50 protein-coding genes and 1 riboswitch (1 of these 51 running past the window's edge) are annotated in these 57,671 nt (G+C 68.7%); of the genes, 26 read left to right on the forward strand and 24 right to left on the reverse strand.

What is annotated here, in order from left to right; translation table 11 throughout:
* Positions 1-231 precede the first annotated feature (231 nt).
* From AB0H42_RS11670 to AB0H42_RS11700, 7 genes are all read left to right on the forward strand, one after another.
* Positions 232-609: a BlaI/MecI/CopY family transcriptional regulator gene (locus tag AB0H42_RS11670; protein ID WP_030520519.1), complete on the forward strand. Its 378-nt coding sequence runs from the start codon at positions 232-234 to the stop codon at positions 607-609.
* Between the two features lie 52 nt (positions 610-661).
* Complete coding sequence (locus tag AB0H42_RS11675) at positions 662-1,600, forward strand: M56 family metallopeptidase (protein WP_357053537.1); 939 nt, start codon at positions 662-664, stop codon at positions 1,598-1,600.
* Between the two features lie 76 nt (positions 1,601-1,676).
* Positions 1,677-2,951, forward strand: a complete 1,275-nt coding sequence (locus AB0H42_RS11680) for a DEAD/DEAH box helicase (protein WP_357053940.1) — start codon at positions 1,677-1,679, stop codon at positions 2,949-2,951.
* A gap of 49 nt (positions 2,952-3,000) precedes the next feature.
* Complete coding sequence (locus AB0H42_RS11685; protein ID WP_357053540.1) at positions 3,001-4,437, forward strand: GuaB1 family IMP dehydrogenase-related protein; 1,437 nt, start codon at positions 3,001-3,003, stop codon at positions 4,435-4,437.
* Positions 4,438-4,697: 260 nt separating this feature from the next.
* Entirely contained in the window at positions 4,698-6,092 is a 1,395-nt protein-coding gene (locus AB0H42_RS11690; RefSeq protein WP_357053543.1) for a hemolysin family protein, read from the forward strand.
* Positions 6,085-7,149 (forward strand): hemolysin family protein, encoded by a 1,065-nt coding sequence (locus AB0H42_RS11695; RefSeq protein ID WP_357053546.1) that lies wholly within the window; start codon positions 6,085-6,087, stop codon positions 7,147-7,149. Before AB0H42_RS11690 ends, AB0H42_RS11695 begins: the two co-directional genes overlap by 8 nt.
* The gene (locus tag AB0H42_RS11700) at positions 7,146-8,045 is read left to right on the forward strand and encodes a 3-methyladenine DNA glycosylase (protein ID WP_357053549.1); all 900 of its coding nucleotides are present in this window, start codon (positions 7,146-7,148) and stop codon (positions 8,043-8,045) included. Before AB0H42_RS11695 ends, AB0H42_RS11700 begins: the two co-directional genes overlap by 4 nt.
* 166 nt (positions 8,046-8,211) lie before the next feature.
* Here AB0H42_RS11700 and AB0H42_RS11705 read toward each other — a convergent pair whose 3' ends face one another.
* On the reverse strand, positions 8,212-8,856 hold the full coding sequence (locus AB0H42_RS11705; protein ID WP_357053552.1) for a methyltransferase domain-containing protein: 645 nt from the start codon (positions 8,854-8,856) through the stop codon (positions 8,212-8,214).
* 127 nt (positions 8,857-8,983) lie between these two features.
* Between AB0H42_RS11705 and AB0H42_RS11710 the strand changes: the two genes are divergently transcribed.
* The gene (locus tag AB0H42_RS11710; RefSeq protein WP_357053555.1) at positions 8,984-9,454 is read left to right on the forward strand and encodes a DUF3592 domain-containing protein; all 471 of its coding nucleotides are present in this window, start codon (positions 8,984-8,986) and stop codon (positions 9,452-9,454) included.
* Between the two features lie 225 nt (positions 9,455-9,679).
* On the opposite strand, the gene AB0H42_RS11715 is transcribed toward AB0H42_RS11710, so the two are convergent.
* Positions 9,680-9,997 (reverse strand): hypothetical protein, encoded by a 318-nt coding sequence (locus tag AB0H42_RS11715; protein WP_357053558.1) that lies wholly within the window; start codon positions 9,995-9,997, stop codon positions 9,680-9,682.
* Positions 9,998-10,425: 428 nt separating this feature from the next.
* On the opposite strand from AB0H42_RS11715, the gene AB0H42_RS11720 reads away from it, so the two are divergent.
* Positions 10,426-12,321 (forward strand): hypothetical protein, encoded by a 1,896-nt coding sequence (locus tag AB0H42_RS11720; RefSeq protein WP_357053561.1) that lies wholly within the window; start codon positions 10,426-10,428, stop codon positions 12,319-12,321.
* Between the two features lie 197 nt (positions 12,322-12,518).
* On the opposite strand, the gene AB0H42_RS11725 is transcribed toward AB0H42_RS11720, so the two are convergent.
* Entirely contained in the window at positions 12,519-13,142 is a 624-nt protein-coding gene (locus AB0H42_RS11725) for a GNAT family N-acetyltransferase (RefSeq protein WP_357053564.1), read from the reverse strand.
* Positions 13,143-13,519: 377 nt separating this feature from the next.
* Between AB0H42_RS11725 and AB0H42_RS11730 the strand changes: the two genes are divergently transcribed.
* On the forward strand, positions 13,520-15,097 hold the full coding sequence (locus AB0H42_RS11730; RefSeq protein WP_357053567.1) for a hypothetical protein: 1,578 nt from the start codon (positions 13,520-13,522) through the stop codon (positions 15,095-15,097).
* 390 nt (positions 15,098-15,487) lie between these two features.
* Here the strand turns inward: AB0H42_RS11730 and AB0H42_RS11735 are convergent, their stop codons facing one another.
* The 4 genes from AB0H42_RS11735 to AB0H42_RS11750 all read right to left on the reverse strand — a co-directional run bounded on the left by AB0H42_RS11735 (position 15,488) and on the right by AB0H42_RS11750 (position 21,398).
* Positions 15,488-16,321 carry an MHYT domain-containing protein gene (locus AB0H42_RS11735; RefSeq protein WP_357053570.1) on the reverse strand — a complete coding sequence of 278 codons (834 nt, stop codon included), beginning with the start codon at positions 16,319-16,321 and terminating at the stop codon, positions 15,488-15,490.
* 153 nt (positions 16,322-16,474) lie between these two features.
* Positions 16,475-18,169, reverse strand: coding sequence for a hydrogenase maturation protein (locus tag AB0H42_RS11740; protein WP_357053573.1), 1,695 nt, complete (start codon positions 18,167-18,169; stop codon positions 16,475-16,477).
* Between the two features lie 167 nt (positions 18,170-18,336).
* The gene (locus tag AB0H42_RS11745) at positions 18,337-19,095 is read right to left on the reverse strand and encodes an NAD(P)H-dependent oxidoreductase (protein ID WP_357053576.1); all 759 of its coding nucleotides are present in this window, start codon (positions 19,093-19,095) and stop codon (positions 18,337-18,339) included.
* A 113-nt stretch (positions 19,096-19,208) separates the two neighbouring features.
* Entirely contained in the window at positions 19,209-21,398 is a 2,190-nt protein-coding gene (locus AB0H42_RS11750; protein WP_357053579.1) for a malate synthase G, read from the reverse strand.
* A 332-nt stretch (positions 21,399-21,730) separates the two neighbouring features.
* Between AB0H42_RS11750 and AB0H42_RS11755 the strand changes: the two genes are divergently transcribed.
* The 4 genes from AB0H42_RS11755 to AB0H42_RS11770 all read left to right on the forward strand — a co-directional run bounded on the left by AB0H42_RS11755 (position 21,731) and on the right by AB0H42_RS11770 (position 24,573).
* Complete coding sequence (locus tag AB0H42_RS11755; RefSeq protein ID WP_357053582.1) at positions 21,731-21,895, forward strand: hypothetical protein; 165 nt, start codon at positions 21,731-21,733, stop codon at positions 21,893-21,895.
* Positions 21,896-21,962: 67 nt separating this feature from the next.
* A complete protein-coding gene (locus AB0H42_RS11760; RefSeq protein ID WP_357053585.1) occupies positions 21,963-22,547 on the forward strand; it encodes an HNH endonuclease in 585 nt (194 codons plus the stop codon).
* The gene (locus AB0H42_RS11765; protein WP_030520544.1) at positions 22,544-22,792 is read left to right on the forward strand and encodes a WhiB family transcriptional regulator; all 249 of its coding nucleotides are present in this window, start codon (positions 22,544-22,546) and stop codon (positions 22,790-22,792) included. Before AB0H42_RS11760 ends, AB0H42_RS11765 begins: the two co-directional genes overlap by 4 nt.
* Positions 22,793-22,950: 158 nt before the next feature.
* Positions 22,951-24,573 (forward strand): VWA domain-containing protein, encoded by a 1,623-nt coding sequence (locus tag AB0H42_RS11770; protein ID WP_357053588.1) that lies wholly within the window; start codon positions 22,951-22,953, stop codon positions 24,571-24,573.
* A gap of 7 nt (positions 24,574-24,580) precedes the next feature.
* On the opposite strand, the gene AB0H42_RS11775 is transcribed toward AB0H42_RS11770, so the two are convergent.
* Both AB0H42_RS11775 and AB0H42_RS11780 read right to left on the reverse strand, forming a co-directional pair.
* Entirely contained in the window at positions 24,581-25,294 is a 714-nt protein-coding gene (locus tag AB0H42_RS11775) for a response regulator (RefSeq protein ID WP_357053591.1), read from the reverse strand.
* Positions 25,291-26,844 (reverse strand): ATP-binding protein, encoded by a 1,554-nt coding sequence (locus AB0H42_RS11780; RefSeq protein ID WP_357053594.1) that lies wholly within the window; start codon positions 26,842-26,844, stop codon positions 25,291-25,293. The genes AB0H42_RS11775 and AB0H42_RS11780 overlap by 4 nt, the downstream gene beginning before the upstream one ends.
* Before the next feature lie 125 nt (positions 26,845-26,969).
* Between AB0H42_RS11780 and AB0H42_RS11785 the strand changes: the two genes are divergently transcribed.
* Positions 26,970-28,322: a cation:dicarboxylase symporter family transporter gene (locus tag AB0H42_RS11785; RefSeq protein ID WP_357053943.1), complete on the forward strand. Its 1,353-nt coding sequence runs from the start codon at positions 26,970-26,972 to the stop codon at positions 28,320-28,322.
* A gap of 80 nt (positions 28,323-28,402) precedes the next feature.
* Here the strand turns inward: AB0H42_RS11785 and gcvP are convergent, their stop codons facing one another.
* From gcvP to AB0H42_RS11820, 7 genes are all read right to left on the reverse strand, one after another.
* Positions 28,403-31,198: an aminomethyl-transferring glycine dehydrogenase gene (gcvP, locus tag AB0H42_RS11790; RefSeq protein WP_357053597.1), complete on the reverse strand. Its 2,796-nt coding sequence runs from the start codon at positions 31,196-31,198 to the stop codon at positions 28,403-28,405.
* 153 nt (positions 31,199-31,351) lie between these two features.
* Positions 31,352-31,451: riboswitch (glycine riboswitch) on the reverse strand.
* 99 nt (positions 31,452-31,550) lie between these two features.
* The gene (locus AB0H42_RS11795) at positions 31,551-32,120 is read right to left on the reverse strand and encodes a MerR family transcriptional regulator (protein ID WP_357053600.1); all 570 of its coding nucleotides are present in this window, start codon (positions 32,118-32,120) and stop codon (positions 31,551-31,553) included.
* A gap of 183 nt (positions 32,121-32,303) precedes the next feature.
* On the reverse strand, positions 32,304-32,777 hold the full coding sequence (locus AB0H42_RS11800) for a bifunctional nuclease family protein (RefSeq protein WP_030520551.1): 474 nt from the start codon (positions 32,775-32,777) through the stop codon (positions 32,304-32,306).
* A gap of 200 nt (positions 32,778-32,977) precedes the next feature.
* A complete protein-coding gene (locus tag AB0H42_RS11805; RefSeq protein WP_357053603.1) occupies positions 32,978-33,787 on the reverse strand; it encodes a MerR family transcriptional regulator in 810 nt (269 codons plus the stop codon).
* Between the two features lie 62 nt (positions 33,788-33,849).
* The gene (locus AB0H42_RS11810) at positions 33,850-34,335 is read right to left on the reverse strand and encodes an FHA domain-containing protein (RefSeq protein WP_030520553.1); all 486 of its coding nucleotides are present in this window, start codon (positions 34,333-34,335) and stop codon (positions 33,850-33,852) included.
* A 150-nt stretch (positions 34,336-34,485) separates the two neighbouring features.
* A complete protein-coding gene (gene gcvH / locus AB0H42_RS11815) occupies positions 34,486-34,884 on the reverse strand; it encodes a glycine cleavage system protein GcvH (RefSeq protein ID WP_357053606.1) in 399 nt (132 codons plus the stop codon).
* Between the two features lie 43 nt (positions 34,885-34,927).
* Positions 34,928-35,629, reverse strand: a complete 702-nt coding sequence (locus AB0H42_RS11820; protein WP_357053609.1) for a CDP-alcohol phosphatidyltransferase family protein — start codon at positions 35,627-35,629, stop codon at positions 34,928-34,930.
* Positions 35,630-35,741: 112 nt separating this feature from the next.
* Between AB0H42_RS11820 and AB0H42_RS11825 the strand changes: the two genes are divergently transcribed.
* The 3 genes from AB0H42_RS11825 to AB0H42_RS11835 all read left to right on the forward strand — a co-directional run bounded on the left by AB0H42_RS11825 (position 35,742) and on the right by AB0H42_RS11835 (position 39,877).
* Positions 35,742-37,424, forward strand: a complete 1,683-nt coding sequence (locus AB0H42_RS11825; RefSeq protein WP_357053612.1) for a GMC family oxidoreductase — start codon at positions 35,742-35,744, stop codon at positions 37,422-37,424.
* A 71-nt stretch (positions 37,425-37,495) separates the two neighbouring features.
* Entirely contained in the window at positions 37,496-38,899 is a 1,404-nt protein-coding gene (locus AB0H42_RS11830; protein WP_357053615.1) for a DUF2252 domain-containing protein, read from the forward strand.
* Between the two features lie 87 nt (positions 38,900-38,986).
* Positions 38,987-39,877, forward strand: a complete 891-nt coding sequence (locus AB0H42_RS11835) for an NERD domain-containing protein (protein WP_357053618.1) — start codon at positions 38,987-38,989, stop codon at positions 39,875-39,877.
* A gap of 25 nt (positions 39,878-39,902) precedes the next feature.
* On the opposite strand, the gene AB0H42_RS11840 is transcribed toward AB0H42_RS11835, so the two are convergent.
* Complete coding sequence (locus AB0H42_RS11840) at positions 39,903-40,553, reverse strand: SDR family oxidoreductase (RefSeq protein WP_357053946.1); 651 nt, start codon at positions 40,551-40,553, stop codon at positions 39,903-39,905.
* Here AB0H42_RS11840 and AB0H42_RS11845 point away from each other — a divergent pair.
* Both AB0H42_RS11845 and AB0H42_RS11850 read left to right on the forward strand, forming a co-directional pair.
* Positions 40,444-40,986, forward strand: coding sequence for a TetR/AcrR family transcriptional regulator (locus tag AB0H42_RS11845; RefSeq protein ID WP_357053621.1), 543 nt, complete (start codon positions 40,444-40,446; stop codon positions 40,984-40,986). The two genes, AB0H42_RS11840 and AB0H42_RS11845, sit on opposite strands and share 110 nt — an antisense overlap.
* Before the next feature lie 330 nt (positions 40,987-41,316).
* Positions 41,317-42,102, forward strand: a complete 786-nt coding sequence (locus AB0H42_RS11850) for a phosphatase PAP2 family protein (RefSeq protein WP_357053624.1) — start codon at positions 41,317-41,319, stop codon at positions 42,100-42,102.
* A gap of 49 nt (positions 42,103-42,151) precedes the next feature.
* On the opposite strand, the gene AB0H42_RS11855 is transcribed toward AB0H42_RS11850, so the two are convergent.
* Positions 42,152-44,083 (reverse strand): acyl-CoA dehydrogenase, encoded by a 1,932-nt coding sequence (locus AB0H42_RS11855; protein ID WP_357053627.1) that lies wholly within the window; start codon positions 44,081-44,083, stop codon positions 42,152-42,154.
* Between the two features lie 282 nt (positions 44,084-44,365).
* Between AB0H42_RS11855 and AB0H42_RS11860 the strand changes: the two genes are divergently transcribed.
* The 3 genes from AB0H42_RS11860 to AB0H42_RS11870 all read left to right on the forward strand — a co-directional run bounded on the left by AB0H42_RS11860 (position 44,366) and on the right by AB0H42_RS11870 (position 49,059).
* Positions 44,366-46,462: a threonine/serine exporter family protein gene (locus AB0H42_RS11860; protein ID WP_357053630.1), complete on the forward strand. Its 2,097-nt coding sequence runs from the start codon at positions 44,366-44,368 to the stop codon at positions 46,460-46,462.
* A gap of 141 nt (positions 46,463-46,603) precedes the next feature.
* Entirely contained in the window at positions 46,604-47,290 is a 687-nt protein-coding gene (locus tag AB0H42_RS11865) for a biliverdin-producing heme oxygenase (protein WP_357053633.1), read from the forward strand.
* Between the two features lie 68 nt (positions 47,291-47,358).
* A complete protein-coding gene (locus AB0H42_RS11870) occupies positions 47,359-49,059 on the forward strand; it encodes an FAD-binding dehydrogenase (protein ID WP_357053636.1) in 1,701 nt (566 codons plus the stop codon).
* 29 nt (positions 49,060-49,088) lie between these two features.
* On the opposite strand, the gene AB0H42_RS11875 is transcribed toward AB0H42_RS11870, so the two are convergent.
* The 3 genes from AB0H42_RS11875 to AB0H42_RS11885 form a co-directional block, all read right to left on the reverse strand.
* Positions 49,089-49,910, reverse strand: a complete 822-nt coding sequence (locus AB0H42_RS11875; protein ID WP_357053639.1) for an IclR family transcriptional regulator — start codon at positions 49,908-49,910, stop codon at positions 49,089-49,091.
* 99 nt (positions 49,911-50,009) lie between these two features.
* Complete coding sequence (locus AB0H42_RS11880) at positions 50,010-51,428, reverse strand: serine/threonine-protein kinase (protein WP_357053642.1); 1,419 nt, start codon at positions 51,426-51,428, stop codon at positions 50,010-50,012.
* On the reverse strand, positions 51,425-51,883 hold the full coding sequence (locus AB0H42_RS11885; protein WP_357053645.1) for a thioredoxin domain-containing protein: 459 nt from the start codon (positions 51,881-51,883) through the stop codon (positions 51,425-51,427). The genes AB0H42_RS11880 and AB0H42_RS11885 overlap by 4 nt, the downstream gene beginning before the upstream one ends.
* Before the next feature lie 224 nt (positions 51,884-52,107).
* Between AB0H42_RS11885 and AB0H42_RS11890 the strand changes: the two genes are divergently transcribed.
* Entirely contained in the window at positions 52,108-52,776 is a 669-nt protein-coding gene (locus AB0H42_RS11890; protein WP_357053648.1) for a PaaI family thioesterase, read from the forward strand.
* A gap of 113 nt (positions 52,777-52,889) precedes the next feature.
* On the opposite strand, the gene AB0H42_RS11895 is transcribed toward AB0H42_RS11890, so the two are convergent.
* From AB0H42_RS11895 to AB0H42_RS11905, 3 genes are read right to left on the reverse strand one after another with little or no spacing between them, the layout of a single operon-like run.
* Positions 52,890-54,074, reverse strand: a complete 1,185-nt coding sequence (locus AB0H42_RS11895) for a sulfotransferase (protein ID WP_357053651.1) — start codon at positions 54,072-54,074, stop codon at positions 52,890-52,892.
* A 12-nt stretch (positions 54,075-54,086) separates the two neighbouring features.
* Positions 54,087-54,863, reverse strand: a complete 777-nt coding sequence (locus AB0H42_RS11900; RefSeq protein WP_357053654.1) for an SDR family oxidoreductase — start codon at positions 54,861-54,863, stop codon at positions 54,087-54,089.
* Positions 54,863-56,026, reverse strand: coding sequence for a hypothetical protein (locus AB0H42_RS11905; RefSeq protein WP_357053657.1), 1,164 nt, complete (start codon positions 56,024-56,026; stop codon positions 54,863-54,865). Before AB0H42_RS11905 ends, AB0H42_RS11900 begins: the two co-directional genes overlap by 1 nt.
* 81 nt (positions 56,027-56,107) lie before the next feature.
* Here AB0H42_RS11905 and AB0H42_RS11910 point away from each other — a divergent pair, with 81 nt between their 5' ends.
* Positions 56,108-57,019: a helix-turn-helix domain-containing protein gene (locus AB0H42_RS11910; protein WP_357053660.1), complete on the forward strand. Its 912-nt coding sequence runs from the start codon at positions 56,108-56,110 to the stop codon at positions 57,017-57,019.
* Positions 57,020-57,051: 32 nt separating this feature from the next.
* Positions 57,052-57,671, forward strand: partial view of a sulfate adenylyltransferase subunit CysD gene (cysD, locus tag AB0H42_RS11915; protein ID WP_357053663.1) — the 5' portion only. The gene runs 313 nt beyond the window's last position; only the first 620 of its 933 coding nucleotides appear in the window; it begins with the start codon at positions 57,052-57,054; its stop codon lies off the right edge, out of view.

Consider the following 57,671-nt stretch of genomic DNA (forward strand, 5'->3'; position numbering starts at 1 on the left):
GATCGAAAGATAGGTTAGCCTTACCAGACCTAGCAAGTATTTCCCTCCGGGAAGGAAGTAACGGATCCGTGACACCCCCGGCCCGCCCGGTGTGCGCCGCGGCCGCCGGGCGCGCCAACCCCCTCCACCACGGACCCGGCATTTCCGGTGTTCGACGGCTTATGACAATTCCCACGCGGTTACGACGCCCTGTAGTACGGCACAGCGTCGTTGGCGTCGTAAACTCAGAAGATGGCTGGACTTGGTGAACTCGAGAAAGCGGTTATGGACCAACTGTGGTCGGCCGATGAACCACAAACGGTCCGGCAGGTGCACGAGGCCCTGTCGGCGCGCCGCGAACTCGCGTACACCACGGTGATGACCGTGCTGCAGCGTCTCGCGAAGAAGAATCTGGTGGTACAGCGGCGCGACGACCGCGCCCACCGGTACGCTCCGGTACACACCCGCGACGAGCTGGTGGCCGGTCTCATGATGGACGCACTGCAGCAGGCCGACGAGGCCGGTAGCCGGGCCGCGGCCCTGGTGCACTTCGTGGAGCAGGTCGGCAAGGACGAGGCCGCCGCCCTACGGGACGCACTCGCTAAGCTCGAAGCAACCGAGGACCGATAGCCGCGCCGCAACGACCTCGGACCCTGGCCCCACAACGCAGTGAGCAGAGTCGATGAACGCAGCAGCACCGGCCTTCGCCGTACTTGCCTTGCTTCTCGCCGGTCCCGTCCCGGAATCACTCAGCCGGGCGACCTGGACCTATCGCGTCCCACGCGCCGCCCTCGTGCTCTGGCAGGCGATCGCGCTGGCCGCTGTGCTCAGCGCGTTCAGTTCCGGGCTCGCCATCGCCGCCGAACTGCTGGTCCCCGGGCCGGACGGCCGCCCCACCACCAAACCCACCGATGAGATCGATGCGCTGGGCCTGCCCCTGTGGCTGGCCTATGTGTCGGTGTTCATGCTCACGCTGCTGGTCGGCGCCCGGCTCGTCTACGCCTCGATCCGGGTGGGGGTACACACCCGGCGCCGCCGCGCCCACCACCGTATGCTGGTCGATCTGCTCGACCAGAGCGGCCCGTTCCGGCGCGCCGCCGATATCCGGGTGCTGTCGTCCACCGAACCGATCGCCTACTGCCTGCCGGGGCTGCGGCGGCGGGTGGTGGTCAGCGCGGGCACCCTCGACAACCTCACCGAGCAGGAGCTCACCGCCATCCTCAGCCACGAGCGGTCGCATCTGCGGGCACGCCATGATCTGGTGCTGGAGGCGTTCACCGCCGCGCACGAGGCCTTCCCGCGGTTCGTCCGGAGTAAATCCGCGCTGGATTCGGTGAAATTGCTCATCGAGCTGCTCGCCGACGATTCCGCGGTCAAGGTCACCGGTCCGAAACCACTGGCCCGGGCCCTGGTGGCCTGCTCGAAATCGACCGCGCCACAGGGTGCGCTCGCGGTGGGCGGGCCGAGCACGCTGATCCGTATCCAGCGCCTGGCCGGCCCGCTGGGTGATCTCCGGATCGCCGGTGCCGCCTATCTCGCCTCGATCGCCATCCTGGTGGTACCGACCCTGGCCGTCGCGATTCCCTGGCTGGTCGAGCTGAGCCGGTTGTTCCGTGCCTGATCGCCTCCCGCCGGAGACCGGAAGCCCGGCCGATCCGCACGCGGGCGCCGCCCGCACTCCCCCGCCCTTCACCGAACTGGGCTTGCCCGTACTCACGGTGCAGGCGTTGCGCCGGGCGGGCCTGACCGATCCACTACCCATCCAGGCGGCGGCCGTCCCCGACGCGCTGGCCGGTCGCGATGTACTCGGCCGGGCGCCCACCGGGTCCGGCAAGACGCTGGCGTTCGGGCTGCCCATGCTCGCCCGCCTCGCCGGAGCCCCGGCCATCGCCCGTGCCCCGCGCGGTCTGATCCTCGCACCTACCCGGGAACTGGCTCTGCAGATCGAACAGGCGCTGGAACCGTTCGCACTGGGTCTGCGGCTGGGCACCGCGGTGGGCGGGATACCCGTGTCCCGGCAGGCGGAAAGGCTGCAGCGCGGGGTGGACCTGCTGATCGCCACCCCGGGCCGCCTGGCCGATCTGGTCGATCAGGGCGCGGCCGTACTCGACGCGGTCCGGGTCACCGCGGTCGACGAAGCCGACCATATGGCCGATTTCGGGTTCCTGCCGCAGGTACGGCGGCTGCTCGACCTGGTGCCCGGCGACGGCCAGCGACTGCTGTTCTCCGCGACCCTCGACGACGAATCCGTACGGGAGCTGGTCCGCCGATACCTGCGCGACCCCGTCACCCACACCGTGGCCCCGGAACCGGAGACCACCCTCGCGACCCATCACATCCTCTATGTCGAGCCGGCGGACAAACCGGCCGTCCTCGCCGAGATCGCCGCCCGCGACGGCCGCACGCTGCTGTTCGCCCGCACCCAGTTCGGCGCGGAGAAGCTCACCCGCCGACTGCGCGACCAGGGCATCCGCGTCGCGGCCCTGCACGGCGGCAAGGCCCAGAACCGCCGCATCCGCACCCTCGCGGCGTTCGCCGACGGCGGTATCTCCGCCCTGGTCGCCACCGATATCGCCGCGCGCGGGATCCATGTGGACGCGGTCTCACTGGTGGTCCACGCCGACCCGCCCGCCGATGCCAAGGACTACGTGCACCGGGCCGGCCGGACGGCCCGGGCGGGTGCGAGCGGCACGGTGATCACCGTGGTCACCCCGGACCAGCGGGCCGAAGTGGCCGCGCTGACGCGGGCGACGGAGGTCCCTGTGGTGGAACACACCGTACGACCGGGAGACCGGGAGGTCCGCCGGCTCACCGGCGCGCGCACCCCGCCGGGCCCCGAAGCGACGAAAACTCCCGAGGTGCCGCCCGCGGCCGCGCGGGGCCACTTCCGCGGACCGGGAGCCCGGGGAAGTGGCCGCGCCGGGAAACCGGCACCGGGCCGCCGGCCGCACCGTCCCCGCCGAGCCAAGTGAATCCGGCAGGTCCCCACGCCGCAGGGCCGTCCCGATTACCATGGGCGCAGTGCAGTTTCTCCCCGGACAACACCCGCCGTACGACCTGACCTACAACGACGTCTTCCTGGTTCCGAACCGCACCGATATCGCGTCCCGGTTCGACGTCGATCTCGCGACGGCCGATGGCTCGGGCACCACCATCCCGCTGGTCGTCGCCAATATGACCGCGGTCGCGGGCCGCCGCATGGCCGAGACCGTGGCCCGGCGCGGCGGCATCGTGGTGCTCCCGCAAGATCTGCCCAACAGCGCCGTCGCCGAGACCATCGCCTTCGTCAAAAGTCGGTCGCTGATCGCCGACACCCCGGTCACGCTCACCGCCGACCACTCCGTCTCCGATGCGCTGGCGCTGATCCACAAGCGCGCGCACGGCGCGGTCGTGGTGGTCGACAACGGCCGGCCGGTCGGGCTGGTCACCGAGGAAGCCTGTGCCGATGTCGATCGTTTCGCCCGGCTGCACGAGGTCGCCACCACCGATTTCGTCACCGTGCCGGCGACCGCCGAGGCGTCCTATATCTTCGACCGCCTCGAGGCAGCGCATTCCGGGCCCGCCGTACTCCTCGCGCCGGACGGCACCCTGGCCGGCGTGCTCACCCGCACCGGCGCGGTCCGGCACGGCATCTACACGCCGGCCGTCGACGACGAGGGCCGGTTGCGGATCGCGGCCGCCGTCGGGATCAACGGCGATGTGCCCGCCAAGGCCAAGGCGCTGGTCGACGCCGGCGCCGATGTCCTGGTGGTGGACACCGCGCACGGGCACCAGGTGAAGATGCTGGAAACCCTGAGCGCGATCCGGGACCTGGGTCTCGGTGTGCCGCTGGCCGCCGGGAACACGGTCTCGGCCGAGGGCACCCGGGATCTCGTCGCCGCCGGCGCCGATATCGTCAAGGTCGGTGTCGGGCCCGGCGCCATGTGCACCACCCGCATGATGACCGGAGTGGGCCGGCCCCAGTTCTCCGCGGTCGCCGAATGCGCGGCGGCGGCCGCCGACCTGGGCGCCCACGTATGGGCCGACGGCGGGGTCCGCCATCCCCGCGATGTCGCCCTGGCCCTCGCGGCGGGCGCGTCGAACGTCATGATCGGCTCCTGGTTCGCCGGAACCTACGAATCGCCCGGTGACCTGCGGGTCGATCGGGACGGCCGCCCGTACAAGGAAAGCTTCGGGATGGCCTCCAAACGCGCGGTCGCCGCACGGACCGCCGCCGATCGCGGCTACGACCGCGCCCGTAAGGCGCTGTTCGAGGAGGGCATCTCCAGCTCCCGGATGCTGCTGGATCCCGAGCGTCCCGGCGTCGAGGACCTCATCGACCACATCTGCTCCGGGGTGCGCAGCGCCTGCACCTACGCCGGCGCCCGTGATCTCGCGGAATTCCGTGAGCGCGCGGTGGTCGGGGTGCAGTCCTCCGCCGGGTTCGCCGAAGGCCGTCCGCTGCCGGGCGGGTGGTGACCCCGGCCACACCGCCGCGCGTCGCCGCCCACGCGACCGTGCGCCCGCGCGCACGGTCGCGGTAGCATGAGAACCGCCGGCGACCGTCGGCCGCAATCATCAGGACGAAAGGATCCAGTTGTCACCCGCGTCCGAGGGCGCCACTCAGGAGGGCTCATCTATCGAGCCGGGTGACAGACCCGGCGTCCTCCGCTGCACGACCCTCCCCGCTCCGGCCTTCTCCCTATCGCTGATATCGATGCCCGCCGGGGGGTGGTGAGATGGCCGTCGCACTCACCGTCCTCAGTCTCATCGGGTTCGTGGCACTCACCGCCGGCACCGCGTTGTTCGTGGCCGCCGAATTCTCCCTCACCGCCCTGGAACGCAGTACCGTCGAAGCGCACGCACGCGACGGCGATGTGCGGGCGCGGGCGGTCCGGCAGGCACACCGCACCCTCTCCTTCCAGCTGTCCGGCGCCCAGCTCGGTATCACCATCACCACCCTGATCACCGGTTATATCGCCGAACCCGTACTGGCGCGGTTGCTCGAACCGCTGTTCACCGTTCTCGGTGTCCCGGATTCCGCCGCCACCGGTATCGCCCTGATCCTGGCGCTGATCCTGGCGACCTCGCTGTCGATGATCTACGGCGAACTGGTCCCCAAGAACATCGCCATCGCCGCGCCGATGGCCACCGCGCGGGCCACCGCCGGACCGATGGTGGCGTTCTCGGCGGTGTTCAAACCGATGATCCAGTTCCTCAACGGCACCGCCAACTGGGCGGTCCGCCGGTTCGGGGTGGAACCCGCGGAGGAACTGCGCTCGGCACGGTCGCCGCAGGAACTCGGCTCGCTGGTGCGCACCTCGGCCCGGCACGGCGCCCTCGATCAGCGCACCGCGCAACTGCTGGACCGCTCGCTGCAGTTCGGCGAGCGCAGCGCCGAGGAGCTGATGACCCCGCGCGTGAAGATCGAAGCCCTGGACCGCACCGACACCATCGGTGATCTGCTCGCCGCGGCCGCCCGCACCGGCTACTCGCGGTTCCCGGTGATCGACGGCGACCTGGACAACACCCTGGGTGTCGTGCACGTCAAACAGGCGTTCACCCATCCGGCGCGCACCCGGGCCGGTGTGGGCCTCGCGCAGATCGCGCAGCCGGTGCAGGTGCTCCCGGCCAGCCTCGACGGTGACGAGGTGCTGGAACGGGTCCGGGCCGACGGTATGCAGGTCGCGCTGGTCGTCGACGAATACGGCGGCACCGCGGGCATGGTCACCATGGAGGACATCATCGAGGAGATCCTCGGCGATGTGCGCGACGAGCACGACGAGGAAGAACGCGAGGTGCGCCGGGTCTCCGACGGCTGGGACTGTTCGGGCCTGCTGCGCATCGACGAGGTGACCCGGGCGACCGGGTACATCGCCCCCGAGGGCGAGTACGAAACCCTGGGTGGCCTGGTGCTCACCCGGCTGGGCCGGATCCCGGTGGCCGGCGATACGGTGGTGCTACCGCAACGCGGCCACGAACGCCGCCACGGTGACGGGCAGGGCGGCTGGCTGGCCCGGGTGGAGCGGATGGACGGGCGCCGGATCGACCGGATCCGGCTGGTCCCCGCCGACGCCGAGGCCATCGACCGGCGCGAACAGCAGCCCACCGGCCGGGAGGTCCGCCATGGGTGACTTTTTCGGAGTGGCCCTGACCGTGGTCCTGCTGGCGGGTAACGCTTTCTTCGTCGCCGCCGAGTTCGCGCTCATCTCCGCCCGCCGCGACCGGCTCGAGGCGCTGGCCGCGCAGGGTAAACGCAACGCCGACATCGTGATCCGGGCCGGGCAGAATCTATCGATGATGCTGGCCGCCGCGCAGCTGGGCATCACCATCTGCTCGATCCTGCTGGGCCGGGTCGGCGAACCGGCGGTGGCCCATCTGCTGGAGCGTCCGTTCGAATTGGCCGGGCTGCCCGAAGCGCTGCTGCATCCGGTGTCGTTCGTGCTGGCGCTGGCCATCGTGGTGATCCTGCATATTCTGCTGGGTGAGATGATCCCGAAGAACATCGCGCTCGCCGGCCCCGAACGCAGTGCGCTGCTGCTGGTGCCGCTGCACCTGGCGTGGTTGCGGATCGCCCGGCCGCTCATCGCGGTCTACAACTTCGCGGCCAATCTGTCGCTGCGGATGCTGCGTATCGAACCCAAGGACGAACTCGAGGCCACGGTTTCGAGCGACGAACTGGCCGAGATGATCGGTGAATCCCGGTCCGAGGGCCTGCTGGACGAGGAGGAACACCGCCGCCTCACCCAGGCGTTGGGCACCGGGGATCGATTCGTCGCCGAGGTCATGGTGCCGCTGACGCAGATGCGCACTATTCCGCTGCGCGCCCGCGGCACCACCCTCGGTGATATCGAGAACGCGGTCGCCGAAACCGGCTTCTCCCGGTACCCGGTCCGCGCCTCCGACGGTTCCCTGGTCGGATACCTGCACGTCAAGGATGTGCTGGACAAGGTCTCCGACGAAACCGCGGGCCCCGGCACCGAGATCCCGCGCACCGATATCCGGCCACTGCCCACCGTGCTGATGGGCACCACCCTCTACGAGGCGCTGGCCCGGCTGCGCCGTACCAGCAGCCATCTGGGACGGGTGGTGGACGCGCGGGGCAATACGGTCGGCATCGTGGCGCTCGAGGATCTCGTCGAGGAGTTCGTCGGTACCGTCCGCGACACCACGCACCGGGTCGCCGAATGACGGCTGCGGCCATCGGATCGGTGCTCGGCGCGGCGGAGTGGCGGATGCGCGCCGCGGCGCACCGCGATCGCCTCGACGCCCTGGCCGGCCCGTATCTGCGGGCGCGGGCCGCCGGGGCGAAACATCCGGTGCTCGATTTCCTGTTCACCTACTACGGCCACAAACCGGCCCGGCTGCGCCGCTGGCATCCCGGTTTCGGGGTGGCGCTGGCCGGGGCCGCCGAGTACGCCGGCCTGCGCGGATATCAGCGGATCGACGAGCCCGGCACGGACACCGAGCCGGTGGTGACGGTCGATCCGGAATTCCTGCGGTCCCGCGCCGGCACCCTCACCTATATCGCGGATCTGCTGCGCGCGACCGCGTCCCGGCCCGCTCAGCTGTCCTGTTTCGGCCTGCACGAATGGGCGATGGTGTACCGCACCGGGGAGGTCCGCCACGATTCGGTACCGCTGCGGCTCGGCGCGGCCGGTACCGACGTGGTGGTGGAATCGATGCCGGTGCGCTGCACCCATTTCGACGCGTTCCGGTTCTTCACCCCGGCCGCGGTCCCCCGCAACAACCGGCAGCTGACCCGCGACGACCAGGTCCACGCCGAGCAGCCGGGCTGTCTGCACGCCAATATGGATCTGTACAAGTGGGGTTTCAAAGCGACTCCGCTCCTTGCCTCGGATCTGCTCCTCGACTGTTTCGCACTGGCGCTGGACGCCCGCACCCTGGATATGCAGGCCAGCCCGTACGACCTTCGCGAACACGGATACGAGCCGGTGCGGATCGAAACCCCGGCCGGGCGGGCCGAATATGTGCGCCGCCAAGCCGAGATCGCAAACCGGGCGGGCCTACTGCGGAAGCGGTTGCTCGCAAGCCTGGATTCCCTGCTGGAACGAGTCGCCGAGTAGCGGGCCTGCCCGGACCCGCTATCAACGCCACCGCGCCGGTGGGCCGGCTCGGCAGCAGTTCGACCCGTGCGCGACCGGACGCTATCCGCCCTGATCCGCGTCCTGCTCTCCGGCCGGACCCGCCCCGCGCAGGGTCCCACCTCGAAAGCCGACCGGATCCGGCCGGTCAGCCGCTCTGTTCGGGTTTCCGGGCCAGCACCCGGAACACCACTCCCCCGCGACCGGTGCGGGCGAAATGTTCGAGGGTGAACCCGGCGGCGGTGAGGTAGCCGACCGGCTCCCGGGTGAGATGGTCCGCCGCGAGCCGCACCGCCAGTGGCTCGGCCAGGCGCATCAGCGCCGCCACCGGTCGCGCGCGGGCCGGGCCGTGCTCGACCGCCACGAACACCCCACCCGGGCGCAGCACCCGCCACGCGGCCGCCGCGGCCGCGCCCGGGTCGGGAATCGTGCAGAAGGTGTAGGTGGAGACCACCGTATCCACCGATTCGGCAGGCAGATCCAGCCGCTGGACGTCCCCGTGCCGCAACTCCACCGGCACCGATGCCGAACGGGCGCGCGCGAGGTCGAGCATCCGGTCGGACAGGTCGACCCCGATCACCCGCTCGACCCCGGCGGCGTAGAGCGGCAGGTTCAACCCGCTGCCCACTCCGATCTCCACCACCGTCCCGCGGGCCCGTTCGATCGCCCATCGGCGCGCGTCGCCGAGCAGTACGCGTTCGGACCATCCGATCTGGCGGTCGTACCCGTCGGCGATACGGTCGAAGATCTGTTCCACACGGTCCGATTCACCGCGGGCTGTGTTGCCGGACATGTATTCAGCAAACCAGCCCGGCCCGCGTCGGTACATCAGGGAAACCCCCGAATCCGGCACAGCCGTCGCGAAACCGGCGGGCGGCATCGATAGGATTACCGGCGAGGGGCTTGCGGGGAGGATGGTCGTGCAACGTTCACTCACCGACACCGTCGACTCCAACAAGCTCGCCATCTCACTGATCGGGCTGGTAATGATCCTGTTCGCTGCGGTCCCGATCGGGTACCACGCGCTTTTCCTGGCGAATTCACAGATCGTGACAGGCACTGCGGTCGAATACGGCGGGGAACTCCGCGACAACACCAAGGGCAGTCGGCCGGCTGGCACCTCCACCGTCATCGAGTTCACCACCGCGGCGGGGGAAACACACCGATTCGATGGCGGCTCGACGGCCTCGGCACAATATACCGAACTCCGCGACCGTGTTCGGGTCCGCTACGACCCCGGCGACCCCGACCACGCGATGATCGACGACGACTTCCTCTTCGTCCGTCTCACCTACCTGTCACTGATCTTCGCCGCCCTCGGCTTTGCCGCCCTCCTGACCGTCGGGTGGGCGATGCTGGGATCCGGAGCCCGGGGGCCTGCCGGCCGATGAGCCCCGGCACCGGACGGTCCGGCTGCCCTGTACCCCGGTACAGGACGCAACCCCGAACTGCGGCGCCGGACGCGTGCGGCACGCAGCACGTGGCGCGGTCTTCGGTATTCGTCACCGAGAAGGCGAGGTTGCATGCCTCGGTGGCTCGAGGTTCTCTCGATAGCCCTCTGACCGGCGGTGTGATCCGGCGAATCCCGCCCGGCCGAAGGCCGCGCCGCAGCGCGCTCAGGCGCAGACGCGGTTCAGTTCGTCCGTGGCGGGGCCCAGGTCGGAGACAGTCTCATCGATCAAGGCATCGGCATAGCCGGTGATAGCTTCCCTCTCTTCTCCGACAGCCAGGGCTGCCACGCCCGACAGCCGGTCCGACAAGGCTCGCGTGGTGGCGTCATCCATCGTGCCGCCGCTGACGTCGATCGCGGCGTTGATCAGTTCGATGGCTTTTGCACAGCTGGGTGAATTCGCATGCGCGGGCACCGCGGGCAGGAGCTGCAGGACGGTAACCGTTGTTGCAGTCAACAGAGCAGCGGAGAAGAGCTTGATCACGGTGTCCTCGAGGGTTTTCGACAGGAATGGGGCTCGACCCGCTGGAGCCGACCACCCGATGCCACACCCTAGCCGACCATCGTCCGATACAGAAAAAGCACCGTTTGAAATCAGAGCCGGCCGCGTCCGCCTTCGCCACTTCTCGGCCAGGGCATGCAGCCCTTTCCTCGATGCGTGCCGGGGTCGGGCCTGTGTCGCAGGCCCCGGGGGTCGGTGCGGTGGTGATCTCCTCCGGAGGCAGCCCGGGTGCCTCGGATCGGCGGATCAGCCGAACTCGAGCGATAACGGCCGCGTCGGAGGGGCGATCGTTACCGGCGACCTGTTCGCCGGGACGTGAATGTCGTTTCAGTGGTGCGTCATTCGCTGTGAAAGGCTACCTTCATCGGCGACGAGTTGCTGTGGGTGTGTGCGTGTGAGCAGAGGTGAGTGTGGCCAGGATCAGAGTGCGTGACCGGTTGCGATTCTGGTTCGACCGGACGATGGATCGCGGGACTCCGGCATTGATCGGCTGGCTCGGTCTGGCGTCGGCGGTGCTGATCGCGGTGACCACGGCCCTGGCCGCGCTGCTGGCACCGGCCGATGTCGCGGGAGTCAAGGGCGGCTGGGTCGGTGTGGCGTGGATGAGTTTGCTGCGCACGCTCGACCCCGGGACCATGGGCAGTGACGACGCGACCGTGTTCAGCGTGCCATTCCTGGTGCTGATGCTGGTGGTGACACTCGGCGGAATCTTCATCGTCAGCTCGTTGATCGGTGTACTCGTGACCGGGATGGAACATCGGATCGCGGAACTGCGCAAGGGCCGGGCCCCGCTGATCGAGGCCGGACACACGGTCGTGCTCGGCTGGTCGGATCAGGTGTTCACCGTGCTGGCCGAGCTGGCCGCCGCGAACCAGCGATCTCGCCGCTCGAGCGTGGTGGTCCTGGCCGACCGGGACAAGGTCGACATGGAGGACCAGATCCGCGCCCGGGTCGGCAACACCGGCCGAACGCGGGTGACCTGCCGGTCGGGCAGCCCCCTCGAGCGCAGCGATCTGGAGCTGGTGAGCCTCGACACCGCCAAGTCGATCATCGTGCTGCCGCGGCCGGGTGACGATGCCGATATCGACGTGATCAAAGCCTTACTGCTGCTGAACAACCGGTCGTGGCCGGCCCGGCGACCACATATCGTCACCGCGGTGCGCCAGTCGGAGGACGTGGCCGCGGCCCGGTTGGCCACCGACCCGGACACATTGGTCATCGATGCCGAGGACATCACGGTGCGGATCGTGGTTCAGTCGCATCGCCAGTCGGGCCTGTCCACGGTGTGCACGGACCTGCTCGACTTCGCCGGCAACGGACTGTACCTGCGGGCAGAGCCCGCCCTGGCGGGCCGGACCTATGGCGAGGCGCTCAGTGCCTACAACACGAGCTGCCCGGTGGGACTGCGCCGCAGGGAAGGGACGGTGGCGGTGAACCCGCCCATGGACACGGTCATCGCCGAGGACGACCAGATCATCGTGATCGCCGAGGACGACCTCCTGGTGGAATTGGCGACCGAGGCGGTGCCCGTGGTCACCGAGGCCCTGGTGCAGGTCCCGGACGACGCCGCCGACCCTGTGCCCGACCGGACTCTGCTGATCGGGTGGAACTCGCGCGGCCCCCGCATTCTCGGTCTGCTCGACGAGTACGTCGCCCCCGGCTCGGTGCTCGACATCGCTGCCCCATACCCCCCGCCCGCGGAGGTCACCGACGGTCCGCGGATCAACTTGACTGTCGGCTACCGGCCCTGCGAGCCGACCAGCCGACGCTCGCTGGAAGCGCTGAGTCCGGGGAGCTACCAACACGTCGTCGTGCTCACCGACGACACACTCGACGAACACCATGCCGACGACCGCACCCTGGTGACCCTGTTGCACCTGCGTGACATCGAGGTCCGGCTCGGCGACCCGTACTCGATCGTCACCGAGATGAACGACGATGCCAACCGGGAGATCGCGCAGGTCACCAAGGCCGACGATTTCATCGTCAGCAGCAAGCTGATCAGCCTGCTGTTGACCCAGCTCGCCGAGAACCGCCACCTGCATGCGGTGTTCACCGATTTGTTCGATCCCAGCGGATCCGAGATCTACCTCAAACCCGCCCCGGATTACATCACCCCCGGCATGGAGATCAACTTCGCCACCGTCGTCCATGCGGCGCGGTTGCGCGGCGAGGCGGCAATCGGTTATCGGCTCCACCGTCACGCGGGCCGGCCGCCGGCCTACGGTGTCACCCTCAACCCACCCAAGGGCACCCCGATCACCTTGTCCGCGCTGGACAGCGTGATCGTGGTCGCCGAGGACTGACTTCGACGCCGGAATGCGGCGCTCGCACAGCAGCGCGGGGCGCATGAACTCCTACCCCACCGGCTCTTTCAGTCGATAGTTGCGGGTCCGGCACGGAACCGACCCGGATACCGGCGCACCGGCGGAGGCGACCTCACCGCCGAGGACCTTCGATGTGGGCCGCCGACGAACCGAGAGGTCACCAGGCGGTGCGTGGGTCATCCAGGCGGCCGGGGCGCACGCCACATGGGCCACAGGTCCGGTCCACCGCCGGGAACGGTGATGGTCGCGGTCACTTCGAAACCGAATCGTTCGTAGTAGGCGATATTCGCCTGTTTGCTGGATTCGAGGTAGGCCGGGATGCCCTCGCGGTCGCACTGTTTCAGCCGGGACCCCAGCAGTGCCTGCCCGAAACCGTGGCCGCGCCGCTCGGGATCGGTGCCGATGGTCGCGAGATACCAGTGCGGTTCGTCCGGATGCACCTCGGTCATGAGGTCCACCAGTTCCTTCCCCACGCGCAGCCGCCCGCCGAACGCCCGGGCGAGCTGCGGGAACATGCGGAGTTCACGCCAGGGGGACGGCTTCCATCTGCCGGGCGCATCCCACAGGGCGGCCCCGCCGATCGCGCCGGAGGGTGCCGACGCGATATCGACCGCACCGGTGGTGATGTGCTGATGCCGGGTCTGGGCGGCGAACAGGCGGGGCAGCCCGAGTGCCCGCCGGCGCGGATCCGGCCACAGCCATTCCATCACCGGATCGTCGTGGAAGGCGGCGGCCAGAGTGCGCGTCAGCGCGCCGATTTCGTCACGGCGCGCGGGGCGAACTTCGGGCGGGGTCGACATGACTGCGGTCCTCACTCTCGTGGCACAGAGTTACCGGAACCGAACGATAGCTCGCGACTCCGACAGCAGTGCGCCAGGGAGAGCCCATTTCACCGGGACACGGCTCACGCGGAACAGCGCCCCGGCCCCCAAACGCCTTCCACCGCTGCTCTCCCTGTTCGGAAGGGAGTTATCGGTCCGCGCCGCGGTGCACTCGGGAGGAACGGACCCGCCGAGTGCACCGCCGAAAGCGGCTGTCCGTCCGCTCGCGCATTTCGTGAAAACGCGGACCCCACCCGCCCCCGATCGCTACCATTACTGAACAAATTACGGGTTGTGTACCGAACCCTCCCGGATGACCGGGTCGGGCACTGTTGCCCGGGAAGCGTGAGGATGCAATGGGGCGTCCCTTCGGAAAGATCCGCCGGGCCAGAGCACTGGCCTTGGGGGCGGTGGGTGTGGTCGCCGCGGTCATGCTGCCGGGCAGCGCCTCGGCGGATCTGCAAACCGATATCCAGAGTCAGGTCCGGGAATTCCTCGATGTCGGCCGGACCTCGGTGCCTCGGGCCGAGTGCGGGCCGGGGTCGATGCCCGAGCCGGGTTTCCAGGGCGATGTGCCGGCAGCCGACCGCGAGAGCGGCCGTAGTACGCAGGGTTACCGGTGCAATATGTCGATAGTCGGCCAGTTCGCCGGGCGCGGCGCCGGGATCACCTCCACCAGCTTCGAGCACTGCGCCTATATGGGGACGTTCTTCCCCGGCAACCTGCTGCACCAGAACGGCGGGGTGCAGGTGCTCGATGTCTCCGATCCGGCGCATCCGCGACCGACGGCGACCCTGAACGAACCCGCCATGGTGGCCGGCACCTGGGAAAGCCTGAAGGTCAACCGGGAGCGGAAGCTACTGGTGGGTACCGGCGTTCCCCTGCTGGTCGGCGCCGGTTATCTGTCGGTCTACGATATTTCCGACTGCGCGCATCCGCGATTGCTCAATCCCGGTCCCGGCACGAATCTGGGTATGCCGCTGCCGATCACCACACACGAGGGCGGCTTCTCCCCCGACGGACGTACCTATTGGGCCTCCGGGATCACACCCGGATTCCTCAGCGCCGTGGATCTCACCGATCCGGCGAATCCGCGCGTCGTGTGGCAGGGGCTGACCGGGCTCACCGCGCACGGGTTCGGGGTGAGCCCGGACGGTAACCGCATGTACCTCTCGGCGCTCAGCGGGATCACCGTGCTCGATATCAGCGCGGTCCAGCGGCGCGACCCGAACCCGCAGGTCCATCACCTCGGGCGGATGTTCTGGTCGGACGGATGGGCCACTCAGCACAGCATTCCGGTCACCTACGGCGGCAGACCCCACGTCTACACCGTGGACGAAGGGGGCTCCGGAGGTGTGAAACTCATCGACATCTCCGATGACGCCGATCCGCGGGTCGTGGCGAAGATCAAACTAGAGATCAATCTGCCGCAACATCTGGACAGCAATATCGCCTCGTCCATGGGCGGTTCGATCTTCGCCTACGAATCGCACTACTGCGCGGCCGACCGGCCGGTGGATCCGACCGCCCTGGCCTGCGGCTGGATCTCCTCCGGTATAAGGGTTTTCGACATCCGCGACCCCCAGTCCATCCGGGAGATCGCCTACTTCAATCCACCCGCCCGCACCGGTCGCAACCTCGAACTCGTCGATTCGCCGCACGCACTGGCTTCGCTGCTGGGCATCCCGGCGATGACCGCGCCCAGCGCGGCCCGCGCGGTGCTCGAGGGTCAGTTCGATCCCTCGCAGGCGCTGAGTGCGCGGACCGGGAAACTCGCCTTCGGCGACGTCTCCACCGACTGGTGCCTGTCGCCGCCGGAGTGGCGCGGCAACGCACTGTATGTCACCTGCTCGGACAACGGTTTCATGGTGCTGCACGTGGACGAATCGGTGTATGCGCCCCCCGCGGACCAGCAGTCGGTCGTGGGTTCGTGATCACGCGGTCCCGGCCATCGCGTGATTCGAGCGGTCACCAGGAGACGACGAAGCGATACCACGAACCGTCGTACTGCCGATAGGTGTTTCACTACCCCGGCGCTCGGGCGGTGGCCGGAACGCGACGGAGCCCGGACGCGCACGGCGTCCGGGCTCCGTATCGGCAATCGCTACCGGGTCACAGGGGCGGGAAGCCCGCCGAGCCGGTGGACGCCCAAGTCCAGAAGTCCCCGATTCGCGTGATGATCAACGCGAAGATATCGATGACGGTACTACCCATTCGAACAATCCTCACTTCGGCTTGCAGATACGGCGGCCCAGAGTAGGCCGCGCGGCCGCGGGCGACAACCAGAGCCCCGCCCCGATGTCGCCACTGCGACAGGCGGCAGACTAGCGGTCCACCGGCATCCGCGGCCACTCCCGACCGCTGATAGCGAGGGTCGCGGGATCGGTGGTGAGGGTCGTGACCTCGTCGGATTCGTACTCCTGTTTCGCCGCGGCCGTGGAGCGGACCTCGAGTTCGGCCACGCCGACCAGGACGACGAGGCCCACCACCACCAGCGCGACGGTGGTGAGCAGCGGAGTGAGCAATTCCACCGGCGCGACACCCTCCGGCACCGCGGTGTGGTCACCGTGGTGGGCACTCATGGCGGCCATCCCGGTGTAGTGCATGCCACACACCGCGACACCCATGATCAGGCCCGCGCCGATGGTGTTGCCCCAGCCCTTCACGTGCAGCATGAACCACAGCGCGGCGGTCGCGGCGACCACCGCGATCAGGATGGACAGCAAGACCAGTCCGACGCTGTACTCCATCTCCGCACCGGAGTTCATCGCGGCCATGCCGAGGTAGTGCATCCCCACGACCCCGATGCCGGTGATCGCTCCGCCCAGCGGCAGGGCGATCACCTCCCGGTGACCGCGCACCACGATCGCCAGCCCGATCAGGACGACCACGATCGCGATTCCGGCGCTGAGCAGCGTCATCGGCATGTCGTAGCGGATGGTCATACCACCGATGGAGAAACCGAGCATCGCGGTGAAGTGCATGACCCAGATACCCGCCCCGCCGAGCGCGATGGCCGCCGCGATCAGCCAGCCGCCGGCCTGCTCCGATGACCGCGCGCGGACCGCGCACCGGAGACCGAGCACCGACCCGATGAACGACATGAAATAGGCGAGGACAGGTGTCACCCACCCATTGCTGAAGTGCTCGAGCTGCACGTGTAACTCCGATGTACTAGTCGATTTCCGAACTGCGGCCACCTGGACAGTAGTTCGACACACCCCGAGGGGGCCTGCAGAGTAAAAATTTCACCCTACGGGGGTGTGCGTTCGCCACTTGATGTCACAACTGAGCTAAGAGAGATCTCCGGATCAGCTCCCCAGGTATGCGGGAGTGGCAGGCGGCACAACGCCATACACGAAGTTCCGCCGCAGTTCGTGATAGGGCTCGCCCTCCTCGAAGAAGTTCCGGCGCATCTGCGCCAGTTCCTCGGCGCGGTACTCCGCCAGCGGTTTGGCGGCCTCGTCGGCCTCGCGAACTTGTTTCTTGGCGGTCAGGCGGTTCTCCAGCTCGGGCGAATCGGCCAGCGCCTCCGCCTCCCGGCGCACCCAGGCGGCGAACTCGGCGGTGTCGCCGGAACCCACCCGATCCACCAGACCGAGGTCCGCGGCCGCTTTCGCGCCCACCGGCAGGGTTTCCCGGGTGAGCCGGGCGGCCTCGGCCGCGCCGACGCGCCGCGGCAGCGAATAGGTCCAGTACTCCGAGCCGTACAGGCCCATCAGACGGTAGTGCGGATTGAGCACCGCGGCCGCGCGGGCCCATACTTCGTCGGCGGCCAGCGCCAGCATCACCCCGCCCGCGGCCGCGTTGCCGGGCAGCGTCGAGATGACGAGTTTGTCCGTGGTGGTGAGGATCGCCTCCACGAGATCGTTCATAGCGTTGATGTTGTGCCAGGACTCCCGGGCCGGATCCTCGGCCGATTCGATGACGTGCAGGTGGATGCCGTTGGAGAAGAAGTCCCGGGCCGGACCGAAGACCAGGGCCCGGGTCGGCCGCGCGCAGGCCTCCCGGTAGGCGGCGAGCAAGCGGCGGCACTGCGCGGTGCTCATCGCTCCGCCCGCGTAGGCGAATTCGAGGTAACCCACCGACCCTTCCTCGCGGTAGCGCACCTCCGACCAGGTATCGCGGACGGCCGCCGCGGCCGCCGACACCGGTACCTCCGGGGTGGCGGGGGGCAGATCGGCGCCCAGCGCCGCCACCGCGGGCCGTTTGAATGTCGCCGGTCCGCCCGGTGTCCGGCGGCGCCGCAACTGCGGCAACCACACCGCTCCGTCGACGGTGGCCCGGCAGATCGCGCCGTCACGGGTGGCGATCACCGCGCCCGGCTCACCGCGCAGCCGGTCCTCGTGGTGGCCGCCGTGCACGAAATATTCACGGCCGTAGAGCTCGTCGAGCACGCCGGGCTGCGAATCGGCCGCGCGGAGTTTGCGCAGCACCTCGGCGGTGCTGTCGGTCGTCCAGTCGATCCGGCGGTACTGCTGGGAATGGTAGGGCCGCAGCCGGCCCCGGACATCGGGCCGGTCGTAGTCCAGCGGCTCCGGCACGAAATCCCCGGCGCCGAAACGTTCGACGGCCAGCAGCACCGCGGCCACGGCGGCATCCGACATCTCATTGCGATAAAGCTCGCTCTTCCCGCACGCGGGGACCGGGAAGGGCACCGAGGCCCAGATCGGTCCGGCATCCATCTCCTCGACCGCCTGGAGCACGGTGACGCCCCACTCGGACGCGCCCTCGCTGATCGCCCAGTCGAGCGAGGAGGGGCCGCGATCGCCTTTGGGACCGGGATGCACGATCAGCACGGTGTGCTCGGTCCAGATGTCCTCCGGGACAGCGGTGGTCAGCATCGGCGCCACGATGAGATCGGGCCGGAACACCGCGACCCGGGCCCGCAGCAGCTCGTCACCGAGCGCCAATTCGACCGCGACCTCGTACCCGCGATAGCGCAGTTCGGTGTGCACACGCTGTGTGAGGCTGTTGAAAGCACTCGCGACCAGCAGGACTCGCAAAATTCTCCTCCATCGAACAGGGAACCGATCCACTCGTTCCCCGGATACGGTCTCGACTCGACCAAGCTAGTCCTGCCCGGGAACGTCCGCAGCCCGAGCCCTCCCGACCCGCTCCTGCGCGAAAGATTCCCGGTAGGAGGCGGGCACGTCGCTGCCGCCGCGACACCTCACGAGGCGATGTGCAGCCCGAATCCGGTGGCTCCCGGCCCCTCGCGTCCCGGTTCGAGCCGGAGCGAGCGATCGTAGTCACCGCCGGCCTGACGCCGATACCGGATCGGCTCGGCGCTGTCCAGCTCCGCCAGCCGCTTGCGCAGATCGATGGCGAGCTGTTCGAAACGCTCGTCGTCCACCCGGATCGCGCCGTGCACGACGAACGGCGGCAGCACATCCATGCCCGGGTAGTAGAGGATGCCGTGGTGGATGGGGAACAGCAGATCCGCAGTCGGGCCGTTGATACCGCGATCGGAGTAGGCGGGTTCCCGGCCACCGACGGCCACCACCAGCATCGCCCGCCGGCCGGCGAGTACGCCGTCCCCGTAACGCGGAATGGCGGTACCACCCGCGCCGTAGGCGAACCCGCAGGTGAACACCCGATCCACCCAGCCCTTGAGGATGGCGGGCATGGCGAACCACCACAGCGGGAAATGCAGCAGCACGGTATCGGCCCACAGCAATTTCTCCTGCTCGGCCCGGATGTCCTCGCTCAGCGAGCCGTTCGCGAAGGCCGCACCCGAGGCCAGCATGAAATTCTTCTCCTCGACCGCGCCGAAATCGGCGGCATCGGCATGAGCCTTCCAACCCATGGCGTAGAGGTCGCTCACCCGCACCTCGTGGCCGTCGGCCCGCAGCTGTTCGACGGCCACATCTTTCAGGGCTCCGGTGAGCGAATCGGGTTCCGGGTGCGCGTAGACGATCAAAACCTTCATGTCCCGGGCAACACCGCGACCCGGCGTGGACATTCCTGGCGCGTCGGGCATACGAACACGCAGTCCCCGGCCGCTCGCGGGCGGGGACTGCGCGCTGTTCGTATCGGAGCCGGTTACGCCTCGTTCTTACCCGCCAGCGCCTTGGCCTCACGGCGGCGGCGGTGCAGGATCGGCTCGGTGTAGCCGTTGGGCTGAGCGGTCCCCTCGAGGATGAGATCCTTCGCGGCCTGGAACGCGACACTGCCCGCGAAATCGGGCGCCATCGGACGGTAGCCCGGATCGCCGGCGTTCTGCCGGTCCACCACGGGTGCCATCCGCTCCAGGCTCGCCACCACCTCGTCGGTGGTGACCACACCGTGACGCAGCCAGTTGGCCATCAGCTGGCTCGAGATCCGCAGGGTGGCCCGGTCCTCCATCAGCGCGATATCGGAGATATCGGGCACTTTCGAGCAACCCACGCCATGGTCGATCCAGCGCACCACGTAACCGAGGATGGACTGCGAGTTGTTGTCCAGCTCCTGCTGCTTGTCGGCCTCGGACCAGTTGGTGTCCGCGGCCAGCGGGATCTGCAGAATGTCGTCGACACTCGCGCGCGCCCCGCCCTTGGCGATCTCGGCCTGCCGCTTGAACACGTCCACCAGGTGGTAGTGGGTGGCGTGCAGGGTGGCCGCCGTCGGCGAGGGCACCCACGCGGTGGTGGCGCCGGCCTTGGGGTGACCGATCTTCTGCTCGAGCATGCCGGCCATCAGATCGGGCATGGCCCACATCCCCTTGCCGATCTGCGCTTTGTGCGGCAGGCCGGCCGTGATACCGGTATCGACGTTCCAGTCCTCGTAGGCCAGGATCCAGCGCTGGGTCTTCATCTCGGCCTTGCGGATCATCGGACCCGCCTCCATGGAGGTGTGGATCTCGTCGCCGGTGCGGTCCAGGAAGCCCGTGTTGATGAACACCACCCGGTCGGCGGCGGCGTTGATACACGCCTTGAGGTTCACCGTGGTGCGGCGCTCCTCGTCCATGATGCCGACCTTGAGGGTGTTGCGCCGCAGGCCGAGCACATCCTCGACCGCGGCGAACAGGTCGTTGGTGAAGGCCACCTCGTCCGGGCCGTGCATCTTCGGCTTCACGATGTAGACCGACCCCGTGCGGCTGTTGGTGAGCGCCACATCGTCGCGTAGCGAATGCTTGGCGACCAGGGAGGTGATGAGGCCGTCCAGGATGCCCTCGGGCACCTCGTTACCCTCGGCGTCCAGGATCGCGTCGCTGGTCATCAGATGGCCGACATTGCGCACGAACAGCAGCGACCGGCCGTGCACCGTCAGTTCGGACCCGTCCAGGGCGGTGTAGACCCGGTCCGGGTTCATGGTCCGGGTGAAGGTTTTGCCGCCCTTGGTGACCTCCTCGGCGAGGTCGCCCTTCATCAGGCCCAGCCAGTTGCGGTAGCAGAGGGTCTTGTCCTCGGCGTCCACCGCGGCCACGGAGTCCTCGAAGTCCATGATCGTGGTGACCGCGGATTCGATGACGACGTCCTTGATACCGGCGGTATCGGTGCTGCCGATCGGCGACTCCGGATCGATCTGGATCTCGATGTGCAGACCGTTGTTCTTCAGCAGGATCGAGCGCGGCGCGGCCGGGTCGCCGAGGTAACCGACCAGCTGACCGGCATCGGCCAGACCGATGGTGGTGCCGTCCTCCAGGCCCACCTCGAGCTCACCGTCGACGATGGCGTAGGAGGTCGAGCCGATATGCGAGCCGGTGATCAAGGTGACCGCGTCGTCGAGGAAGTTGCGGGCCCATTCGATGACCTTGTCCCCGCGCACCCGGTTGTACCCGGTGCCCTTCTCGGCGCCACCGGTCTCCGGGATGGCGTCGGTGCCGTAGAGCGCGTCGTAGAGCGATCCCCAGCGAGCGTTGGCGGCGTTGATGGCGAACCGCGCGTTGCTCACCGGGACCACCAGCTGCGGGCCGGCGGTACTGCTGATCTCGTCGTCGACGCCGGCGGTGCCGATGGTGAAATCGGCGGGCTCGGGCTGCAGGTAGCCGATCTCGACCAGGAACTGCTTGTAGGCCGACTTGTCGTATTTGGCGCCCGGATGTTCGCTGTGCCAGGCGTCGAGCTTGCCCTGGATCTCGTCGCGTTCGGCCAGCAGGGCCCGGTTGCGCGGCGCGAACTCGGTGATGATCCGCTCGGCGCCGGCCCAGAACGCGGCGGAATCGACGCCGGTACCGGGGAGCGCCTCGTTCTCTACGAAGTCGTGGAGAACGGTGGCAACCTCGAGCCCGCCGACCTTTGTCCGCTCTGTCATCTACGTGCCTCACTTCCGCGAAATACCGGGTGGAAAGTCGCTGTTTATGTTACCGACCGGTAGCGGCGCTCCGACCGCCGGGTGATCACGTGGGCGGGGCGCGGACGGCCCGGTCCGGACTCTACTCCGGACCGCCGTGACCACCCGGGCTCCGCCGGGCGGCAGTTCCGGCGGCCGCGACGGTCCACCGGCTACTCCGGCCCGCCGGGCGGTGGCGCTCCGATCCGGTGCCGGAAAAATGAGCCGACAACCGCTACCACCCTGTGCCACCATGTATTCCATCCGGCCCGCCACCCCGGTAGGTCTACGACACAGAGAAGGGAGGAGTGGTCTTGTATCCAGTCGCACCGGCCGGTGACACCCGGTCGAACGCCGATCCCGCGGCACGCACCAGTGCACCGGAACGGCTGATGGGCGTCCGCGGCGAACTGTTGCGGCAGCCGGAACCCGCCGTCGGCGATCGCGTGATCGACCGGCTCCTCCCGCAGCGGCGCTGACCGTCCGCCTTCTCCCGCATCCGTTGTAGTCCCGGCCGTCCCGGGCCGTCGAAACCTGGTGATACCCATGCCGACAATCGCTGTCGCCGAACCGGCGACGCTCACTCCGGACAACTGGATACACACCCGTGTCCTGGTGCTCAATGCCAGCTACGAGGCGCTGGCCCGGATTCCGGCCGACCGGGCGGTGGTACTGCTGACCGGTGGAATCGCCGAATCCGTCGTGATACGGCAGCCGTATTTCCCGATCCGGTCCCAGCACACCGAGATCATGCTGCCGGAGACGATCCGCCTCGTCCGCTACCGGTACCTGGCCCATCTCGCGGTCCGCCGGCCCGAGGGTTCCGCCACCCACGCCGCGATCCTGCGGCGCGACGGGAACCGGTGCGGATACTGCGGGGCGGATGCGCACACCGTCGACCACATCCGGCCGCGCAGCCGGGGCGGGCCCAACACCTGGGAAAACCTCATCGCGTGCTGCGTGACCTGCAATACCGGCAAAGCCGACCGCACGCCGGAAGAGGCCGGTATGCGGCTGCTCTGGCAGCCGCGGCCGCCGGACCCGCTCGCCCGGGCGCAGCGGCGGATCTGGCGGCAACTCGCGACGACAACCACCACCGAGGCGATCCACGAGAGGAGGGGATCGAGATGACCGTCGAGATTCTGGCAGACCTGCTGCCCGTCTCCGACAGCCGCGGATGGCATCGGGCCGCCTGCCGTGGCGACCCGAACCACGAGGCCTGGTTTCCCTACCCGTCCCAGGACTTCGCCTATGCGCGGGAAGTGTGCGGGCGCTGCCCGATCCGGCCCGAATGCCGGAGGTTCGCCGAGCGCACCGGACAATCCGGCGTGTGGGGCGGGCAGGAATTCGACCGGGGCACGATGATCCGGGAGTAGCCGGATCGAAGCTGGTCCGGGCGCTGTGGGGCCGTGCGGCGAGCACGGCCCCACAGTCGTGACCGTGGTGCGTCACGGGGCGGTTCAGGACCATAGACTGACTGCCCGTGGGTACCCATCGCAGCACCGATTCTTCCCGGAGATCGAGCAAGGGACCGGTGATCGCGGCGGTTATCGTGGTGGTCCTGGTCGCACTGGTTTTCGGATGTTCTCGACTGAGCACGGATTCCGCGGATCGATCGGCGGCCGCGGGCACGTGTGTGGAAGGCGAGACCGTCCTCGACGTGACGGCCGACCCGGAGGTCGCCGACCCGGTCCGCACCATCGCGGCACGATACAATGAGACCCGGCCGGTGGTCCGCGACCACTGCGCGATGGTCGTCGTCACCGAGCGGCCGTCCGCCGATATGGTGGCCGCCTTCACCTCGAACGCCACCTGGAATCCCATCCTCGGCCCCCGGCCGGGGCTGTGGATACCGGTGTCCAGCCGCGATATCGAGTCCATGCGGGTCCCCGGCCTCATCGAGGGCACCCCGCAGTCCATCGCGTCCAGTCCCATCGTGCTCGCCGTGCCGGAGATCCTGCGGCACGCGCTGGCCGCAACCCAGACCTCATGGGCCGATCTGCCCCGGCTGCAGCAGGGTTCACTCGATCAAATCGGTCTCCCGGGCTGGGCGGGGCTGGAGCTGGCGCTCCCCCCGGGTGACAGCACATTGGCCGTCGCCGCCGCCGTGGCGGGCGCGATCTCCGGTACCGAACCGCTCACCGAGGAGGCCGCGAAATCCGGCCAGGCCGTCTCCGCGGTGTCGGGTCTGGCCGCCGCCGCACCCGATGCCGCCGACCTCTCCGCCGCGATGACCACGCTCTCGTCCGCCGCACCGGCCGAGGCCCCGGTGCACGCCGTACCCCTGACCCAGCGGCAGCTCGCGGCCAACGGCAGCGCGACCGCTTATGTCCCCGTCGGGGCGGCCCCGGTGGCCGACTACCCGGCCGCGATCATGTCCGGCCCCTGGGTGGACGAAATACAGAATCTCGTCGCCGGCCTGTTCGCCGATTACCTGCGCAGGCCCGAACAGCAGCGGGACCTGATCGCCGCCGGTTTCGCCGCGCCACCGGCCCAGCAGCTCGTCTCCCCGCCGCGCGCCGCGCTGGACCGGCTCCGGAAGGCGCTCAGCAACCCGGTACTCGGGGTGCACGCCACCGCGCTGGTGGATGTCTCGTCCTCCATGAGCACCACCGAAGGTGAGCTCACCCGCCTGGCCAATACCGTCGGCGCGCTGGCCTCCACCCTGAACGTGATGCCGCCCGATTTCGGCCTGGGTATCTGGACATTCGGCAAGAACGTCGACGGCGCCAACCCGTACCGGGTCATCGCCGGCACCGCCCGCCTCGACGACGAGCACCGCGGCACCCTGATGGGATCGCTCGGGAAGATCGAGGCGGCCACCGACAGCACCGACGAATGCTATCCGGCGTTGCTGGCGGCATATCGCGGCGCGATCGAGACCTACGCCGCCGAACGCACCAACTCGATCCTGCTCGTCACCGACGGACCCGAGGACGAGTCCACGCTCAGCGGAGAAGATCTCCTGTCCGCCATCCAGGACGCGGGCGATCCCGCGACACCCGTCCGGGTGGACGTCATCGTCGTCGGGGACGGCCAGGGCGCCGATACGTTGCGCACGCTGACCCAGCGCACCGGCGGCAGCTATGCCGTACTGCCGAGCAGTAACGACCTCGAGTTCGGCACCGCCGTGGTGGGGGCGCTCACCACACCCTGACCCGCGGTCAGCCGGACCGCCCGGCCCGGGTTTCCCGCCAGCGATAGCGGGTCCGGGGCCGGCCGGTGCGGCCGTATTCGGCGCGCCGGTCCAGCACGCCGTCCTCGGTGAGCCGCTCCAGATAGCGCCAGGCGGTGATCCGCGAGACCCCGATCGAGGTCGCGGCATCGGCGGCGGTGAGCCCGTCCGGCGCGGCGCGGACGGCGCGGGTGATCTCGGCGAGCGTATCCGGCGCGACACCTTTCGGGGTGCCGGCCTGCCGCGCGGGAGTGCGCAGCACCGCCAATGCCTGGTCGATATCGTCCTGGGTGGCGGCGGCTTCGCCGGTGGGCAGCGCGCCGTGGAACTCGCGGTACCGTTCCAGTTTGTCCCGGAACGCCGCGAAGGTGAACGGCTTCAACAGGTAGAGCACCACGCCGTGGGCCACGGCGGCGCGGACCATGGCCAGATCCCGGGCCGAGGTGATCGCGATGACGTCCGGTCGTGGCCGCTGCCCGACGAGAGTCGCCGCCACCTCGAGGCCGCTCATATCGGGCAGACCGATATCCAGCAACACCAGATCGATGGGCGTACCGGCCGCGGCCGCGGCCGCGACGGACCGCAGCGCCGCACGACCGGTGCGGGCGTGCCCCACCGCGCGGAATCCGGAGAGGCGGCCGAGGTAGGCCGCGTGGGCGTCGGCGATCAGCGGTTCGTCCTCCACGATGAGCACCCGGATCATCCGCGCTCCGCCCGTGGAATGCGCACCGTGACCGCACTCTCCGGAGCGGTCTCGGTGCCGATGGTGCCATCGTGGCGGGTGACCAGCCCGAGCACCAGCGCCAGGCCCAGACCGTGGTGCCGCGCCTTGGTGGAGTATCCACGCCGCGCGGCCCGGGTGAAACTCTCCGGCGGAATACCGGGGCCGCTGTCGGCCACCCGGACCGTCAGCGCCGTCGCATCCGCGCGGGCGGTCACCTCGACCCAGGCGTCGGGGCTACCGGCCGCGGCGTCGATCGCATTGTCGATCAGATTTCCCATCAGGGTGACCGCCTCCCGGGTGGACAGCGGCGCCGCCGAATCCATGGCGGTATCCGCGGTCACGGTCAGTTCGACATCGCGCTCGGCCGCCTGGTTCACCTTGCCCAGCAGCAGGGCCGCCAGCACCGGATCGCCCACCTCGGCCAGCAGCCGATCGATCAGCGCCTGGGACAACTCCAGTTCCGCGGTCGCGAATTCCACCGCTTCGCCGTAGCGGCCCAGCTCCACCATGGTGACGACCGTGTGCAATCGATTCGCCGATTCGTGCGCCTGGGCCCGCAGCGATTCGGCGAAACCGCGGATGGTATCGAGTTCACCCAGGACCGTGCGCAATTCGGTGTGATCACGGATGGTGGTCACCGTGCCCTGCGCGCGGCGGCCCAGATCGACGACATCCTGGTTGACCAGCAGCACCCGGTCTGCGGTCACATGCGTTTCGTCGCGAACGGTCCGCCGGTGCAGGTCTCGGAGTGAGGCGGGCAGATCGGCACGGGTCACCGGCCCCTCGGGCAGTTCGAGCAACCGGCGGGCCTCGTCGTTGACCACCTCCGCGCGCTCACCGGTGGGCCCGAAGACCAGCAACCCCTCGTGGACCGCATGCAGTACCGCGTCGTGATGTTCGTACATCGCCCACAGCTGCGCGGGTGCCAGGCCCCGGGTCTGCCTGCGCAAGCGGCGGTTCAGCAGCAGTGACCCGGCGGCGGCGACGAAAAGGCCTACGGCCGTCACACCCAGGATGACGGGCAACTGTGCGGTGGAGCGTTCCCCGATCACCGCCCGGGTCACCCCCGCGGAGACCAGCGCCATCACGCGCCCATCGGCGTAGACCGGGGTCACCGCGCGGATGGAGGGGCCCAGGCTACCGGTATAGATCTCGGTGAAAGTGGCACCGGCCAGCGCGCGGTCGATGTTCCCACTGAACGGTTGACCGATCCGCGCCGGGTCGGTATGGGTGAACCGGGTGCGATCGGGTGCCATCACCACGATGAAATCCACCCCGGTCGCCTGCCGGATCTTTTCGGTCACCGGTTGCAGCAGGGCGGTCGGGTCCGGGGACCGCACTGCGGCCGCGGTGGACGGCGCCGCCGCGACGCTCACCGCGATATCGGTGACCTCACGGGTCACGGTCCGGTCGCCCTCGCGCCGGGCGTCCAGTATCGCGTACCCGGCCCAGAGAGCCGTGACCAGCGCCAAAAGCACCAGTTGCAGGACGAAGACCTGTCCCGCCAGGGACCATCGACCGGTTCGCACGAGCTCCTCCGCTGAACGAAATGCACAAAAGCGTGACGGATGTCACGTATCGGTCCACCATTGCACAGGGCGTGGTGGCCGGGTTCACCCCGCCCGCGCACTACAACTCGGGAGGAGACCAGGTCATGGAGGACCGGACTCGAACACGGCGGGATCGCACCCACTGGCTCTATCTGGCGGTGATCGTCGCCGTCCTGGCGGGCATTCTCGTCGGCTGGCTCGCACCGGACGCCGGCCGCGCCCTGGCACCGCTGGGCACCATGTTCGTCGACCTGATCAAGATGATGATCGCGCCGGTCATCTTCTGCACCATCGTCCTGGGTATCGGTTCGGTGCGCGCGGCCACCACCGTCGGCAAGGTCGGCGGCCTGGCCCTCGGGTACTTCCTGGCCATGTCCACGGTGGCCCTGGGTATCGGACTGCTGGTCGGCAATCTGCTCGATCCGGGCACCGGGCTGAACATCACCGAGTCGGCGGGCCAGGGCGCCAAGTACGCCGAAGAGGCGCACGGAGCAGGCGGCACCGTCGAATTCCTGCACAGCATCATCCCCACGACGCTGGTCTCCTCGCTGACCGCGGGCAGTGTGCTGCAGGCACTGTTCGTCGCGCTGCTGGTCGGGTTCGCGGTGCAGGCCATGGGTTCGGCCGGTGAGCCGATCCTGCGCGGCGTCGCGCTGATCCAGAAGCTGGTCTTCCGGATCCTGTCGATGATCCTCTGGCTGGCCCCGATCGGCGCGTTCGGCGCGATCGCCAATGTGGTGGGCCGGACGGGTTTGGAAGCCGTGGTCCAGCTGGCCACCCTGATGATCGCGTTCTACCTGACCTGCCTGCTGTTCGTCTTCGGCGTCCTCGGTGTCCTGCTGCGGCTGGTCGCGCGGGTGTCGATCTTCAAACTGTGCCGTTACCTCGCCCGCGAATACCTCCTCATCGTGGCCACCTCCTCCTCGGAATCGGCGCTGCCGCGGCTGATCGCGAAAATGGAACATATCGGGGTCCAGCGCACCACCGTCGGCGTGGTCGTACCGACCGGTTATTCGTTCAATCTGGACGGCACCGCCATCTACCTGACCATGGCCTCGATTTTCATCGCGGACGCAATGGGCCAGCCGTTGAACCTGGGCGAACAACTCGGTCTGCTGGTGTTCATGATCGTGGCGTCCAAGGGCGCGGCCGGTGTCACCGGCGCGGGCCTGGCCACCCTGGCCGGCGGGCTGCAGAGTCATCGGCCCGAACTCCTGGACGGCGTCGGGTTGATCGTCGGCATCGATCGCTTCATGTCCGAGGCCCGCGCGCTCACCAACTTCTCCGGTAACGCCGTCGCCACGCTGCTGGTCGGCACCTGGACCAAGACCGTGGATGCCGAGCAGATGCGCGACGTTCTGGACCGGAAACTGCCGTTCGACGAAGAGACCATGGTCGACGATCACCACTCGCGTCCTGCCGAAGAGGACGGCGCGAAGGTCCTCGTTCCGGCCTGACGCTGCGCCCGGCCCGTCGCGCCCCGGTCGAGGTGTCGTTCCGCGGAACGGCACCCGGCCGGGCGCAGTCCGTACGCGCGTCAGTCCGTGTATGCCTCCAGCGGCGGGCAGGTGCAGACCAGATTCCGGTCACCGAACGCCCCGTCGATCCGGCGGACGGCCGGCCACACCTTGGGCCGGTCGTGGGTGAGACCCAGCGGGTACACCGCGACCTCCCGGCTGTACGGGTGGTCCCATTCCCGGACCAGGCTCGCCGCGGTGTGCGGGGCATTGCGCAGCGGGTTGTCCTCGGCCGGCCACTCCCCCGCGCCCACCCGATCGATCTCGTGCCGGATGGCGATCATGGCCTCGGCGAACGCGTCGAGCTCGGCCAGGTTCTCGCTCTCGGTCGGTTCCACCATCAGGGTGCCCGCCACCGGGAAACTCATGGTCGGCGCGTGGAACCCGTAGTCGGCGAGCCGTTTGGCCACATCGTCGACGGTGACACCGGTGCGCTTGGTGATCTCGCGCAGATCCAGGATGCATTCGTGGGCGACCATATCGTTGTCGCCGGTGTAGAGGACGGGGTAGTACTCATCCAGGCGGCGCGCCAGATAGTTGGCCGACGCGATCGCGGTGAGAGTGGCCCGGCGCAGTCCGGCGGCTCCCATCATCCGGATGTAGGCCCAGGTGATCGGTAGGATCGACGCCGACCCGTACTCCGCCGCCGACACCGCGTGCGACCCGGCGACCAGCGGATCGCCGGGCAGGTAGGGCGTCAGATGGGAGCGGACCGCGACCGGACCGACCCCCGGACCCCCGCCACCGTGCGGGATACAGAACGTCTTGTGCAGATTCAGATGACTGACGTCGCCGCCGAACCGGCCCGGCCGGGCCAGGCCGACCAGTGCGTTCAGATTCGCGCCGTCGACATAGACCTGGCCGCCGGCGTCGTGCACCAGCGCGCACAGTTCGGCGACCTCGTTCTCGTATACGCCGTGCGTGGACGGGTAGGTGATCATGATGCAGGCCAGGCGTTCGGCATGGTCGGCGATCTTGGCCCGCAGATCGTCGAGGTCCACATCGCCGTTGGCCCGGCACTTCACCACCTCGACCCGCAGGCCCGCCATCGCGGCGGACGCGGCATTGGTGCCGTGTGCGCTGGACGGGATGAGGCAGGTATCGCGGCGGGTATCGCCCCGGTCCAGGTGATAGCGGCGGATGGCCAGCAAGCCCGCGTATTCGCCCTGGCTGCCGGCATTCGGTTGCAGACTCACCGCGTCATATCCGGTGATCTCGGCCAGCCAGCGCTCCAGATCGTGGATCACCCGCCGCAGACCCGGCGTATCGGCGGCCGGGGCGTAGGGATGCAACCGCGCGAATCCGGGCCAGGTGATCGGTTCCATTTCGGCGGTGGCGTTGAGTTTCATGGTGCACGAGCCGAGCGGGATCATGCTGCGGTCCAGGGCGATGTCCTTGTCCGACAGCGCGCGCAGATACCGCAGCATCGCTGTTTCGGTCCGGTATCGGGTGAAGGCCGGATGGCTCAGGAACTCCGAGGTCCGGTCTTCGATCGCGGCGGCGGCCGGGTCGGCGGGGGCGATACCGAATGCGTCCAGCACGATCGCGAGGTGGTCGGCGGTGGTGGCCTCGTCACAGGCCACGGCCACATGGTCGTCGTCCACCCAGCGCAGATTCACGCCGCGGGCGGCAGCCTTGGCGACCACCGTCTCCGCCTGACCCGGCACCCGGGCCAGCACGGTATCGAAATAGCGGTTGTGCACCAGGGCCGTATCGAGCGACGCGGCCAACCGCGCCGCGTGCGCGTGGACCCGGCGAGCGATGGCCCGCAGACCGTCCGCACCGTGGTAGCAGGCGTACATACCGGCCACGATGGCCAGCAGTACCTGGGCCGTACAGATATTGGAAGTGGCCTTCTCCCGGCGAATATGCTGTTCGCGGGTCTGCAGGGCGAGCCGGTAGGCGGGGGCGCCGTCCGCGTCCTTGGACACTCCGACCAGCCGGCCCGGCAGCTGGCGCGCATACTCGGCGCGCACCGCCAGGTACCCGGCGTGCGGGCCGCCGAATCCCATCGGCACCCCGAAACGCTGGGTCGTCCCGAAACATACATCCGCGCCCTGCTCACCCGGCGGAGTGACCAGGGTCAGCGCGAGCAGATCCGCACCGGCAGCCACCAGCGCGCCGCGATCGTGGGCAGCGGCGATCGTCGCCGACCAGTCCACGATGCGGCCCGAGGCCCCCGGCACCTGCACAATCACGCCGAAGAACTCTCCATCGGGCAGACCGTCCGCGGCCAGGTCGGCCTCCACGAGCTCGATGCCCAGTGGTTCGGCCCGGGTGGCCAGCACCGTACGGGTCTGCGGGAACAGGTCGCGGTCGATCACCAACCGGGCGGGGGCCCGGCGATTGACCCGGCGCAACAGGGTCATCGCCTCCGCGGCCGCGGTGGCCTCGTCGAGCATGGACGCATTCGCCACATCGGTGCCGGTCAGATCGGTCACCATGGTCTGGAAATTGAGCAGCGCCTCGAGCCGGCCCTGGCTGATCTCCGGTTGATAGGGCGTGTAGGCGGTGTACCAGGCCGGATTCTCCAGCAGATTGCGCACCAGCACCGGCGGGGTCAGGGTGTCGTAGTAGCCCAGACCGATCATGGAGGTGGCGACATGATCGGATTCGGCGAGCGCCGCGAGCTCGGCGAGCACCTCGTGTTCGGTGCCCGGCGCGGGCAGCCCGGCCAGCGGATCGTCATCGCGGATCCCGGCGGGCAGTGTGGCCGCCGCCAGCTCGTCGGCCGAGCCGACGCCGATCGCGCCGAGAATCCGCGCGAACTCGTGGTCATCCGGTCCGATATGACGATCTGCGAAGGTCTGGGTCACCGCGGCTCCCTGGGTGGGGCGGCCGACCGGCACGGTCGGCTCGGGGCCCTCCCCCTCTGTCGCGGCGCCTGAGAGCTTCGGCGGCCGGATCTCGCTCCGGTCCACCTTTCACCTTGGGCGGGTGGCCCGCAGCCACCACTTTCCAGAGGCGCCGGTTCCCGCACGGTCCTGGGGCCTGAGAGATTGACGGGGAGGTGCTGCTCCTTCGGCGCCCGGATCCGGCGAGGATCCGGGACTCTCCCGCACGGCTACGGCGCCCGCCAAGTCTAGCCCGGTGAGCAGCGACACCGGGGAACCACCCGCCGGTATGTGTCAATCCCTCATCCGGCGGCCCGTGGTCACCGACGAGCGATCAGCCCGTTTTACGGGTCAGGCGCGCCTTGCGGCGATAGGACAATTCGTCCTCGGGACGTTCGCTGGTCTCCGAGGCACGCTCGGCGGGGAATGCGGCGATGGCGCCGGTGAGCTCCCGCATGGCACTGTTCACCGCAATACCGAATACCCCTTGGCCGCCCTGCAGTAAATCGACGACTTCTTCCGGTGAGGTGCACTCGTATACCGACGTCCCGTCGGAGAACAGGGTGATATTCGCCAGATCCTCTACTCCGCGACTACGCAGATGGTCGACGGCGATACGGATGTTCTGCAGCGAAATACCGGCATCGAGGAGCCGCTTGACGATTTTCAGGACCAGGATGTCCTTGAACGAATACAGCCGCTGACTGCCCGAACCCGCCGCCCCGCGAATGGAAGGCGCCACCAGGCCGGTCCGCGCCCAGTAGTCCAGTTGCCGGTAACTGATACCGGCGACCTGACAGGCTGTCGGCACCCGGTATCCGACCAGATCGTCGGGAACCGAATCGTCGGGGAACAATCCGGGTTGTATTTCGTAGCGCCGAGGCGGGTCCTCTTCCGATCGCATATCCCGCATATTCTCTGCCACTGAACTACTCCCTTGCTCCGCCGATCAGTGCCTATAGCCGACGGCCCGGCGTCGTCTATGAGGCTACTCTTCCCATTCTCTCGGCCGCAGCAGTGCCGAACCAAACGCGACGCGCGGTAACAGTCTCGACCTGTAGTTGAGGTCTAGAAAATAATGCGGTGCTCAACTGTCGGTCGCTTTGAAATCGTCCGGCGAGACCGACTCGAGGAACTCCTTGAACTTTTCGACCTCGTCCTCGCGTTCGTCGGGCATCACCAGACCGGCTTCCTCGAGCACCGATTCCGCCGCGTAGATCGGGCAGCCGACCCGCAGGGCGATCGCCACCGAATCCGACGGCCGCGCCGAGATCCGCACTTCGTTCTCGAAGACGAGATCGGCGTAGAACGTGCCTTCTTTCAGGTCCACGATATGAACCTCCTCGAGGGTATGCCCGAGATCCGCGATCAAGACCTTGATCAGATCGTGGGTGAGCGGCCGGATCGGTGTGACGCCCTCCTGTTCGAGCACAATGGCCGTGGCCTCCGCCTGTCCTATCCAGATCGGCAGATACCGCTCCCCCTCCGCCTCCCGCAGCAGCAGGACGGGCTGGTTCTGTGGCTGCTCGACCCGGATGCCGATCACGCGCATTTCGCTCATCGCACTGCCTCCCATACTCCCCGGCTGCCCGCCCTCGCCGATGCAGGACTCGCCGTACCACGAGTCTAGGCGAATTCGACGCGGCGCCGCGATCGCTGACGGACACCGGAATCGGTGTGTTGCCACCGGCGTACCCCCCGGCCGCTCGGCCGCAGGTCAGACCGGATTCCGCCGATGACGGCGGGAATCGGGCGCTCGGCTCATCCGCCGAGCGAGTTGCGCACCGACGCCTTCACCAGGCTCGCGTGCAACGTCAGCGACAGCGCGGCAAGCTCGCGGACCGTCTCCTCGGCCCGCGCCCGGGCGCCGGCGTCGCGGCTCTTGGCGATCGGTGCCACGATCTGCGCCACCAGCGCCGCCTCCCGGTCCGCGGCGAGTTTGAACGCCCGCAGATGCCGCGCCTCCAAACCGAATTCGGCCATCGCCTTGGCGGTCGCCGCCAGAGTGACCGCATCGGCGTCGAAGAACCCGGCCGGGCCCGGGATGATCAAATTCGCCCGGATCAGATCGCTGAGGAACGCCTCATCGATCCCGGCCCGGTCCAGCAGGTCCGCCCGGGTCACCCGAATTTGATGATCGAACTCGAAATCGTCCGGCGTGACCCGGCCCGGCGGCACACCCAGCCGGCGCGGCGGGCGCGGCAGCACCTCGGCGCCGTCGTTTTCCGGCTCCGAGCGCCCCGTATCCGGCCGGGCGGTCCGCGCCCGGGCGCGGGCTTCCCGCACCCCGAGCGTCGCGGCACCGCTGTCGATCGCCTCGAGTTGTTCCTTGATCACCTTCAACGGCAGGTACTGATCGCGCTGCGCCGTCAGGACGAAACGCAACCGCTCGCAGTCCGCGACCGAGAACCGGCGGTAGCCGGACGGCGTCCGCTCCGGCCGGATCAGGCCCTCCGCTTCCAGGAAGCGGATCTTGGAAATGGTGATATCCGGAAAATCCGGTCGCAGCAGATCGAGCACGGAGCCGATCGACATCCCTCCGTGCGCCCACTGCTGCGCCGCGCCTGTCATGATCTCGAGTCTTTCATGCCGAGGCGCCGATCACCCGGACCGGCGCACCGATCGTCAGCTGTTCACAGACTTCCCGCACCGGCCGCCGAACCGGCCTCCTGGGTCCGCGGACCCGTGAGGAAAACCAGCCGGAACTTGCCGATCTGTACCTCGTCACCGTTCTGCAGCTCCGACGAATCCACCGGCTCGCGATTGACGTAGGTGCCGTTCAGGCTGCCCACATCGACGACCTGGAAGGAATCCTCGTCCTGCCGGAACTCGGCATGACGACGACTGACGGTGACATCATCGAGAAAGATATCGCTGTCGGGATGCCGACCGGCCGAGGTGGTGGGCTGGTCCAGCAGAAAACGCGAACCCGCGTTCGGGCCGCGTTTGACGACGAGCAGCGCCGCCCCGACCGGAAGACCCTCGACACCCTGCACCGGCTGTTCACCGGTCGGCTCGCCGGAGCGCGATGCGTCGACCTCGTTCAGGAAATCCGCGCGGAAGACCGACGTCGTCTCGGCCGCGGTCTCCCCGTAACCCGGGTCTTTGTTCTCGCTCACCGTTTCTCTCCTCCTCGAACCTCATAAACCATGCAGGCAGATGCCGCGATAAGACGTGGCTGGGCGGCCCCGACTCCGGGCGGCACATCCGTTGGCATTGACCGTACCCTGCCGGGCCGTACCCGTGCAGGTAGAACCGGGAAGGCTGGATCAGCCCCCGATAACTCCTTGATAACCCGCGGCATCGAGCAGTTCACCGAGGCTCGAGTCCAATGCGGTCGCATCGGCCATCTCGAGTTCGAACAACCACCCCTCACCGTAGGGATCGATATTCAGCGTTTCCGGATTCGCCTCCAGTTCCTGGTTCACTGCAACGACTTTCGCGCTCAGTGGAGCGTAGATATCGGAAACGCTCTTGGTCGATTCGACCTCGCCGATACCGTCCCCGGCGGCAACGTCGGCGCCGGATTCGGGCAACTGCACGAACACGACGTCACCGAGTTGCGACTGGGCGTAATCGGTGATCCCCACCAGGACACGGGTGGGCTCGATCCGACGTACCCATTCATGTTCCGCGGTGTAACGCAGATCCTCCGGAACCCGGCTCACGTGATGTCCTCTCCTCGTGTCGTCGTGCACGATGCCCGCAACTCTATGCGAGCCCGCCGCCCTCTGCCGCGCCGGTATCCCCGCCGTGTGTGGCACGGCCTCCGGCGGGCGCCGGCGGGATCCGGCGCGCCACGGCGACGGCGCGGCCCAGGTAGAGCAGACCGGTCCACACATAGACGGCCGTACCCCAGATCAGAAGTGCCCCACCGAACGCGGCGCCGAACCCAGCGCCGGCCCAGTCCATCTGCCCGGCCAGCAGCCACGGCAGCGCCGACATGAGCGCGAAGGTGGCCGCCTTGCCCAGATAGATGACCTCGGGCGGGTCCAGGTCGCGCCGGCGGTAGACCGTCAGGGTCAGGGTCAGCACCGCGTCGCGTCCGATCAGCAGGGCGGCCACCCACCAGGGGATCAGCCCGCGGACGACGAAGGCGACCAGTGTGGTCACCAGATAGAGCCGATCGACGAAGGGGTCGAGCAGGGCGCCTAGCCGCGAGGCCTGATCCAGCAGCCGGGCGAGTTTGCCGTCGAGGAAATCGGTGAGCCCGCTCAGGATGAGCAGGACGAACGCCCAGCCGTCGGCATGCTCCACCAGGAGCAGCCACAGGAACAGCGGGACACCGATCAACCGCAGCACACTGAGGGCGTTGGGGACAGTGAGCAGCCGGTCGGACAGGACCGCGGCGAGCGCACCGCCGGGATCCCGGCCCGCGGTCTCGGATCCGCCGGTTCCCGAATCGCTCATCACATGGGTGTGCTTACCGTATGGCGCCCACCCGCGCCAGCACACCCCGCCGCGTCATTCGATGAAAGAATGAGTATGAAACCATCTCATCATCGAGTCGGGTGAGAGGAAGATCATGTCAGAGTTCGACTACGACGTCGTGGTCATCGGATCGGGGTTCGGCGGAAGCGTGAGCGCCCTGCGACTCACCGAAAAAGGCTACCGGGTCGGGGTCCTCGAAGCCGGGCGGCGCTGGGACGCCGAGTCGCTGCCGCGCAGCAACTGGAACCTCCGCAAATCCATCTGGGCACCGAAACTCGGGTTCACCGGCCCCCAGCGGATCAGCCTGCTCGGCAAATGCGCGGTGTTCTCCGGCGTCGGAGTCGGCGGCGGCTCGCTCATCTACGGCAACACACTCTACGAACCGCTCACCGACTTCTTCACCGACCGGCAGTGGGCGCACATCACCGACTGGCAGGCCGAACTCGCGCCCTACTACAACCAGGCGCGCCGCATGCTCGGCGTGACGACCAACCCGCGGACGACCCCGGCCGACGAGGTGATCCGCGAGGTCGCCACGGATATGGGTGTGGGCGAAACCTTCCACCCCACCGACGTCGGGGTGTTCTTCAACGAGCACGCCCCCGGCACCGAGGTCGACGATCCCTATTTCGGCGGTGCCGGTCCGCGCCGCAGCGGCTGTGTGCATTGCGCCCGCTGCCTGACCGGCTGCCCGCACAACGCGAAGAACACGACCACCACCAACTACCTGTTCCTGGCCGAGCAGGCCGGTGCCACCGTGCACCCGCTCACCGCCGCCACCGCGGTGCGGCCGCTGCCCGACGGCGGCTACGCCGTCGATACCGCCCGGCCCGACCGGTGGATCCGCACGCGCAAACGGACCTTCACCGCCGAGCAGGTGGTGTTCGCGGGCGCGGCGCTGGGCACCCAGCAGTTGCTGCACCGGATGCGGGATCGGGGCGTACTGCCGCGGCTCTCCCCGCGCCTGGGTGAACTCACCCGCAGCAATTCCGAGGCGATCCTGGCGGTGGTGAGCCGGTCGCGCCGCGACTTCGCCGCCGGTGTCGCCATCACCTCCTCGATACACCCCGAGGCGAACACCCATATCGAGGTGTGCCACTACGGCAAAGGGCAGAACGCGCTGTTCCCGCTCTCGGCCCCGGTGATCGACGGCGGGGCGTTCCGGTTCCTGCGCTTCCTGCTCGCCGCGGTCGCCCACCCGGTGGTGTTCCTGCGCAGTTTCAACGCCCGGCACGCCTCGGAGCGATCGGTGATCCTGCTGGTCATGCAGTCGCTGGACAATTCGCTCACCTCGTTCCTGCGACGCGGCGGGCTGACGACGACACAGGGCACGGGTGAGCCGAACCCGACCTGGATCCCGCTGGCGCACGAGGTCGGCCGGCGGTTCGCGGCCAAGATCGACGGGGACACCCACGGGCTCTACACCGACGTCCTCGATATTCCGGCGACCGCGCACTACATCGGCGGCTGTGTGATCGGTGACCGGCCCGAGACGGGCGTGGTGGACCCCTATCAGCGGGTCTACGGGCATCCCGGCCTGCACATCGCCGACGGGTCCGCGGTCACCGCCAACCTCGGGGTGAACCCGTCGCTGACCATCACCGCGCAGGCCGAACGCGCGATGGCGTTCTGGCCGAACAAGAACCAGGAGGACACCCGGCCGGGTTTGGGCACCCCGTATCAGCGCATCGCTCCGGTGGCGCCGATACTGCCCGCGGTTCCCGTGGCGGCCCCCGGGGCGCTGCGCCTGCCCCGCACGCCACTGCGGGCGAGCTGAGCCGGACCGGCCCTCACGTCCGCGCGAGTACCCGGGGGCCGGACGAACCGCCGGATCGGTACCGTTACCGCGTGTCCACCGGTCGTATCCCGCTGCGCTCCTACACCCCCGCCGAGGACGTACTCGCCCGCGGCCGGGCCGTCCGCGACCGGGTGCCACCCACGGCCCGGAACCGCGCCGTGGGCACCGGTGGGCGGCCGTCGGTGGTGGAATTCGTCGAGGCGAGCAACTCCGGTCGTATCGAGGAGCTGATCCCGCTGCGCATCGGCCGGATGATCGCCTCTCCGTTCGCGTTCTACCGGGGCTCGACCGGGCTGATGGCCACCGATCTGGCGGGCAGCCCCGATACCGGCTTCACCGCCCAGCTCTGCGGGGACGCCCACGCCGGCAACTTCGGCCTCTACGGCACCTCCCGCGGCGAGATCGTCATGGATATCAACGATTTCGACGACACCGTGCCGGGCCCGTGGGAATGGGACCTGGAGCGGCTCGCGGCCAGCCTGGTCCTGGCGGGACGGGTCGGTGGCACGGGCGAGGAGGAATGCCGGACCGCCGCCGCGGACGCCGCGCGCAGCTACCGGCGCGTCGCGGCCGTCCTCGCCGAACGGCCGTTCCTGACCACCTGGTCCGCGCTCGCCGACGAATCCGTCCTCGACCGCGTCGAGGCCGAGGATCTGCTGGACAACTTCAAGAAGGCCGCCAAGAAGGCCCGGAAGAACAACAGCGACAAGGTCGTGCGGAAGTGGACCCATATCGACGACCACGAAACCGGTATCGACAGGCACCGTTTCGTCGCCGACCCCCCGCTCCTCACGACCGTCGGCCAGGAGGTCGAGGACGCGGCCATCGATGCCCTCGAACGCTACGGTACGTCGCTGCGGGAATCACGGCAGGAACTGCTGAGCCGGTTCGCGGTGGCCGATATCGCGTTCCGCATCGTCGGTACGGGTAGCGTCGGGCTGCACAGCTACGTCGCACTGCTGCACGGCAATTCGGGCGAGGTACTGGTCCTGCAACTCAAACAGGCGGCGCCCTCGGCGCTGGCGCCGGTACTCGGCAGCGCCGCGCCGAAACATGAGGGCAAGCGAATCGTGCAGGGCGCCAGATTGGTTCAGACCGAGACCGATATTCTCCTCGGCTGGACCACCATGTCCGTACCTAGCGCCGACGGGACCCGCGAGCTGCCCTTCATCGTCCGTCAGTTCCGCAATCTCAAGGGCGGGATCGCCCCGGAGGAACTCGAACCGCACGACCTCGACGACTACGGACGACTGGCCGGAGCGCTGCTCGCTCGCGCCCACGCCCGCTCGCTGGATCCACGTCTGATCAGCGGTTATCTAGGCGACGACGAGGATTTCGACACCGCGATCGCCGAGTTCGCGGTGCGTTACGCCGACCGCGCCGAGGCCGATCACGGCGAACTCGTCGCGGCGGTTCGCGCCGGTAAACTTCCCGCGCAGGAGCCGGACCGGTAGTTTCGAAGGGGTGCGCCGCACAGCCGGCGCCGCCACAGCCTCGGCTCGGACACCATTGCCTCGGCTCGGACGCGAAGGGCGGTCACCATGCTCGTGCAGGTACAGAACAGCACCGACAGCGTTGCCGAACGGGCCCTGGTCGATTGGCTCAGCGGCTGGGACGGCGCGGGGAGCCCACAGGGGGTCGCGACGGTGAACTGCGGCCTCGTCCATCAGGGCGAGGCCTACCATTTCGACGCCGTGGTGTGGACGCCCACCAGCTGTGTGGTCATCGATGTCGCGGGACTGCGTTCGCCGCACGGTGGCACCCTGCAGGTCCCGCTGACCGGTGACTGGACCCTCAACGGGGTACGCGCCGAACTCGAGACCAGCGACAACCGTTCACCGCTGGACCGTTCCCGCGAGCACACCTTCGCGCTGCAGACCTGGCTGGCCGCCCGCGGGCTGGGACAGCGCGCGGTACACGGTGTCGCGCTGGTCGTGCCCCTGCAGAACGCGCCCGTGCAGATCGAGCAGAAGGTGCAGGACCCGAGTTTCGATGTGATCCTCGGTGACGACGGAAACGCGCTGCGGGACTACTTCGGCGTGCTCGCCCAACGTGAATCGCACCGCTGGACCGCCAACGATGTGGCGGTGTCGTTCCGTGGGATGGGGATGCTGCCGTACCTCCCGGCACCGCAGCGCCTGCTCGAAGAGGGGTTCCTCGGGCCCATCGATGTCACCCTGTGGCACGGCGGCCCGGCCCAGGCCGAGGCCGAACAGTACGCGGAGGATCTCGCCGAGTACGAACGCGCCGCCGGGACGCGACGGTTCCGCTCCCCCTGGTACAGCCCGTGGCGGTTGTACCCGCGCGAGGTCGGTGATATCGACTTCGGCCGCGCCGCCATGCGCGCGGGCTTCGCACTCGGGATGTTCATCGCGATTGCCTGGATGCTGTGGTTCCTGATCACCGCCTTCCTCACCTACGGCCCCGGGTGAGCATCGCGGGCCGGACGGCGGCGCCCTAGGTGTAGTTCCCCGTGAGGTTGTGAACGCGGGCTGCGGGGGTTTGGCTTGCCAAGTCCGGAGGCGTCCGACCCGTAGGTGAGACTTCGCTCGTGCGCCGCCGCCGTCCGTGGCCGCTCGCCGTCGGCCGCGTGGCCGCGCTATGCGCCGTATCGCCGTCGATCCTCAGCACTGCGCCGGTGACGTAAGAGGCCTGCGGGCCGGCGAGGAAGACAACGCCCGCGGCGATCTCCTCCGGCCTGCCGTACCGCCCCGTCGCCGTTGTCGGAAGGAACATGGGTGCGGCCGAGCCGTCGGCGGGGTTCATCTCGGTGTCGATGAACCCGGGCTGGATGACATTGACCGTGATGCCCCGGTGGGCCAGATCGCGGGCTGCGCCGCGGCTGTAGCCCTCGAGGGCCGACTTGGCACCCGCGTAGTCGGTCATCCCAGGAAAACCCACCCGCGTTCCCACACCGGAGCTGATACTCACGATCCGCCCGCCATCGGGCAGCAGCGGGAACGCCGCCCGGATCGCGGCCACCACACTGGTGTAGTTGATGGCGAGCTGGCGGTCCAAGGCGGACTCGTCGACGAGCTCGCTGTCGATCGGGCCGGCGACGGTGACGCCCGCGTTGTTGACCAGAATCTTCCTCCGGGCGCCGCACAGCTACACCGACGACAACCATGGCCATCTTCGGAAAGCCCTCGCCGAGGCTCCACGGGCTGTGGACGCATTACGCATGCTCCTCGAGGCGCCGATCGACGACCCGACCGGCGCCGGTACGCGGCGTGGCTGCCTGATGGCCAACAGCACTTGTGAACTCGGCAACGCCGATCCGAAAGTCCTCGCCCACGCCCACCGCACCGACGAGACGTCCACCGCGCTGATCGGTGACTGCGTCGCCCGCGCCCAACGCGAGGGCGACCTGCCGGCCGCAGTGGATCCGATCGCACTGGCGCGGGCCCTCCTGGCCGCGCAACAAGGGATCGTGTTCATGGGCAGGACCGGGTTGGACACGGCCACACTCACGGCCACGGCACGATCACTCGCGGCTCAACTCCTGCCGGGCCACTCCGGCGACCGAACCGACAGGTGCTGACGGACCGTTCGCATTGTCTGCCGGACGCTCGGGCACCGCGCGGTCCGGGCCCGGTTGCCTACCTGACCGTCCGTCTTGCACGGAGACCGCCGGGGAAGAGACATCTTTGTGCCGCGCTGGAACGCTCGTGCTCGTCGCCGCCTGTGGCACCCCGGCCTCCCAAGAACCACCCTCCGGCCCTGCGCACCCCGCGTACCCCCGTCCCAGCTCCGGCCATGCGCGTCCTACGTGCCCGGGTGCTCGCTCCGGCCGTGCACGTCCTGCGTACCTCTCCGGCCACGTACGAATCGCGGATGGGCTTCGACAGGCTGCGCCCACTAGGGTCGGACCGTGAGCACAGCATCCGGGGCGCCGGATCCGTTCGGCGCGGACCGGCCCACCGGCCGTATCCGGCGCACGGGCGCAGACCGTCCGGGAACACCGGACGCCGCCGACGCGCACCCGTCCCACGCCGGCACCGACGAAGCGGCAGGTACCGCCGAAATCCGCCGGGTCCGCGGTCCCCGCAGCATCGCGAACCCGCTCACCACCGCGGCGACCGCGGCCGCCGGGGCGACCGTCGCGGCCGCCCTCCCGTGGTCCTTCCCGCCGGGCGGCGGAGAGACCACCTTCGATCTCGCGGTGAACGAACGCGTCGATCCACGACTGGATCCGCGGCCCTGGATCGCCGAGGTACTGACCCTCGCGACCAATACCGGGGTGGTCCTGGCCGTCCTGTGCGGTGGTGCCGCATGGTTCGCCTGGCAGCGCAAATGGTGGGAGACCACGACCATGGTGCTGGTGCCGGAGACCGCTGTCGCGATCAACGCCTGGGCGTTGAAACCGTTCTGGTCACGCCCCCTGCACGACTATCTCGCCTATCCCAGTGGCCATACCGTGCACCTGGTGGCGGTGGTGACCACCCTGGTCCTGCTGCTGCGCTCGGTGCGCGCCCGCGCGCTGATCATCGCGCTCACGGCCGTCGCCTGGTTCGGGGCGGGCGTCGGGATGGTGGCGCTGGACTATCACCTCGCCACCGACGTCCTCGGCGGCGCCGCGGCCGGTATCGCGCTGGCCATCGGCCTCTACTGGGTCGCTGTACACCTCGCTCGCCCGGCGGGGTCCCGGTCCGGTTAGCTGTACTGACCTGAGAGGTTGGGAACGCGGGCCGGGCCCCGGCTGCCCGCTACTGGCGCTCGTACACGCTCGCGTCGTCCAGCATCGCGGCACCCAGCATGGACTCCGGCACACCCAGCCCCTCGACGAGCGTGAGCGCGTCCGGGCGGAGCCGGTCGACGAGTTCGTTCACCCCGCGCCGGATCGCCTTGGCCCGTTCCACCGAGATGAAGCGGTGCATGATGTACCAGGCCGAATTCTCCTCGAGGATCGAGTACACGTACAGATCGCAGACGGTTTCGGCCAGCCGGCGGGGCTCCTCCTCCTCGATATCGGCGATGCCCTCGATGAAGGCCTCGAGGATCAGCCGGTCGATATGGGCGGCGCCCGCGGCGAGAATATGGTCCTGTGCGTTGTTGAACGCCTCGAACGGTTCGGTCTCCTCCGCGCGCGCCCGCAACCGGTGCGCGGCCGTGCGGGTCAGATAGTCCTCGCGGTCCGCGAACAAGGCCAGTTGCGTATCGCGGCGCCCCAGATCGCCCTCGTCGACCGTCTCGCCGCCGCGGTCGCGCAGGGTCTGGATGAGCTGACGCACCCCGGACCGTTTCCGCACCACATCGCCGGCCATGGTCGCGGCGAACCGAACCCAGCCCAGCGCGTCCAGATCGCGGATCTCGTCGGCGTAGGCGGTCAGGATCTCCTTGGCGACCAGCTGGGTGAGCACCACATTGTCACCCTCGAAGGTGGTGAACACATCGCTATCGGCCTTCAGGGTCACCAGCCGGTTCTCCGTCAGGTAGCCGGCGCCGCCGCACGCCTCGCGGCATTCCTGGATGGCGCGGGTTGCATGGCGGGTCTGCGCCACCTTCAGGCCGGCGGCCCGCTTCTCCAGCGCCCGCTGCGCCCCGGGCGCCAGATCCTGACCGGTCTGCACCAGGTGCATCCGGCGGACGAGATCGTTCTGCGCGAACGCCAGCGCGTAGGAATGCGCGAGCAGCGGCAGCAGCCGGCGCTGATGCATCCGGTAGTCCAGCAGCAAGGTCTCGTTACCGTTGTCCGGATCGCCGAACTGGCGGCGCTTCAGCGCGTATCGCAGCGCGATGCTCAGCGCGACCCGGGCGCCGGCCGCCGCGGCGCCACCGACGCTGACCCGACCGCGGACCAGAGTGCCGAGGGTGGTGAAGAAGCGCCGGCTGGGATTGTCGATCTCGGAGCGGTAGGTACCGTCCGGTTCCACATCGGCATAGCGGTTGAGCAGGTTCTCCCGCGGGATCCGCACCTGATCGAAGACGATGCGGCCGTTGTCCACACCGGGCAGCCCGCCCTTGCGCCCGCAGTCGGAGGTGGTGACACCGGGCAGATCGTTGCCCTGCTCGTCCCGGATCGGGACCAGCAGGCAGTGCACTCCGTGCTCGCCCGCCGGGGTCCGCAGCTGCGCGAAAACGGCGGCCATCCGCGCGTGTTCGGCGGCGCCGCCGATGTAGTCCTTACGCGCCGAGGGGGTCGGCGTGTGGATCACGAATTCCTCGGTGGCCGGGTCATAGGTCGCGGTGGTCTCCAGATTCGCGACATCGCTCCCGTGCCCGGATTCGGTCATGGCGAAACAGCCGAGCAGATCCAGCGAGATCAGCCGCCGGATGTGCGCACGGTGCCGTTCGGTACCCAGGTTCTCCACCGCACCCCCGAACAGCCCCCACTGCACGCCGGACTTCACCCACAGCGACAGATCGGCGTAGGCGAGCATCTCGAGGCCGACGACGGCCGCGCCGGGTTCCCCGGTGCCCCCGTTCTCCCGCCGGAAGCCTCGCTCGGCGTAATCGAGTTTCGCCAGCGACCGCATCTGTTCCAGCACCCGAGCCCGCGCCTCGGGCAGATCCAGGCCGGGATCGCCGGCGTACTCCGGCCCCGCGAGCTGAGTGCGGGCCTGTTCCCGGACCTCGCCCCACGGCCCGTCCAGTGCCGCACGTAAACGTTGCGCTGTCGAAGTGCTGCCGGTGCTCATACCTCCGACCCTAGCGGGCACAGCCGACACAGCCCGTCACACACCGCGCATGGCCGGAGCGAACGCGGAGGTCCACACACGCGGCGGTGTAACGCAGAACACGTACTGTGTAACGCCCCCGCAACCGGGTATGGCGTCTGTGGAGACGGCCCAGGTCAGCAGGGCGATCGGGACGTTTTCTCCAATCGGCATGTCAAATAAACCGGTCCGTAACAAACGTCACATTTCCCAGACCCCGTTTGTGGTGGAAAAGAGGCCCCTCCGGCCACTACCTTCGCGGCTATGGCTGCGCAAGGAATTCTGGAAGGAGCGACCTCCCAACCACTGATCTCCCCGGACCCATCCGGTTACGCCGACTCCCGGCGAAACCCCCTGCGCCTGCCCGTCCTCACCGGCGCCATCAGCAAGCTGGTCGCCGATCGTCCCGCCACCGCCGACACGATCGTGTCCGCCCCCGCACCGCTGCAGCCCATCGATCTCTCCGATGACGCCGCGGTCGCCGAGGTACTCGATCTCGCGGTGCGCATGGGTGAGGTCGTGCTGGCTTCGGGTTCGGCCGTCACCGATACCGAAACCACGGTGCGGTTCATTGCCGCCACGTACGGGTTGTCGGCCTGCGATGTCGAGGTCACCTACAACGCCATCCGCATCTACGCGCACCGCGGCGCGCGGCTGCCGTCGGCGAGTTCGATGCGCGTCGTACAGTACCGCTCGCTGGACTTCACCCGGCTCGCCGCGGTGGACCGGCTCACCCGCCGCATCCGCCGCGATGTCGTGCCGCCCGACGAAGCGCGCCAGGCCCTGGATGCCATCACCTCCGCGCCCCATCCGTACAAGCGATGGACGGCCACCTTCGGCTGGTCGCTCATGGCGGCCGCGATTTCGCTGCTGCTCGGCGGCGGTTTCCTGGTGGCGGCGCTCAGCTTCGTCACCACGGCGTTGATCGACCGGACCAACCGGGCGCTCAACCGGCGCGGCCTGCCGTTCTTCTTCCAGCATCTGGTGGGCGGCGCGATCGCAGCCGTCCCCGCGGTCGTCCTGGCCGCCTTCGCCGGGCCATTGGGTATCTCGGTGAGTCCCACGCTGATCATCGCGGCCGGGATCACGGTATTGCTCAGTGGTTTGAGCCTGGTGGGTTCGGTGCAGGACGCGATCACCGGTGCGCCGATCACCGCGGCCGCGCGCATGCTCGAACTGCTGATGATGACCGGCGGCATCATCGCCGGTATCGCACTGACCCTGCGCATCGGCGAGATGTTCGACGCCACGGTCCCTTTGGATATGAGCCCCGGGCACGGGCTGTCGAACCTGCCGGTCCAAGTCGTGGCCGGTGCCGCCGCGGCGCTGGCGTTCGCGCTGGCCTGCTATGCGGAGCGACGGGCCCTGGCCGCGGCCGCGGGCAGCGGGGCCATGGGCACCATCTGCTACCTGATGGTGATCACCGCCGGATTCGGTCCGGTCGTCGCCGCGGGTGCGGCCGCCATCGTGATCGGCCTCGTCGGTGGTCTGTTCGCCCGGCGCGCGCTGACTCCGCCGCTGGTCGTGGCGCTCGCGGGGATCACCCCGCTGCTGCCCGGCCTGAGCATCTACCGGGGGCTGTACGGCCTGCTCAACGACGAACTGGCGCGCGGCGCGAACCAACTGCTGGCGGCCTTCGGTATCGGCTGCGCCCTGGCCGGCGGTGTGACGCTCGGTGAATGGTTCGACCGGACGGTGCGCCGACCGCCGATCCTGCGCAAGTTCGGCAACCTGCGCCGCCCGGTGGTCAAGCGCAGGAAGCGGCCCACGGTGAACCTGGGCAAACGGCGTCCGACCGTGAACCTGGGCAAGCGGCGGGCGACGCCGCCGGGACGCCACCCCCTCCGCGTTCCGGTGCAGCATTCGACCCACCCGGAAACCTCGGTGGCTCTGCCTCCCGGTTTCCCCGCGGCAGGGCAGCTGCCGCAGGTGCCGAAACTCGCGGCGCCGCAGCTGCCCACACCCGCCGCGGCGCCGGCGCCCCGGACCCCCGCTCCGCAGGTGCCCGAACCGACCGGGCGCGGGACGGCGCCGGTACCGGAGTTCGATCGTGGGGCATGGACGCACAACCTGGACCCGGCGCCGGTACGGACCGATGTGGCACCGTCGGCATCGCCCACCGAGATGCTGGAAATGCCGGCATTGCCGGCGGCTCTGGTGGGCCTGCCGGCCGGACCACTGGGTGCCACCGAGGACATCCTGCCTACCGAAGCGATGCCGATCCTCGTACCCGCCGAACCGGCCGGTCTCGCGGACCCGGTGGGAGTGTGCGTGGGCGAGCCGGTGGGTGTCGGCGCGCCGGACGCACGGCTCGCGCCGACCGAACCGCTCCCCGCCGCGCGGCGCCCCGACGGCCGCTGACGGAGTAACCCTGACCGGGCGCCGGAGCCGGTATCGTCGGGGTGTCGACCGCCCGGTCGCGCCGTGTGCCCGGCACACCGCGCGACCGGCGCAATCGGTGCGGGCGAGGTGCCCGCACCGCATCGCAGGAAGGTTCACTCGATGCCGGACGCCCCCGAAACCGCCGAACCGGCCGTGTCCTCGTTCTCCACCCGGATCCGGGAGGCCACCGCCCGCGAACACGAGGAGGCGGAGAACTCGACCTTCATCACCGAGATGCTGGACGGGTCACTGGGGATCGAGTCGTATCGCCGCTACACCGGTCAGCTCTGGTTCATCTACCACGCTCTGGAGGCGCATGCCGACGCGCTCGCCACCGACCCGGTGGCCGGCCCGTTCATCAAACCGGAACTGGCCCGCATCGCCGAGCTGGAACGGGACCTGGCCCATCTCGCCGGCCCGGGCTGGCGGGCAGAGCTCACGCCGCTGCCCGCCACGGCCGCCTACGCCGCGCGGATCGAGGAATGCGCCCGGACGTGGCCGGGCGGCTATATCGCCCACCATTACACCCGCTACCTCGGTGATCTCTCCGGTGGTCAGGTGATCCGCGGCAATGCGGAGAAACTCTGGGACCTACCCCACCGGGGCGATGGGGTGCGGTTCTACGTCTTCGAGCAGATCGGTAATCCCGCGGCGTTCAAACGCGAGTACCGGGCGCTGCTCGACCGGATCGGCGTGGACGAGCTCGAGCAGCGCCGCATCCTCGACGAGGGCAAACGCGCCTTCGTACTCAACCGCGCGGTCTTCACCGAACTGGCCGATGAATTCCCGGCCCGGCGCCCTTCCTGATCGCCGACCGGCCGACCTGGTCGTCTGATACATTCCGGCCCATAGCCACCGTGAGCGAAGGGTGAACCGTGTCCGAAACCTCTGCCGCCGAACCGGTACCGGCCGACGAGTACCCCGTGATCGTCGTCGGGGCCGGGCTGGCCGGTCTCGTCGCCACCTATGAGCTGACCAAGGCCGGACACCGGGTGCTCGTACTCGATCAGGAGAACCGCAACAACCTGGGCGGCCAGGCGTTCTGGTCGCTGGGCGGCCTGTTCTTCGTGGACAGCCCGGAGCAGCGGCGCCTCGGTATCAAAGACTCCTACGAGCTGGCGCTACAGGACTGGCTGGGTTCGGCCGGGTTCGACCGCGACGACGAGGACCATTGGGCCCGGCAGTGGGCCGAGGCCTACGTCCGGTTCGCCGCCACCGAGAAGCGCGACTATCTCTACGACCTCGGCCTGCGGGTCACCCCGCTGGTCGGCTGGGCCGAACGCGGCGGCGCCCTCGCCGACGGGCACGGGAACTCGGTACCGCGGTTCCATATCTCCTGGGGCACCGGGCCGGGCATCCTCGATGTGTTCCTGAATCCCGTGCTGGAGGCCGAGCGCAAGGGCCTGGTGCGCTTCGCGTTCCGCCACCGGGTCGACGAACTACTCGTCCACGACGGCGCGGTCACCGGGGTACGCGGCAGTGTGCTCGAACCGACCGAACTCGCCCGCGGTGTCGCGTCCTCGCGCACGGTGGTGGGCGATTTCGAATTGCACGCCCGGGCCGTGCTGGTCACCTCCGGCGGTATCGGCCACAATCACGACCTCATCCGGCAGAACTGGCCGGCGGACCGGCTGGGCCCCGCACCGCGCACCATGATCTCGGGGGTGCCCGCCCATGTGGACGGGCGGATGCTCGGTATCTCCGAATCGGCCGGCGCCGCCCTGGTGAACCGGGACCGGATGTGGCACTACACCGAGGGCATCAACAACTGGGACCCGATCTGGCCCGATCACGCCATCCGGATCATTCCCGGCCCGTCGTCGCTGTGGTTCGACGCGAACGGTAAACGGCTGCCGGCGCCGTGCTTCCCCGGTTTCGATACCAATTCGACCATGAAGGCGATCCTGGCGACCGGCTACGACTATTCGTGGTTCGTGCTGACCCAGTCGATCATCGAAAAAGAGTTCGCGCTCTCCGGGTCCGAACAGAACCCGGATATCACCAGCAAGGACCGGCTCACCACAGTCCGCAGCCGTTTCACCAAGGGTGCCCCGCAACCGGTGGAGGCGTTCAAGGAACACGGGGTCGATTTCGTGGTGGCCGATACGCTGCGCGAACTCGTCGACGGGATGAACGGCCTCGCCCGCGGCCCGCAATTGGACTACGCCGCGATGGAACGGCAGATCGTGGCCCGCGATCGTGAGATCACCAACAAGTTCAGCAAGGACGCCCAGGTGACGGCGATCCACAATGCGCGCACCTTCTTCGGGGACCGCACCGCCCGGGTCGCCAAACCGCATCGGATACTCGATCCGGCCGCCGGCCCACTCATCGCGGTCCGGCTCAATATCCTGACCCGAAAAACCCTCGGTGGACTGCAGACCGATCTCCATTCGCGGGTGATGCGACCCGACGGCACCCCGCTGCCCGGCCTCTACGCCGCCGGTGAGGTCGCCGGCTTCGGCGGCGGCGGCGTGCACGGATACAACGCCCTGGAAGGTACGTTCCTGGGTGGCTGCATCTTCTCCGGCCGGACCGCGGGCCGTGCACTCGCCACCGCGCTGAACCGCGCCTGAACGAGCCGGCCTCCCACGGCCGGGCCGGCTCAGTCCTGCGAGAGCAGCCGTCCCGCCTCGGCGGCCAGCGCCGACAGCTGCCGGGCCTGCCGTCCGGTATCGATCGCCGGGCGACCGGAACCGATCCGGGTGGCCAGCGACAACGCCGCCACCGTGATCCCGCGGCGGCGGACCGGTACCGCCACACAGCCGATTCCGGTGACCGCTTCCTCGTTGTCGACGGCGATACCCTGCCTGCCGCGGATACGCACCAGCTCCCGGTGCAGTTCCAGCCGGTCGCCGATGGTGCGCGGGGTCAGCCGGGGAAGCTGTTCGCGCAGTGAGGTTTCGACCACACCGGGGTCCAGGCTCGCCAGCAGCGCCTTGCCCAGCGCGGTGCTGTGCGCCGGCAATCTACCGCCGACCCGGGTCGGGACGGCCGCGCTCTGCCGGCCGCCGGTCTTGTCCAGATAGACGACATCACGGCCGTCGAGCACCCCCAGATGCCCGACCGACAGGGTGCGCTGGCACAGCTCGTGCAGTAGGGGGCCGATCACGGCCCGTAATTCATTGTGACCCGCGGCCAGCCCACCCAGTTCCAGGGTGCGCAAGCCCAGCCGGTAACCGCCCGGATAGTGCGCCAGCCAGCGCAATCGGATCATCTGGTCCAGGATGCGATGGACCGTGGAACGCGGCAACCCGGTGCGTTCCACCAGATCCTGCAGCGTGAGCACGGGCGTCGCCGGCTCGAAAGCGTCCAGGATCGATGTCATCCGCTCGATCATCGACACGGGGGGCGCGGGCCGGGCCGGGGATTGCGCACCCCGCCACGACCCGCCCGGCTCCGGGTCGGCCAGCACCTCGACCGTCATGACTTACCTCCATCGTGCAGCCCGGCCAGCATATGCCCAGCGAACCGCTCGGTACCCACGATGCCCATTTCGGTACCTGTGCAAACCATCACAGGTCACTCAGCTCGGCAGGAAGGGCGCGTTGAAAACACTGCACAGCCACCGTCCGTCCACCAGCTCCATCACCGTGGACACCGCCAGCTCCCGCGTCGTCTCCGCCTCGCCGGCAACCTGGTTGAGAGTGGTGACCTGCACCTGGACGTCGGCACGGGTGTCGCCGGTCATGGTCGCCGTACAGCTGGTGTCCCCCGCCCGGGAACGTTCCGGGTCCGCGGAGATCAATACCCGGGCCATCGGCAGTACGGTCGCGGCCTGACTCTTCCACTGGCCGGTGGCACCGGCCTGTACCTGCTGCTCCCAGCCCGCCGGGTCGTCGTAGTCGTAGCTCGCGACGAGCGCGGTGTACGCGCAGGCCGCCTGCTCGGCCGCGGTTTTCGCATCGGCGGGAGGTGGCGCGGCCGCATGATCCCCACCGCGCAGGAGGCCGGTGAACCAGGCCGTCGCAGCGACCACCGCGACCACGACGACAGCCGCGAGCACCGCGAGCAGGCGGCGCCGTGGACGCCGGGGCCCGACCTGCACACCCGCGGCGGGCGGCGGCGGAACCGGCGCGGTCCGTACGGCCGGCACGGTCACCGCCGGTTCGGTGAGTGCGCGACGCGCGGCCAAGGCCAATTCACCGCAGCCGGAGAACCGTTCGTCCCGGTTCTTGGCCATGGCGCGGGCGATGACACCGTCGAATCCGGACGGCAGCCGCGGATCCACCGCGCAGGGCCGCGGCACCGGAGCATTGAGATGAGCGTTGACCAGTGCCCCGGTGGTCGCGGCCGGATACGGTAGGCGCCCGGTCAGCAGGTAGTAGAGGGTGCAGCCGAGCGAGTACACATCGGCGCGGCGGTCGATATCGGGGCGCATCTCGAACTGTTCGGGCGCCGCGTAATGGAAACTCGCGTACAACTCTCCGGTGCGCGTGAGTCCGTCGGTACGGTCCAGCGCTTTGGCGATGCCGAAATCGGAAAGGTACACCTGCTGCTGATCGCCCCAGGCCAGCAGGATGTTCGCGGGTTTCACATCCCGGTGCAGTACGCCCGCCGCATGGGCGTGATCGAGGGCGCGCGCGGTCTCCTCGGTGATCCGCACCGCGTGATCGGGCCGCACCGGCCCGCGCCGCAGTACCGCCGCCACATCGGTGCCCTCGATGTACTGGATCGCCATCCACAGCCGGCCCTGTTCCTCGCCGCGGGCGTACACGGCGACGATATTGGGATGGGACAGCCGCGCCGCGGTGTCGGCCTCGCGCAGGAAGCGGGCCCGGACGTCACGATCGTCGCCGGCGATGGGGGTCAGCAACTTCAGCGCCACGGGCCGCGGCAAGTCACGATCGCGGGCGAGATAGACCTCGCCCATTCCTCCGGCGCCCAGCAGGCGGTCGATGCGGTAACCGGCGAAGATCTGGCCCGGTTCGAGGCCGCTCTTCACGCGGTGCGCAGACCGGGCCAGCCGTAGGCCTGCGGTCCGGGCGCGGGACCCGCCCGGACGGCCGTGGCCGGCGGCGCCGCGGGCGCGGCGGCCGTGGGCTGTGGGATGTCGTTCTCGCGCCGGAACTCGTCGATATCCATCCAACGCACCTGCTGGACGAGTTCCTCGAGCTGGTCACCGGGCAGGAATCCGGCCTTCGAGTACACCAGCGTGCCCTCACGGAAGGCCATGAGCCACGGGTACCGGTCCACCTGCCCGGCGGCCGCGAGCGCCGGTTCGGCCTCGGCTTCCACGGTGGCGTGCACGATATCGCGATGTAACTCCGAGGACTCCTCGAAAACCGGCGCGAACCGGGTGCACCAACCACACCAGGTCGCCCAGAAGTCCACCAGCACTATGTGATTGGTGGACACCACCGGCTGGAAACTCTGCTGCGTCAGTGGCCTCGTCGGCATGGTCGTCCTCCCGCGGCCCGACCCCGGACCGCCCCGCGTGCGTACTGGCCCCGTCCGGTATCCGCATACGAACGGGCTCCGGCGGCCGGGAGGAATGGCGCACTCCCCGACCGCCGATATCCGGCAGCCTACGCGGCCGGGGCGGTATCGCGCGGCCCGGTCGCGCACCTCGTGCGGCGGCCCCGGCCGCCACCCGCCCGTACCTGTAACGATAACGTGTTCTCATGAGCGAAAACGAGGCCGGGAACGTCCTGCCCGATGCCGAGCATCACGAGGGCGGATTCCGGCCGATGTCGGAGTTGATGGAGGCGGTTCGCACTGTCGACACCAGCCGCGGCGGCCCGCACTACGGCGACTTCGTGGAACAGGTGCGCACGCTCATGGACCGTGCCCGGCTGGCCGTGCCGCCGGACGATCTGGTGCAGGAAGCGGCCGGCATCCTGGAGAAGCTGAACGACCGGTTGGGCGCCTATGTCGGTGCGGAATGGGACGCACCGGGCTGGACCCGGTTCGATCTGCCCTCCCGCGGAAACGTGACCCTGCCGCCGTACCAGGTGGATCGGGTGAACCGCGACGGTGTCCAGGCCCGGATCACCTATCGAACCTTCCACCTCGGCGGTAACGCCGCCGCCCACGGCGGGTACATCTCGCTGGGCTTCGACGATCTGATGGGACTGGCCGGATCCGCGCACTCCGGGTCGGTGACCCGGACGGCATCGCTCACGGTGGACTATCGGTCGATCACGCCGTTGAACAAGGAACTGGCGCTGCATGCCTGGGCCGAACGCCAAGAGGGCCGCAAGGTCTGGATCAAGGCCACCCTGCACGACGGCGACCGGCTCTGCGCCGAGGCCCACGGCCTGTTCATCGTATTGAAGCCCGGCCAGCCCTGAATCCGGCCACCACCGCAGAAAGCCGGTAACGGCCGGCCGGATGCCGCGCCGAGCGCGGTGCACCGGGCGGGCGGCGCCTGCGGTTCCCCGTTCCACCGCCCGCCGGGTACCGCTCAGACCCGATTGCCACCCGGATAGTGCACGTCGAGGTAGGGCGCGAATGCGGTGTCCACTTCCTCCGGCGTCAGCCCGAAATCGTCCAGCGAATACTTGTGGACGGGCCGCGCCGCCCCCGAGGTGGATTCACCGTGCAGAGCGGTCATCTGCTCCCGGCCCGCATCGGTGAACTCGATCCCGAACCGCGTGTAGATCTTCTCGACGGTGCCGATCGGGTCGGTCACGAAATCTTCGTAGTACACATCGCAGAACTGCGCCGCCGGATGCTTCGTCCGGTCTTCGAGGAAGGTATTCGCACCCCGCGACCACAGTTCCAGCTGCGCGGCGCCCACCACGGGTCCGCGGAACTTCTCCGACCAGCCCGCCGTCGCCTGTTCGTTCAGGCTGCACACCGAGGCGACGATGGTGCGCGGCACCCGGTGCATCTGGATCACCAGCGCGTCCGGATAGACGGCGAGCAGCGCGTCGAGGGCGAACAGATGGCTCGGATTCTTCAGCACCCATCGCCGGCCGGGGTCGTTGAGGCCGATCAGTTGCAGATTCCGGCGATGCCGGGCGTAGGCCGGTGTCCAGTCCTGCTCGCACAGCCATTCCGAGTAGCGGGGCAGATAGCCCAGACATTCGTAGGAGACCGACATCGCCGACTGCCGCAGCAACTGCCAGCACTCCTCCACCTGGTCGGCGGAGATATGGTGCACACCCATGAATTCGGGATGCTCCACATGATGTTTCTCGTAACCGGCCTGCAGCCGCGCGAACACCGGGTTCTGTTCCCACGTCTCCCGCGGCGGGCGGGGCTGCGGCATCTCGGTCAGCCACATCTCCAGGCCCTGGTGGCCGGGGTCCGCGGTGAGCAGGCGGTGCACCGCCGTGGTACCCGAGCGCGGTAGCCCCGTCACGAAGATCGGTCGTTCGATCGCGATCTCGGCGTGCTGCGGGTACTGCTTCCAACCGGCCTCGCTCAGGGCCCGGGCGATCAGGGCACCGCGCAGCAGCGCGCGATTGACCTTGTTGCCGAACGGGGTGAGTTCGGCGTCGTGCTCATAGGACTCCAACAGCACCGACAGGCCGGTGCGGTAGTCGTCGTCGCCGAAATCGTCGAGTCCGACCACCTTGGTGGCGGAGGCGTGCAGATCGTCGATGGTCCCGACATCTTCTCTGCCGACACTGTCCCTGCTCACTATCTTTTCTCCTCAGTGGTGGAATTCGCCGCAGTTCACGTCGAGACAGGTTCCGGTGATCGCCCGCGACATCGCGGAGGCGAAGAAGACGACCGCGTCGGCGATCTCGTCGGGTTCGGGCAGCCGGCGCAGGTCGATATCGGCGGCGGTCTCGGTGTAGATGTCATCCGCGCTCACGCCGCGTTCCTGGGCCAGGTAGTCGAAATACCATTTCAGCGTGTCGGCCCAGATCCAGCCCGGCGCCACGGAATTGACCCGGATACCGCGCGGTCCCAGTTCGGTGGCCAGGCTCTGCGCGAGCGCCAGCAGCGTGGTCTTGGCCATCTTGTAGGGGCCGTAGGGCTGCCGGGAGTGCCGCAGGACCGCCGAATTGATCATCACCACTGATCCCTGGCTCTCGGCGAGGGCGGGGGCGAACAGGCGGGTCAGCCGTAGCGCGGCGAAGACATTGGTCTCCAGGTTGATCCGCAGATCGTCGAAGGCCACCTCGGCGAGGTCGACCATCGGCGGCATGGCGAAGGCATTGTTCACCAGCGCGTCGACCCGGCCGAACTCCGTGTGGACAGTGCTGACCAGCTTCTGCGCGGCGGCGTCGTCGGTGATATCGGTGGGCACCACCAGCGCGCGCCGGCCGAGTTCCTCAACCTGGGCCGCGACCTTGCGCAGCCGCTTCTCGGTGCGCGATACCAGCACCACATCGGCACCGGCCTTCGCGCTCTGCAGCGCGATCGCCTGCCCCAGCCCCGGGCCGATCCCGGAGACGACGACGACCTTGTCCTGCAACAGCATCAGCCGAGCATCCTCTCCGCCACCGCGGCCTGCCGACCGGCGATCCGGGACTTCCAGTCCTGCGGGGTGATGCGCGATTCCTTGTAATAGGGCAGCCGGTCGGGCAGTTCGTCGAAGGACACCAGTTCCACGGCCGGCCCGTCCTCGGGTGTCATGTCCCGGGACAGCCGCTGCCAGCGGAACTGCAGATAGGCGCGATCGTGGCCGGTGCGTTCGATCCAGTTGATCAGGCCCGGATCGCGTTCACTGATCACCAGCCGGATCATCCCATCGGGATCGACATTGGCCTGGTCGGCATTGAGGCTGGTCTGGTGGTTGATGTAGTCCAGAGACAGATACCACATGCTGCCGAGCTGGAAGCCCTGGTAGGGGGCGTCGGACTTCGGCACGGTCAGGATCATGACCTGGTCGTCGGTGAGGTCGTAGTGGCCGACCGAGGAGAACTGGGTGGACAACCCGCCCGGGGTGGGCCGCGGTTCGGTCATCGTGTTGACCGGCAGGTTCAGATAGAACCATTCGGGGAAGGCCAGGAAGGTCTTCAGCCGTGAGACCAGCATCTTGCCCGCGACCTCGTAGCGTTTGGCCATGAGGTCGGAGGTGATGGCCGGCGGGGCGGAGCCCACGGTGTCGACCCGGCCGATCCGGACGGTACCGGCCTTCTCGTTCGCCCAGTCGCCGTAGACCTCCCGCACCGCGAGCATGGTGGAATCCGCGGCGAGCTGGATATGGTTGCGGCCGCCCGGGCCGGGGCCCAAGGTCAGTTCGTAGCTGCCGTCGGCGGCGATATCGATGGAGCGGTCGTCGAAGGCGGTCTCCCCACCGGGGACCTCGGTCGGTGAGTAGTTGCCGTTGAGTACCTGGAAGCTCAGGTCGCGGGTGGTACCGCGGGTGCCGGTGACCACGTACTCGGCGTCGGGCCGCAGGTTGGCGTGCCAGTAGAGGGTGTCGGGGTTGTCCAGGGCCATCTTGGTGTAGGGCCCGGTGGACTGGACGAAGAAGGGGAAGTCCCGTTCGAAGGCCCACGACATCTGGATGGCGGCGCGGATACTGCCCGCGAGGTAGTCGTAGCCCTCGGCGAGGTCCTGTGCGGTGCGGATATGTGGAGCGTTCTTGATGATTTCCTCGGCGGCGGCGATCGATTCCGCGAACGGCTGGGTCAGCACGATACTCCCGGTGTTCCATATATGTACCGCCCTGGTACATTGTGATATCGAGAAGATTAGAACCTGTTCTAGGAGCGGTCAATGTCAGCAGGAATATCGGAGGTTCGCGAAGTCGGCAGACGCTCCGCTCCCACCCAGCGCGTGGTCCAGGTGATCGACTATGTCGTCGCGCGGCGCGGCCACCGGGCCGGACTCTCCGAAATGGCCCGCGACCTGGGCCTGGCCAAACCCACCTGCCTGGGCATCCTCACCGAGCTCACCGCAGCCGGCTACCTGACCCGCGATCCGCGCACCCGCGAATACGGCCCGGGCCCGGCTCTGATCGCCGCGGGCCGGGTGGCCCAGCAGAGTTTCTCCATCGCCGCGCTCGCCCACCCCGAACTGGAACGACTGAGCGCGACCTACGGCACCACCTGCACCGCCTCCGCGGTCGTGGGCGAACGAATCAGCGTCCTGGACAGCGCCGGGCCGGCAATGGTGCAGGTCGGGGCCACCTACCGGTTCGCCCCGCCGGTCGGGCTCATGTATGTGCTCTGGGACACCGAGCCCGCCTTCGACGCCTGGCGCGCCACCGCGCCGACCGTCCCGCTACACCAGGACGAGGCCCTGCTGCGCCATATCGTGGCCGAATGCCGCGAGCGCGGCTACCTGGTGGAGAGCATGACCGGCGCGGGCCGCCGGTTGTACTCGCTGCTCGCCGGGGTCGCCGGCCACGATCTGCCCGAGGGACTGCGCACCGCGGTCGCCGAGCTGGTCACCACCCTCGGCGAACGGGTCTATCTGGGCTCCGACCTGCGGCCGCGCAAAGAACATCCGGTGAGCCTGCTCGCCGCGCCGACCTACGACGCGGACGGCCGCCAGCAACTGGTGCTCACCATGTACGTCGGAAAACCCATCACCGGCGCCGAAATCGCCCGCCGGGGCGCCGCTCTGGTGGCCGCCGCCGACGCGGTCACCGCCGCGGCGGGTGGGCGACATCCAGCAAACCGTTGACCGCGCATAGAAACGTGTTCTAGTTTTTAAGCGTGAGCCAGCACACGAAGTCGGCGGCGAGTACGTACGAACTCTCGCATCAGGCCGCACTCGAGGCCGAATCGGTCCATATCCTCCGAGAGGTGGGCGCCACCTTCGAACGTCCCGTCCTGCTGTTCTCCGGCGGCAAGGATTCGGTGGTGATGCTGCATCTGGCCACCAAGGCGTTCTGGCCGGCCCCGGTCCCGTTCCCGATCCTGCACATCGACACCGGGCACAATTTCGACGAGGTGATCGCCTACCGCGACGCGGCCGTCGCGAAATACGGGTTACGCCTGCTCGTCGGCCGGGTGCAGGACGATATCGACGCCGGACGCGTCACCGAGGACACCGGGCCCCGGTCCAGTCGCAACCGGTTGCAGACCGCCACTCTGCTGCGCACCCTGCGCGAGGGCAGGTTCGACGCGGTCTTCGGCGGCGCCCGGCGCGACGAGGAGAAGGCGCGCGCCAAGGAACGGGTCTTCAGTTTCCGCGACGAGTACGGCCAGTGGGACCCGCGCCGGCAGCGCCCCGAACTGTGGAACCTCTACAACGGCAAACACCGCCCCGGCGAGCATATCCGGGTATTCCCGCTGTCCAACTGGACCGAACTCGATATCTGGACCTATATCGC

This window comes from Nocardia sp. NPDC050799 (assembly GCF_040654015.1).
GTDB lineage: Bacteria > Actinomycetota > Actinomycetes > Mycobacteriales > Mycobacteriaceae > Nocardia.

What these genes read in the sequence shown, in the direction of transcription:
- AB0H42_RS11885 (WP_357053645.1), bottom strand. Translation starts at nt 51,883, where the DNA reads ATGCCGACGAGGCCACTGACGCAGCAGAGTTTCCAGCCGGTGGTGTCC.
- AB0H42_RS11760 (WP_357053585.1), top strand. Translation starts at nt 21,963, where the DNA reads ATGCCGACAATCGCTGTCGCCGAACCGGCGACGCTCACTCCGGACAAC.
- AB0H42_RS11890 (WP_357053648.1), top strand. Translation starts at nt 52,108, where the DNA reads ATGAGCGAAAACGAGGCCGGGAACGTCCTGCCCGATGCCGAGCATCAC.
- AB0H42_RS11900 (WP_357053654.1), bottom strand. Translation starts at nt 54,863, where the DNA reads ATGCTGTTGCAGGACAAGGTCGTCGTCGTCTCCGGGATCGGCCCGGGG.
- AB0H42_RS11675 (WP_357053537.1), top strand. Translation starts at nt 662, where the DNA reads ATGAACGCAGCAGCACCGGCCTTCGCCGTACTTGCCTTGCTTCTCGCC.
- AB0H42_RS11775 (WP_357053591.1), bottom strand. Translation starts at nt 25,294, where the DNA reads ATGATCCGGGTGCTCATCGTGGAGGACGAACCGCTGATCGCCGACGCC.
- AB0H42_RS11845 (WP_357053621.1), top strand. Translation starts at nt 40,444, where the DNA reads ATGGCGAGCTGGCGGTCCAAGGCGGACTCGTCGACGAGCTCGCTGTCG.
- AB0H42_RS11865 (WP_357053633.1), top strand. Translation starts at nt 46,604, where the DNA reads ATGCCGGACGCCCCCGAAACCGCCGAACCGGCCGTGTCCTCGTTCTCC.
- AB0H42_RS11725 (WP_357053564.1), bottom strand. Translation starts at nt 13,142, where the DNA reads ATGTCGACCCCGCCCGAAGTTCGCCCCGCGCGCCGTGACGAAATCGGC.
- AB0H42_RS11690 (WP_357053543.1), top strand. Translation starts at nt 4,698, where the DNA reads ATGGCCGTCGCACTCACCGTCCTCAGTCTCATCGGGTTCGTGGCACTC.
- AB0H42_RS11700 (WP_357053549.1), top strand. Translation starts at nt 7,146, where the DNA reads ATGACGGCTGCGGCCATCGGATCGGTGCTCGGCGCGGCGGAGTGGCGG.
- AB0H42_RS11765 (WP_030520544.1), top strand. Translation starts at nt 22,544, where the DNA reads ATGACCGTCGAGATTCTGGCAGACCTGCTGCCCGTCTCCGACAGCCGC.
- AB0H42_RS11805 (WP_357053603.1), bottom strand. Translation starts at nt 33,787, where the DNA reads ATGACAGGCGCGGCGCAGCAGTGGGCGCACGGAGGGATGTCGATCGGC.
- AB0H42_RS11785 (WP_357053943.1), top strand. Translation starts at nt 26,970, where the DNA reads ATGGAGGACCGGACTCGAACACGGCGGGATCGCACCCACTGGCTCTAT.
- AB0H42_RS11910 (WP_357053660.1), top strand. Translation starts at nt 56,108, where the DNA reads ATGTCAGCAGGAATATCGGAGGTTCGCGAAGTCGGCAGACGCTCCGCT.
- AB0H42_RS11695 (WP_357053546.1), top strand. Translation starts at nt 6,085, where the DNA reads ATGGGTGACTTTTTCGGAGTGGCCCTGACCGTGGTCCTGCTGGCGGGT.
- AB0H42_RS11800 (WP_030520551.1), bottom strand. Translation starts at nt 32,777, where the DNA reads ATGAGCGAAATGCGCGTGATCGGCATCCGGGTCGAGCAGCCACAGAAC.
- AB0H42_RS11860 (WP_357053630.1), top strand. Translation starts at nt 44,366, where the DNA reads ATGGCTGCGCAAGGAATTCTGGAAGGAGCGACCTCCCAACCACTGATC.
- AB0H42_RS11835 (WP_357053618.1), top strand. Translation starts at nt 38,987, where the DNA reads ATGCTCGTGCAGGTACAGAACAGCACCGACAGCGTTGCCGAACGGGCC.
- AB0H42_RS11875 (WP_357053639.1), bottom strand. Translation starts at nt 49,910, where the DNA reads ATGACGGTCGAGGTGCTGGCCGACCCGGAGCCGGGCGGGTCGTGGCGG.
- AB0H42_RS11730 (WP_357053567.1), top strand. Translation starts at nt 13,520, where the DNA reads ATGGGGCGTCCCTTCGGAAAGATCCGCCGGGCCAGAGCACTGGCCTTG.
- AB0H42_RS11705 (WP_357053552.1), bottom strand. Translation starts at nt 8,856, where the DNA reads ATGTCCGGCAACACAGCCCGCGGTGAATCGGACCGTGTGGAACAGATC.
- AB0H42_RS11825 (WP_357053612.1), top strand. Translation starts at nt 35,742, where the DNA reads ATGTCAGAGTTCGACTACGACGTCGTGGTCATCGGATCGGGGTTCGGC.
- AB0H42_RS11745 (WP_357053576.1), bottom strand. Translation starts at nt 19,095, where the DNA reads ATGAAGGTTTTGATCGTCTACGCGCACCCGGAACCCGATTCGCTCACC.
- AB0H42_RS11670 (WP_030520519.1), top strand. Translation starts at nt 232, where the DNA reads ATGGCTGGACTTGGTGAACTCGAGAAAGCGGTTATGGACCAACTGTGG.
- AB0H42_RS11795 (WP_357053600.1), bottom strand. Translation starts at nt 32,120, where the DNA reads ATGCGATCGGAAGAGGACCCGCCTCGGCGCTACGAAATACAACCCGGA.
- AB0H42_RS11855 (WP_357053627.1), bottom strand. Translation starts at nt 44,083, where the DNA reads ATGAGCACCGGCAGCACTTCGACAGCGCAACGTTTACGTGCGGCACTG.
- AB0H42_RS11750 (WP_357053579.1), bottom strand. Translation starts at nt 21,398, where the DNA reads ATGACAGAGCGGACAAAGGTCGGCGGGCTCGAGGTTGCCACCGTTCTC.